Origin of the sequence: Rhodovastum atsumiense, from assembly GCF_937425535.1 — a bacterium.
Taxonomy (GTDB): domain Bacteria; phylum Pseudomonadota; class Alphaproteobacteria; order Acetobacterales; family Acetobacteraceae; genus Rhodovastum; species Rhodovastum atsumiense.
In genome coordinates this window covers 3,101,742-3,156,482 of sequence record NZ_OW485601.1, presented here as the reverse complement: position 1 = coordinate 3,156,482, position 54,741 = coordinate 3,101,742, and the positions used below count along the sequence as shown (strand labels likewise).

Sequence of the window (54,741 nt, the reverse complement as noted above, 5' to 3'; positions counted from 1 at the left end):
CCTTGATGACGTTGATCTTCTTGTCGCCGGCGTTGGCCAGGATGACGGTGAACTCGGTCTGCTCCTCGACCGCGGCGGCGGCCGGAGCGGCACCAGCAGCCGGCGCGGCGGCCACGGCCACCGGAGCGGCGGCGGAAACGCCCCACTTCTCCTCGAGGAGCTTCGACAGTTCGGCGGCTTCCAGCACGGTCAGGCTGGACAGCTCGTCCACCAGCTTCGCAAGATCGGCCATTTTCGTGTATCCTTATCTAAGTCCTGGTCGGTTCCATGCAAGCCCGCCTGTGCAGGCCTGCCATAACATGTACGCGTCGCGTCCGCCGCCCCGGGGGGCGGCGCCTTACGCGGCCTCGGCCTCTGCCTCGTCCTTCTTGGCGTAGGCCGCCAGCACCCGTGCGACCTGTCCGCCCGGCGCCTGCAGCACACCGGCGATGCGCGTGGCCGGGGTCTGGATCAGACCCACCAGCTGCGCCCGCAGCGTCTCCAGCGACGGCAGCTCGGACAGCGCCTTGATCCCAGCCGCATCCAGCGTCTGAGAGCCAAGCGCCCCACCGAGCACCACGAACTTGTCGTTGGTCCTGGCGAACTCGACGACGGTCTTCGCCACCGCCACGGGATCCTTCGACCACGCGAGCGCGGTCGGTCCCTTCAGCAGCGGCTTGACGCCCTCGAATCGGGTCCCATCCAAGGCGAGTGCGGCCAGCCGGTTCTTCGCGACCTTGTACGTCGCCCCGGCTGCGCGCATCCGCCGGCGCAGATCCGTCGCCTCGGCAACGGTCAACCCTTTGGGCTGGGTGACCACCACCAGGGACGTATCGGCGAAGACGGACGCCAGCGAAGCGACGAACGCGTGCTTCTCCGTGCGGTCCAAAACCCGTCTCCTGTTTGGCCTGATGCGTGTGGACCGCATCCGGCCGGGTTGCCCTATGGGCCGTCCGGACACGCAGAAGCGCGCCGACCGGCCCCGTTCGCCTGCCCATGCGGAACCGCCAGGTCTGCGGGCACGATGGCCCTCATCCCATGGCTTCCCCGTCTCCCGCGCGCGGGCCGAAGCCCCTTAAGACCCCGAAGGGTCACGAACGGTCTCGGACAGGTTCGGGGGTTTTCACCCCCTGCCCGCCGGCCCCGAAGGACCGGCGTATCCCTTCAGCCTCGTCCGGCTCAGCCGACCGAGGCCACGTCCACGCGCACGCCCGCCCCCATCGTGGAGCTGACGGCCACCTTCTGCACGTAGGTGCCCTTGGCGCCGGACGGCTTGGCCTTGATGATCGCGTCGGCGAAGGCGCGCGCGTTCTCCAGCAGCTTCTCGGCCGGGAAGCTCGCCTTGCCGATGCCGGCATGCACGATGCCCGCCTTCTCGGCGCGGAACTCCACCTGGCCGGCCTTGGCCGCCCCGATGGCGCCCTTGACGTCCATGGTGACGGTGCCCAGGCGCGGGTTCGGCATCAGGCCGCGCGGGCCCAGGATCTTACCGAGCCGGCCGACCAGCGCCATCATGTCCGGGGTGGCGATGCAGCGGTCGAAGGCGATGTCGCCGGCCTGCACCTTCTCGGCCAGGTCCTCGGCGCCGACCACGTCGGCCCCGGCGGCCAGAGCTTCCTCGGCCTTGGCGCCGCGGGCGAACACGCCGACGCGCAGCGTCTTGCCGGTGCCGTTCGGCAGGCTGATCAGGCCGCGGACCATCTGGTCGGCATGGCGAGGATCAATGCCGAGATTCATCGAGATCTCGATGGTCTCGTCGAACTTGGCGCGGGCGTTCTGCTTCACCAGCGCGAGCGCCTGGTCCAGCGGATAGACCTTGGTCCGGTCGAAGCTGGCGTAGGCCGCCTTCAGTCGCTTGTCGTGCGCCATCGGATCAGCCCTCCACCACGGTCAGGCCCATCGACCGGGCGGACCCGGCCAGCATGCGCACCGCGCCCTCGACGTCGTTGGCGTTCATGTCCTTCATCTTCTGCGCCGCGATCTCGCGCAGCTGGCTGGTGGTCACCCGACCCACCGGACCGGCCTTGCCAGGGGCGGTGCTGCCGCTCTGGATGCCGGCCGCCTTCTTCAGGAAGTAGGTGTTCGGCGGCGTCTTGGTGATGAAGGTGAAGGTGCGGTCGCCATACGCCGTGATCACCACGGGCACCGGCATGCCGGGCTCCATCTGGGCGGTGACGGCGTTGAACTCCTTCACGAAGGCCATGATGTTCAGGCCGCGCTGACCGAGCGCCGGACCAACCGGCGGCGACGGATTGGCCTTGCCGGCGGGAATCTGCAGCTTGATATAGCCGACGATTTTCTTCGCCATGAGTATCCCTGCTCCTGTTCAGGGACCGCGGTACACGCGACCACCCTGCCCCAAAGGGGCACGGCCGTCTCCCGCGTTCCGGTTGAGCCGGCGCGTCTAGCGCGGCCCCTGGCAAGAGTCCAGCGGAATCACACGTACCCGGCGCATGTGCCGGGTTGGCGGGGCGTTGCCCCGGGCCCCACCAGGAGGCTCCGCCTCCTGGACCTCTGCCAAGGGCTTCGCCCTTGGAACCCATGTTTTCCGTGCCGCGCAGCGAGACTGGGGTGCAGGGGTCCCCTGACCCCTGCTGGGTCCAGGGCGAAGCCCTGGCCTTTCCTGATGCCGTCCTATCTTCTACTGCTCATCCCCTCTGCGGAGGCCGCATGCCTTTCCAGCACAGCCTTGCCGGCACCACCTACCGTTTCCCCGACCTGAGGACGCTGTTGGCGCGGGCCAGTCCGTTGCGGTCGGGGGACGTGCTGGCCGGCCTCGCCGCCGCCTCGGCCACCGAGCGGGTGGCCGCGCAGATGGCGCTTGCCGACCTGCCGCTGCGCCATCTGATCGAAGAGCCGGTGATCCCCTACGAGGTGGACGACGTCACCCGGCTGATCCTCGACAGCCACGACAAGGCGGCCTTCGCCCCGATCGCGCATCTGACGGTCGGCGGCTTCCGCGACTACCTGCTCGCCGAGGCGACCCCGGAGGCGCTGGCGGCGCTGCGTCCGGGGATCACGCCGGAGATGGCAGCGGCCGTCAGCAAGATCATGCGGCTACAGGACCTGGTCGCGGTGGCGGCCAAATGCCGGGTGACCACGGCTTTCCGCGACACCATCGGCCTGCCCGGACGGCTGTCGGTGCGCTTGCAGCCCAACCACCCGGTGGACGACCCGCGCGGCGTCGCCGCCGCCACGCTGGACGGGCTGCTGCTCGGCGCGGGCGATGCGGTGATCGGGGTCAATCCGGCGACCGACAGCGTGGAGGCCACCACCACCCTGCTGCACATGCTGGACGCGGTGCGCGACCGCTACGCCATCCCCACACAGACCTGCGTGCTGGCGCATGTCACCACCACGCTGCGCTGCATCGAACGCGGCGCGCCGGTGGACTTGGTGTTCCAGTCGATCGGCGGCACCGAGGCCACCAACCGCAGCTTCGGGGTCTCGCTCGCCCTGCTGGCCGAAGCGCAGCAGGCGGCGCTGGCGCTGAACCGTGGCACGGTGGGCAACAACGTCATGTATTTCGAAACCGGCCAGGGCAGCGCGCTCTCGGCCGAGGCGCATCACGGCGTCGACCAGCAGACCGCCGAGGCCCGCGCCTATGCCATCGCCCGTGCCTTCTCGCCGCTGCTGGTGAACACCGTGGTCGGGTTCATCGGCCCAGAGTACCTATATAATGGCAAGCAGATCCAGCGCGCCGGGCTGGAGGACCATTTCTGCGGCAAGCTGCTTGGCCTGCCGATGGGGGTGGATGTCTGCTACACCAACCATGCCGAGGCCGACCAGGACGACATGGACGCGCTGCTGACGCTGCTCGGGGTGGCGGGCGTCACCTATGTGATGGGCGTGCCCGGGGCGGATGACATCATGCTGTCCTACCAGAGCACCTCGTTCCACGATGCCCTGTACCTGCGCGGTGCGCTGAAGCTGCGCCCGGCCCCGGAATTCGAGGCCTGGCTGGAGCGAATGGGCTTGGCGGCTTCCTCCCCCCCGGAGCTGATCCCGGCCACGCTGGCCCCGGCGCGGGTGGGGCTGGTGGCATGAGCGCCCCCGTCCTGTGGCGAGACCTGCGGCGCTTCACCCCGGCGCGGGTGGCGCTTGGCCGGGTCGGCAATGGCCTGCCTACCGCCGCCCATCTCGAGTTCCAGGCCGCCCATGCCGCAGCGCGCGATGCCGTGCATGCGGAGCTGGACATCCCCCGGTTGCAGGCAGAGCTGGTGGAAGCGGGACTCACGGCGGGGGTGGTGCGCAGCGCCTGCCCGGACCGCCAGACCTATCTGCTGCGCCCCGATCTCGGCCGCCGGCTGCAGGATCCGGACGGGCTGGCCGCCGCGCCGGGGAGCATCGCCATCCTGATCTGCGACGGGCTGTCCGCGACCGCGGTGCAGCGCCACGCCGTGAAGGTGCTCGCCGCCCTCGCCGGCCGGCTCGACCGCATGGGCCCGATCGTCCTCGCCGCGCAGGGGCGCGTGGCGCTCGGCGACGATGTCGGCGCGGCGGTCGGCGCCGAGGCGGTGGTGGTGCTGATCGGCGAGCGGCCCGGCCTGACCTCGCCCGACAGCCTCGGCGCCTACCTCACCTGGGCGCCGCGGCGCGGCCGCAGCGATGCCGAGCGCAACTGCATTTCCAATATCCGACCGGACGGCCTGCCCCCCGCCGCAGCGGCGGAGAAGCTGCTCTGGCTGATCGGGCGGATGCGGGAATTGCGGCTGAGCGGCGTCGGCCTCAAGGACGAGCAGCCGGCGCTGGCGGGCGGTCAGGACAGGTCGATCTCGGTGGTCAGCACATAGCCGACCCGGCCGCCCGGCGCCTCCACCTCGGCCCACTGCACCAGGGCCTTCCACAACAGCCGGCGTACCGTGACGCGGGTGCCGCCCGGCAGCACCGCCAGCATCACCCCGGCCCGGTCGGGATCGCGGAACAGCGAAGCCCCGATCGGCCGGATATGCGCGGTGTGGACCTGCAGGGCCCCATCCGGGGCGAAACGCTCGACCGCCGGACGCGGCGGCGGCAGATCCGGCCGCAGCAGGACGGTCACCGCCCCGATCACCAGCATCAGCAGCGCCACCACCCCGATCACCCCGCCGCCGAGCGCCAGCATGCGCGTCCGCTCCACCCGGGCCCGCAGCAACTGGTTCTCCAGCAGGGCGGCATCCCGCTCGAACATGGCGCGGCGGATATCGGATTCGACTAGGTTCAGGCTCTGGCGCAGGGTCGCCAGCTCGTATTCCAGCCGCTCGCGCTCCTGCGGGTTGGGCGGGCGGTGCCCGACCAGGGCGGCACCGGCGAGGAAGATGCGCTTGAGATCGCCGCCGGTCAGGCCGAGCCGACGCGCGAGCGCCCCGACCGCACGACCGGCATTGTCGGCCTCGCCCGCCTCGGAGGCGAGCATGCCGACGCGCGCGGCCAGGCGCTCGAAATCGGCATCGGTCGTGGTCGGCGCGTTCGGGTCGGTCACCGCGGCTCCCCAGGCAATCCGCCTGGCATCCCCGGGCGGACGATCGGCTTGGGCGGCAGGGGCGCCCTTGAGCCAATGTACCGAAAAGCGGAGAGCGGACCAAGGTTGTCAGTCGGGCGCCCCCCCGCGCCCGGCTTCCGCCTTTCACACTGGGATGGTAACGGTTGCCCGAATGCCGCCTTCACGCCGGTTGGCCAGCGTCACATCGCCGCCATGGGCGCGCAGGATGTTGCGGGCGATCGGCAATCCGAGCCCGGTGCCGCCGGTCTCGCGGTTGCGGCTGACCTCCACGCGGTGGAAGGGCTGGAACACCAGGTCGAGTTCCCCGGGCGGGATGCCCGGTCCGTCATCCTCCACCGTCAGCAGCACCTGCCCCGCCTCCGGCCCCCTCAGCCGCAGATGCGCGCTGCCACCATAGGCCATGGCGTTCTGCACGAGATTGGTCAGGGCCCGCTTCATGGCGATCGAACGCACCCGCACCGTCAGATGATCCGGACCGTCATAGCTCAGGCAGTCGGCGGCTTCGGGCCGCGCATCCGCGGTCTCGTCGAGCACGGTGCGGGCGAGTTCGGGCAGGTCGACCGCGGTGACCGGCTCGTCGGCGGCGACATCGCGGCCGAAGGCCAGGGTCGCCGACACCATCGCCTCCAGCTCGTCGAGATCGGCGAGCAGCTTGCCACGCAACTCGTCGTCCTCGAGGAACTCCGCGCGCAGCTTCAGCCGGGTGATCGGCGTGCGCAGGTCATGGCCGATCGCCGAGAGCATGAAGGTGCGGTCCTGCACGAAGCGCCGGATCCGGTCGGCCATGGTGTTGAAGGCCCGGGCGGCGGTGGCGATCTCGGTCGGGCCGGTCTCGGGCAGGGGCGGCGCGTTGACGTCGCGCCCGAGCGCGTCCGCCGCCGCCGCCAGCGTGCCCACCGGCGCGGTCAGGCGGCGCACCGCCCAGAGCGTCAGCCCGGCGGCGGCGATCGTCATCAGCAGGAAGGCGATCAGGAAATTCTGCGAATCCCAGGGCCAGCTCGCGGGCATCTGGATGACGACATTGAGCCAGCCCTGCTCCGGCATGCGCATGCCGATGGCCATGCGCCCGTCCTCGGGACTGCCCTGCATGACGGTGTCACGCGGGCGCAACTGCGCCGGAACAGGAACGATCAGCAGGGCCGCGCGCATCTGCCGCATCACCGGCGGAGGCATCGGCGGCAGCGGCGCATGCACCGGCCGGTCCGAGACGGTGACGCTGATGTCGCTCGGCGAATCGAATTCCGCCACCAGCCCGGGCCGTTGCTCCGGCGGGGCGAGCATCACGCCGCGATAGATCGACATGATGCGCACCGCCGCGTCGCGCGCCTGGGCCAGGTGCTGCACGTCGCGCAGATCGAGCGCGTGGATGGTCAGCCCGGCGACCTGCACCAATACCAGCCCGCTCACCAGTACCAGCGCAGTGCGGGTAGCCAGGCTGCGCGGCCATCCCGGCAGCCTCATCTGCCGATCACGCCCGCTCCACCTCGGCGGCCAGCACGTAACCGCCGCCCCGCACCGTCTTGATCAGGTTGGCCTGGCGGCCATTGTCCTCCAGCTTGCGCCGCAGCCGGCTGACCGCCACGTCGATCGCGCGGTCGAACGGCCCGGCCTGCCGGCCGCGCAGCAGATCCAGCAGCATGTCGCGGGTCAGCACCCGGTTGGCGCGCTCCACCAGCGCCACCAGCAGCTCGTACTCGCCACCGGTGAGCGGCACCTCCACCCCTTCGGGATTGAGCAGCCGGCGCCGGGTGAGTTCCAGCGTCCAGCCGGAGAAGCGCAGCGCGCGCGGCCCCTGCGGCTCGGGCCGGAGTTCGGGCGTATCGCCGGCGCGGCGCAGCACCGCGCGCATGCGCGCGAGCAGCTCGCGCGGGTTGAACGGCTTGGGCAGGTAGTCGTCGGCGCCGAGCTCAAGGCCGACGATGCGGTCGGTTTCCTCGCCCATGGCGGTGAGCATGACCACCGGCACCTCGGAGAAGCCGCGCAGCCAGCGGGCGAAATCGAGCCCGCTCTCCCCGGGCAGCATCAGGTCGAGGACGATCAGGTGGAAATTGCCCATCGCCCAGACACGACGCGCCTCGCGGGCATCGCGCACGGCGGTGACACGAAAGCGGTGGCGCTCGAGGAAGCGGGCGAGCAACTCGCGGGTCTCGCGGTCGTCGTCAACCACCAGGATATGCGGCAATGGGCCGCTGATGGACGCTGTCTCCATGGTGGGCATTATAATGACGACTGCGCGCCTGTCGCAGGCCCTTGTTGTACATGATTTTGATTCCATGATTCCCGGCTTCCCGCACCCGCCGCCGGCGGCGCGCGCGGCGCTTGACGCGCTGGCCGCCGCCGATCCCGACCTCGCCCGCATCGAGGCGGCGGCCGGGCCGTTGCCCTGGCGCCGGCGCGCCCCCGGCTTCCCCGGGCTGCTGCAGGCGATCGTCGGCCAGCAGATCAGCAACCAGGCCGCGGCGGCGATCTGGCGGCGGCTGCACGCCGTCCCGGGCGCGCTCGATCCGCAGGCGCTGCTGGCGCTGCCGGAGGCGACGCTGCGGCAAGCCGGGCTGTCGCGCCCCAAGGTCCTGCATGCCCGCGCCCTCGCCGCCGCCTTCGCCGAGGGCCGGCTGTCGGAAGCGGGGCTGGCCGCCATGGACAACCAGGACGCGGTGGCGGCGATCGCCGCGGTGCGCGGGCTCGGCACCTGGTCGGCCGAGATCTACCTGCTGTTCGCGCTGGAGCGGCCCGACGTGTTCCCCGCCGGCGATCTCGCTTTGGCGGGGGCGGCGGCGGAGCTCAAGCGGCTGGCAGCGCGGCCGGGGCCGGCGGCGCTGCGCGTGCTGGCCGAGCCGTGGCGGCCCTGGCGGGCGCTGGCGGCGCGGCTGCTGTGGCATCACTGGCGGCACCTGACCGGGCGGCCGGCCATGGACGATCTGCCACCGACATGACAGCCTCGGCGCGATCCGGGCGAGGAAACCGATGACCGAGAGCTTCCACCCTTTGTTGCCGATCAGCCGCAAGGGCACGATCGCGATCGTGACGTTCAATCGCCCGGAGGTGCGCAACGCCTTCGACCTGTCGATGTGGCGCGGCCTGCAGGCGACGATGGAGGGGTTGTCGGCGCAGGAGGAATTGCGCTGCGTGGTGCTGCGCGGCGCCGGCACCCACGCCTTTTCTTCCGGGGCGGACATCGCCGCCTTCGACCGCGAACGTGGCAGCCGCGAGCAGGAGGACATCTACGCCCGGGTGCTGCACGAGGCGATGCAGTCGATCCGGCTGTGCCGCCATCCGGTGGTGGCGATGATCATGGGCGCCTGCATCGGCGGCGGCGCCGGCATCGCCACGATGTGCGACTTCCGGGTGGGCGGCGAAGGCATCCGCTTCGGCATCACCGCCCGCAATCTCGGCATCTGGTATCCGTACGCGGAGATCGACCCGATCATCCAGATGGTCGGCACCGCCGTCGCCACCGAGATCCTGATCGAGGGACGGATCTTCTCCGGACGCGAGGCCTACGAGAAAGGCCTGCTCTCGCGCGTGGTTTCCGACGCGGCGGTGGAGGCCGAGGCGCTGGCGCTGGCCCGGCGCATCGGCGAGGGCAGCCCGCTTTCGGCGCGCTTCCACAAGGCGGCGCTGCGCAAGCTGCGCGGACCGTTGCCGATCACGCCCGAGGAGCACGCCGGCGTGAACGGCTTCGTGGAAACCGAGGATTTCCACAACGCCGCCCGCGCCTTCGTGGCCAAGCGCAAGCCGGTCTGGCACGGACGGTAGACCGGTCGGCCGGAAGACTGGCCGGCGGCAGATCCGTGAGCCGTCGGGCTACTTCTTCTGATTGCTCCCCGCTCGCGGTGCGGCTTCAATCACCGCCATGGACCTGCCGATCGTCCCCCCGGCGGCCGCATCTCCTCCCGTGACTCTCGCCCACCCGGTGGTGCAGGCGGTGCCGGTGGTGTTTGCCTCGCCGCACTCGGGCCGCGACTACCCCGCCGAGTTCGTCGCCGCCGCGCGGCTCGATGCCCTGGCGCTGCGACGCAGCGAGGACGGCTTCGTCGACGAGCTGTTCGCCACCGCCCCCGACCATGGGGCCCCCCTGCTCGCGGCCACCTTCCCGCGCGCCTTCTGCGATGCCAACCGCGAGGCCTGGGAACTCGACCCCGCGATGTTCGAGGAAGACCTGCCGCCCTGGGTGAACACCGCCAGCGCGCGGGTCAGCGCGGGGCTCGGAACGATCGCGCGCGTGGTGTCCTCGGGCGAGAGCATCTACCGGCGCAAGCTGCGTTTTGCCGAGGCGGAACGACGGATCCGGCTGTACTGGGAGCCGTTCCATGCGGCGCTGCGGGAGCTGATCGAGGAAACGCGACGGCGGTTCGGCGTCTGCCTGCTGGTGGATTGTCATTCCATGCCGGGCAATTCCACTTCGCCGGCCGCGGCCGCGGATTTCGTGCTGGGCGACGCGCACGGCACCGCCTGCGCGCCGCGGGTGTTGCGCGCGGCCGAGGAAGCGCTGGGCGGGCTGGGCTACCGGGTGCGGCGCAACGATCCTTATGCCGGCGGCTTCATCACCCGCCATTACGGCCGCCCGCGCGAGGGCGTGCATGCCGTGCAGGTGGAAATCTGCCGCCCGCTCTACATGGACGAGGCGCGCATGGAAAAACTGCCGGCCTTCACGCAAGTGCAACAGGACGTGACCACGATGATCGTGGCACTCACGAAAGCCGGCGCGCAGTTGCGCACGCGCTGAAAGCTCCGGCAAAGCCTCATCGGCCTTGATGCAACCCTCGGGGATTCAATCGTTTTACAGCAACGCCCCGGACGGTCCTCGGGACAAAAAAAATGGCGGCACGTCATCGTGCCGCCAAGTTTAGGGAGGAAACGTCCAAGAAAGCAGCCCGGCGTCACCGCCTTGCTGCGACGCACAAGATACGCAGCTTGTCCGACGGATGCAAGTGATATTTCGCAATGCAGCATCCGTATGAATGCGAAGCTCCACGGCAAGCACAGGCTTGACCGATTTCACCCATTCGCGAGCGCCGGGAGTGGTGATTACTCCGGATTAATCCGGGTGCGTATAGCGTCAATCCCATGCGTAAAATTTTCATGGCCGTTCTCATTTTGGCCCCGTCTTTTGCCGCAGCCGAGCCCTGGCCCATGTCACGGCCGGGCTTCGCCCAACGGCCAGGGCTGGTGGCACGGCCAACGCCGCAAGCCGCATTGCCGCCCTGGCTGCAATGCGACGCCGCCATTCGCGATACCGAACGCATGGCGGGAATTCCAGAACACCTGATGGCGGCGATCGGGCGCGTCGAAAGTGGGCGCACCGCCCCCGACGGGCAGACGCGTCCCTGGCCCTGGAGCTTCAATGCCGAAGGCGCCGACTACGTCTTCCAGACCAAGGCCGAAGCCATCGCGGCGGTGAAGGCATTGCAGGCCAAGGGCATGCGCTCGATCGACGTGGGCTGCATGCAGGTGAACCTGATGTATCACCCGACCGCCTTCACCTCGCTCGAACAGGCCTTCGATCCGGCGGAAAACACGCGCTACGCGGCGCGCTTCCTGACGCAACTGAAATCGCAGACCGGCACATGGGAAAAGGCGACCGCCTATTACCACTCGGCCACCCCCGAACGGGGCGAGCCCTACCAGCGCCGGGTGATGGCGATCTGGCCTGACGCGAAGAAGCGCGCGGAAGAAACCGAACAGGCCAGGCTGGAAGCGACACGAAGCAAACTGGCGGCCGCCTGGGCGGCGACACAACGCCCGGCCACGCCCGCCTCCGCCGGCACCGGCACCGGCACCGGAGGAGGGTTCATGCTGTCGAACCGGTCGGATTCAGCCCGCATCCTGCCGATGCCGGGCGGCGGCGCGGGACGCTCGCTGGACACCTACCGGGCCATGCCCATCCCGGTGGCGGCACGCTCCGCCGGCCGCACCGCGATGTAGCGCGACGCCCCGCACGGCAGACGGATGGCGATATCGCGAAAAACGGCCTGTTCCACCATCCCGCTTCAACTTTTGGCTTTGGCCACCGCCCCCTGCCCCGTGCCCTGGCGTTCGTGCGTCGTGCCCGTCCTTGCCGCGGGTGCGGCATCCTCGTTACCGTTGCGACGAATACGGACCGGGAGCGGACATGAGGGCGAGGGATCTGGGACTGGCCTGCGGCAAACTGCCGACCGGCCCACGCAACACCATCGCCGACGTGGCCGGCGTTCGGGTCGGCCACGCAACGGTGGTCGAGGGCGACGTGTGCACCGGCGTCACTGCCATCGTCCCGCATGACGGCGACATCTTTCGCGACAAGCTGGTCGCGGCAGCCGACGTGCTGAACGGCTTCGGCAAGAGCATCGGCCTGATGCAGGTCGAGGAACTGGGCCAGTTGGAAACGCCGATCCTGCTGACCAACACCTTCTCGGTGCCGGCCTGCGCCAACGCCCTGATCCGGAACGCGCTGCAGACCAATCCGGAAATCGGCCGCTGGACCACCACCGTCAACCCGGTGGTGTGCGAGTGCAACGACGGCTACCTCTCCGACATCCAGGCGATGCTGGTGACGCCGACCGACGCCTTCATGGCGCTGGGCTCGGCGGAAGAGGAATTCGCCAACGGCGCGGTGGGCGCCGGCGCCGGCATGAGCTGCTTCGGCTTCAAGGGCGGCATCGGCAGCGCCTCCCGCGTGGTGGCGCTCGACAAGGTGGCACACACGCTGGGGGTGCTGGTGCTCGCCAATTTCGGGCGGGTGGGCGACCTGCGGCTGCCGGATGGGCGCGCGCCGGACCCGGCCTCGGTGCAGGTGCCGGAAGCGGGGTCGGTGATCGTGGTGGTGGCAACGGACGTGCCGGTCGACCATCGCCAGCTCAGGCGGGTCATCCGCCGCGCCGGCGTCGGACTCGCGCGCTGCGGCAGCTTCTGGGGCCATGGCAGCGGCGACGTGTTCGTGGGCTTCACCACCGGCAACCGGGTGCCGCACGCGGCCAAATCCGACCTGCTGCCGCAACGCGTCGTGGCGGAACCGAAACTCGACCTGCTGTTCCAGGCCGTCGCCGAGGCAACGCAGGAAGCGGTGCTGGATGCGCTGGCCGGCGCCGACACCACCGAAGGACGCGCCGGCCACCGCCGGCCGGGATTGCGCCACGCACTGAAGGAAGACTGAGCTATCCCTTTAGAGCGAAGCATGGCTTCGTAACTGTCGCAAATGTAGGGCGGACGCAGTCCGCCAACGCAAGCCGGCCACCTTGCGAAATCCTGCGTTGGCGGACTGCGTCCGCCCTACATCCTTGAGCGTTCGGGCGCGGTACAGATCGCGCACAGAAATATCACGAAAACGTGAGGAAGGGCTGACCGGCGATCTCCATTCAGCTAGTAATGCGAATAAGTCGCATTATGAGGAAGCCATGTTGCCAGCCCTGCGTGCCGCCATCGCGGCGCTCGTCCTGTTCGGCGTCGCCAGCGGCACCGGCCGCAACGCGGCCAGCGCCGCCGAGGTCAACCTCTACACCACGCGCGAACCGGGGCTGATCAAGCCGTTGCTGGCCGCCTACACCCAGGCGACCGGCGTGCAGGTGAACACGGTATTCCTGCAGGGCGGACTGGCCGAGCGGGTGCAGGCCGAAGGGGCACGCTCGCCCGCCGACCTGATGATCGTGGTGGACATCGGCAATCTGAGCGACCTCGCCAAACGCGGCCTGACCCAACCGGTGCGCTCGGCGGCGGTCGAGGCGGCGATCCCCTCGGGCCTGCGCGATCCGGGCGGGCACTGGTTCGCGCTGTCGCTGCGCGCCCGCGCGATCATGGTCTCGAAGGAACGGGTGCCGGACACGACGCTGACCTATGAGAACCTCGCCGATCCGCGCTGGAAAGGCCGGTTATGCCTGCGCAGCGGCCAGCATCCCTACAACACCGCGCTGTTCGCCGCCCTGCTGGCCCATCACGATGCCGCCTGGCTGGATACCTACCTGGCCGGGCTCAAGGCCAATCTCGCCCGCCGCCCCGCCGGCGGCGATCGCGACGTGGCGCGCGACATCCTCGCCGGGCAATGCGATGTCGGGCTGGCCAACACCTATTACGGCGGGCTGATGCTTTCGGGCGCGGGCGGTGCCGAGCAGAAGCGCTGGGGCGAGGCGGTGCGGGTGGTGCTGCCCGGCTTCGCCGATGGCGGAGGCACGCATGTGAACGTCTCCGGGGCGGCGGTCGCGCGACATGCGCCGAACCGCGAGGAAGCGGTGAAGCTGCTGGAATTCCTGACCTCGCCCGCGGCGCAACAAAGCTTCGCCGAGGCGAATTTCGAATATCCGGTGCGTCAAGGCGTGGCGCTGAACCCGATCGTCGCCTCGTTCGGCACGCTGCGCGTCGACGAGACCCCGCTGACGGAGATCGCGGCGCGGCGCGAGGCGGCCAGCCTGGCGGTCGATCGCGCCGGGCTCGATCGCTAGCCGGCTCTCGTGCTGCGTGTCGCCGCCACCGGGGTCGCGTCCCTGGTGGCGTTGCCGGTCGCGGCCCTGGCGATCCTGGCCGCGCAAGGATCGGGGGCATTATGGCCGCATCTGGCCGGCTACGTCCTGCCCGATGCCCTGCAGCAGACGCTGGTGCTGCTGCTCGGCGTGGGCGTGGTGGCGGGGGCGCTCGGCACCGGGGCCGCATGGCTGGTTGCCTGGCACGATTTCCCCGGGCGGGGCGTGCTGTCCTGGGCGCTGCTGCTGCCGCTCGCGGTGCCGACCTATATCAGCGCCTATGCCTGGCTCGACCTGCTGCACCCAGCGGGTCCGGTACAGGCGGCGCTGCGCACGCTGTGGGGAGGGTCCGGGCATGGCCCGCTGCTGCCGGACCTGCGCTCGACCGGGGGCTGCGTGCTGCTGCTCGGCGGCGTGCTCTACCCCTATGTCTACCTCAACGTCCGCATCGCCCTGGCCAGCCAGGGCGCCGAGCTGATGAACGCGGCGCGCAGCCTGGGCGCCTCCGGATCGATGCTGCTGTGGCGGGTGGGGCTGCCGATGGCCCGGCCGGCGATCGCGGTCGGTATCAGCCTGGCACTGCTGGAGGCGCTGAACGACATCGGCGCGAGTGAATTCCTCGGGGTGCGGACGCTGACGGTGGCGATCTCGGTCACCTGGCTCACCCGGTCCTCGCTGGAAGGCGCGGCGCAACTGGCCCTGGCGCTGCTGCTGCTGGTGGCCGGGGTGATGGCCCTGGAACGCTGGGGCCGGCGGGCTGCGGCGGCCGCCCCCGGCAGCCGCCCCCCTGCGCCCGTGCGCCTGCGTGGCCTGCCGGGGGCCGCGGCGACGCTGGCCTGCGCGGTGCCGGTGGGCCTGGGCTTCGCCGCCCCGGCGGCGCATCTGGCGTGGTCGAGTTGGACGCGCGTCGCCGCCCACGGCCTGCCGGCGGAACTGGCCGCCTGGACCGGGGCGAGCGCGCTGCTGGCCGCGCTGGCGGCCGCGGCAACGCTGCTCGGCGCCCTGCTGGTGGCGTTCTGCGCGCGGATCGGGCATGGCCGCTTCCCGCTGCTGCTGGCCATGCTGGGCTATGCCATGCCGGGCGGGGTGATCGCGGTCGGGCTGGTGGTGGCGCTGGGCGGGGTGGATACGCTGCTGCAGGCGACCTGGCCGCTGGCCGCCGCACCGGTGCTGTCGGGCTCGGTGGCGGCGGTGGTGCTGGCCTATCTCGTGCGCTTCCTGGCCATTCCCGTGGGCGCGGTGGACGCGGCGTATGCGACCCTCGGCCGCGAGATGGACATCTGCGCCCGCAGCCTCGGCGCGCGCAGCTTCACGCTGTTCGCGCGCATCCACCTGCCCCTGCTGGCCCCCGCCCTGCCCGCCGCCGCGCTGCTGGTGTTCATCGACGCAATGAAGGAGCTGCCGGCGACCCTGCTGCTGCGGCCGCTGAACCTGGAGACGCTGGCCACCGCGCTCTATGGCGAGGCGGTGCGCGGCACCTACGAGGACGGGGCGGTGGCGGCGCTGGCGATCGTCGCGGCGGGGCTGGTGCCGGTGGTGCTGCTGGCCCGCGTGGCCCGGTTCAGGCCGCCCGCCGCGCCAGTTCGAGCACGCGGTCGACCGTCGGCTGTTCCCGGGACCGTCCCCGTCCCCGCCCTCCGCGCAGCGTCACCACCGCGATGACGAGCAGGCCTCCATGGAACAGCAGGCCGCAGAGCAGCACCACCGGACCGGGAATCGGCCCGATGGCGGCGCGCGCCCACAGGTCGCCGACCGAGGCGATCGGCGTGGGATGGATCACCAGCTTGCCGACATAGGCCACCGCCTGGATGATGAAGATCCAGCCATAGTTCTTGCGCAGCCGCCGTCCCAGCGCATCGGCGAAGGTGATGTGCAGGCGGGGCGCCTGGTAGTCCTGGTAGAGGATCTCGTTCCAGTGGTTGTCGATCTGCACGCCCTGGCCGAGCAGGATCGGGCCGAAGAACTGGGTTTCCAGGATATGCGCCCGCACCCGCCAGAAATCGAAGAAGCGGTAGCGGCGGGCCTCGATGCGCAGGAACACCGCCACCAGCAGACCGACCAGGACCAGTGGCAGCGGCGAGGCGGTCTCGTGGCTGAAGGTCAGCGACAGCGCGATCCCGGTCGAGACCACCGCCCAGTTGGTGGTAGCATCCAGGCGGTTGCGCCACATGGTGCTGCGATACAGTTCGCCCCGATAGAGATGCGACAGCGCCGTGATCTCGGCCGAGCCGAAGCGGGGCGCCCGGGCCTGGGGCGGGGATTGCGGCTGCGCTTGCGACTGTTGTGACTGCGGTTCGGGCTGGGGCTGGGTTTCGAGCATGGCGTTTCCCCCCTTGCTTTGCTTGGGACATCCGGACGCGCCTGCGGGGCGTGCCGGATCTCCGGTGTGCGCGCGCGGATGCCGCCCGGCACCGTTGCGCCCGGGCAGAGACTGCCCGAGCGCCGCGGCTTCGCCAAGGAGGGAGGTAATGACTACTTCTGGTCCGGGGCGGGGGCGGCGTTGAGCTGGATGTAGCGCTCGATGCCGATCTGGCGGATCAGGTCGTCCTGGGCGTCGAGGAAGTCGACATGCTCCTCTTCGTTGTCGAGGATGCGGCGCAGCAGGTCGCGCGAGACGTAGTCACGCACGCTCTCGCAGTAGGCGATCCCCTCGCGCAGGTCGTCCATGGCCTTCTCCTCGAGCGCGCGGTCGGCCTGGAGGATTTCCTGAACGGTCTGGCCGACCCGGACGGGATTGAGGCGCTGCACGTTGGGCAGGCCGTCGAGAAAGAGGATGCGGTCGATCAGCCAGTCGGCGTGCCGCATCTCCTCGATCGATTCGTTGTATTCGTGCTTGCCGAGCAGGGTGACACCCCAGTGCTGCAGCGTGCGGGCATGCAGGAAATATTGATTGATCGCGGTCAGCTCGTTGGTGAGCTGCGTATTCAGATGTTCGACGACTTTCGGATCGCGAAGCATGCGCGGTCATCCCCTGTGGTGGGCACGCGAGAGGGGGCGGCAGCCAGGACATCGCGCGTCACGACCCGACTCCATCTCCGTCGCGGCAGAGGCGAGCCTAGGGGCGCGACCGGCCGCACTCAACGCCTGTTGCGCGAGCGGGCACAAGACGATGCGGGCGATCCGGGCCTGGAACCCGGCCGCAGCCCGCTCAGGCGGCGGCGGGCAGCGGGGCGGCGGCGTCCCCGGCCGGCTCCGGCGTGGCGGACGGCGTCACCGTGGCGTCGAGTGCCTGCTGCACCAGCTCCCGCAGCACGGAGACGCAGGTGCCGCATTTGGCGCGGCATTTGCACGCATGGAACACCTCACCGGGCCGGGACGCGCCGTGCACCGTGGTCGCGTGCGCGACGTCGGCATGGGTGAGGGCGTTGCAGATGCAGACATACATGTCGCGGGCGATCCGGCTGCGGTGGCACGCACAGCAATACATGTTGCTGCAAATGACTCGCAATAGCGATTCTGCTGCAGCCCTGTTCCCCGCTCTGCGGGCTTGCCGCGCGGCGGCGGAATTCGCTAACCCTTTAAAGATCGTGCCGCCAATCGGGGCGAGCCGGGAAACGGAGCAGAAGCAATGGGTTACAGAGTCGCGGTCGTCGGCGCCACCGGGGCGGTCGGGCGCGAGATGCTGAAAACCCTGGCCGAGCGAAAGTTTCCCACTACGGAAGTCGCCGCTGTTGCCTCCGGCCGTTCCGCCGGCCAGGAGGTCAGCTTCGGCAACGACCAGGTCCTGAAGGTCCAGAACCTCGACAAGTTCGACTTCGCCGGCTGGGACATCGGGCTGTTCAGCCCAGGTGCCTCGGTCTCGGCCGTGCATGCGCCGCGCGCGGCGGCGGCGGGGTGTGTCGTCATCGACAACACCAGCCAGTTTCGCATGGAACCGGATGTGCCGCTGGTGGTGCCGGAAGTGAACCCGCAGGCGCTGCAGCGGATCCCACGCGGCATCATCGCCAACCCGAACTGCTCGACCATCCAGATGGTAGTGGCGCTGAAGCCGCTGCACGACCAGTTCGGCATCAGGCGTGTGGTGGTCTCGACCTACCAGTCGGTGTCGGGCGCGGGCAAGGAAGGCATGGACGAGCTGTTCGCCCAGACCAAGGCGACCTACGTCAACGACCCGATCAAGCCCGAGCAGTTCACCAAGCAGATCGCCTTCAACTGCATTCCGCACATCGACAAGTTCATGTCCGACGGCGCCACCAAGGAAGAGTGGAAGATGACCGTCGAGACGCGGAAGATTCTCGATCCCGACATCAAGGTGATCGCCACCTGCGTGCGCGTGCCGGTGTTCATCGGCCATTCCGAGGCCGTCTACATCGAATGTGAGCGGCCGATCAGCGTCGAGGCCGCGCGCGACGCGCTGCGTGACGCGCCGGGCGTGGTCGTGCTCGATCAGCGCGAGGACGGCGGCTACATCACCCCGCTGGAATGCCAGGGCGAGGACGCCACCTATGTCAGCCGCATCCGCCAGGATCCGACGGTGGAGAACGGCCTGGCCTTCTGGTGCGTCAGCGACAACCTGCGCAAGGGCGCGGCGCTGAACGCGGTGCAGATCGCCGAGACGCTGATCGCGCAGGGGCTGCTGAAGAAGCGGGCGGCCTGACGCCCCGCCGCGCCGGCAGCGCGGCGGGCGGATCCGCCCACGGAGATCATGACGGACGTGCTGCGGCGCAACGACAAGAATCGTTGCGCCGCAGCACGCGTTCGCGCATGAGCTGCGGGAGCCTGGTTGCGCCTTTCGCGTTCGGCCGCCGCCCGCCCGGCCGATTGTTCCCTTGCAGCTCCATTCCTTCTTCGTCGCCGCGTTGACCCACCGGGTGCGCCGGAGTATGGCGGGACGCAACGGACGGTGCAGCGCGCGGACCAGGGCGCTGACTGCGGCCTGGGGCGCCGCCCGAAAAAGGAGAGAAACCCGATGAGGGACATACGCGAAGCGCAATATGTCGGGCGCACCAGCGATGGCCGCCTGGTCCAACGCCCGATGTCGGGCCACCTGTCGGTGTTCTTCAACTTCGACATGGTGATGTCCGTCTCCCACCGGGTCACCGGCTGCGCGATCGCAGTCGGCACCATCATCATGGTGTGGTTCCTGGTCGCCGCGGCGAGCGGCGAGGCCGCCTACGCAACGTTCTCCCGCGTGGCGCGCTCCCCGATCGGCTACCTTGCGCTGTTCGGCTGGACCTTCGCACTCTGGTACCACTGGTGCGTCGGCATCCGGCACCTGATCTGGGACGCCGGCAAGATGTACGACCTGCCGTCGGTGGAGCGCTCCCGCGCCGTGATCCTCGGCGCGAGCGCAGGGCTGACGCTGCTCACCTGGTTCATCGCCCTTACCTGACAGCGCCCGAGGAATCCCCGTCATGGCCGACCCCAAGGGACTCAAAGTCGACACGATGCGCACTTTCCTCGGCCGCGCCCGCGGCCTGGGATCGGCGAAATCGGGTTTCGATCACTGGTGGATACAGCGCCTGACCTCCATTGCGCTGGTGCCGCTGACATTGTGGTTCATCTGGTCGCTCGCGCACCTGACCGGACAGCCCTATGCCGAGGTGCGGGCCTGGGCAGGCAACATCATCAACGCCACGCTGCTGCTGACCCTGATCGTGCTGACCTTCGAGCACTTGCATCTGGGCGTGCAGGTCGTCTGCGAAGACTACATCCATACCGACGTGATCCGCACGCCGGTGATCCTGGCGGTCAAGGCCGCCTCGCTGCTGCTGGGACTGGCAGCGACGATCGCCGTGCTGAAGCTCGCCATCACCGGATGACCTCGCGGCCTGCGGCGCTGCGCTGCATTTGAACGGATCAGAGATGAACGCGATCACCAAGCCTTCCCTCGGTGCCTACAACGTCATCGACCACACCTATGACGTGGTGGTGGTCGGCGCCGGCGGGGCCGGCCTGCGCGCGACCTTCGGCATCGGCGCGGCGGGCCTGAAGACGGCCTGCATCACCAAGGTCTTCCCCACCCGCAGCCATACCGTGGCCGCCCAGGGCGGCATCGGCGCGGCGCTGGGCAACATGGGCGAGGACGACTGGCGCTGGCACATGTACGACACCGTCAAGGGGTCGGACTGGCTCGGCGACCAGGACGCCATCGAATACATGTGCCGCGAGGCCATCCCGGCAGTCTACGAGCTGGAGCATTACGGCGTGCCGTTCAGCCGCACCGAGGACGGGCGCATCTACCAGCGCCCCTTCGGCGGCCACATGACCAATTTCGGCAAGGCGCCGGCCATGCGCGCCTGCGCCGCCGCCGACCGCACCGGCCACGCCATCCTGCACACGCTGTACCAGCAGTCGCTGAAGCACGACGTCGAGTTCTTCGTCGAGTATTTCGCCCTCGACCTGATCATGGACGAGGACGGCGCCTGCCGCGGCGTGGTCGCCTGGAACCTTGAAGACGGCACCATCCACCGCTTCCGCGCCCAAACCGTGGTGCTGGCCACCGGCGGCTACGGGCGGGCCTACCTGTCCTGCACCTCGGCCCATACCTGCACCGGCGACGGCAACGCCATGGTGCTGCGCGCCGGCCTGCCCTGCCAGGACATGGAATTCGTGCAGTTCCATCCGACCGGCATCTTCCCCGCCGGCTGCCTGATCACCGAGGGCGCCCGCGGCGAGGGCGGCTACCTGACCAACAGCGAAGGCGAGCGCTTCATGGAGCGCTACGCGCCGACCGCGAAGGACCTCGCCTCGCGCGACGTGGTATCGCGGTCCATGACGCTGGAGATCAACGCCGGGCGCGGCTGCGGTCCGCACAAGGACCACATCCTGCTGCACCTGGAGCACCTTGGCGCCGACATCCTGCACGAACGCCTGCCGGGCATTTCGGAAACGGCGCGGGTGTTCGCGGGCGTCGACGTCACCAAGGAGCCGATCCCGGTGCTGCCGACCGTGCACTACAACATGGGCGGCATCCCCACCAACGTACACACCGAGGTGCTGCGGCCGACCAAGGACAATCCCGACGCGGTCGTCCCCGGGCTGATGGCCGTGGGCGAGGCCGCCTGCGTCTCGGTGCACGGCGCCAACCGCCTCGGCACCAACTCGCTGCTCGACCTGGTCGTGTTCGGCCGCGCCGCCGCGCACCGCGCCGCCGAGACCATCCGGCCGGGCACCTCGCAGGCGCCGCTGCCCGCGCGCGCGGGCGAGTACGCGCTCGACCGGCTGGACAGCGCGCGCCACGCCAAGGGCGGCACCAAGGTCGCTGACCTGCGCCTGGAACTGCAGCGCACGATGCAGGCCCACGCCGCGGTGTTCCGCAACAGCGAGAGCCTGACCCAAGGCGTGGAGAAGATGAAGAAGGTCTGGGCCGGGCTTTCGGACATCCACGTGTCCGACCGGTCGCTGATCTGGAATTCCGACCTGATGGAAGCGTTGGAACTGCAGAACCTGATGGGCAACGCCGCCACCACCATGACCGGCGCGGAAGCCCGCAAGGAAAGCCGTGGCGCGCAGGCGCATGACGACTTCCCCGAGCGCGACGACAAGAACTGGATGAAGCACACGCTGGCCTGGTGTGACGACGCCGGCAACGTCCGCCTCGACTACCGCCCGGTGAAGATGCAGACGCTGACCAACGAAGTGTCGGTCATTCCCCCGCAGAAGCGCGTCTACTGAGCGGCAAGGATCCCACGAGAATGGTCGAGACCAAGAAGGTTTTCTTTGCCCTTCCCGCCGGCAGCCAGCCGAAGAAGGGCAAGACGTGGAAGGCATCCCCCGACGCCCGCCGGGTGAAGAAGTTCCAGATCTACCGCTGGGACCCCGACACCGGCGGCAACCCGCGCATGGACACCTACGAGGTCGATCTGGACAAGTGCGGCCCGATGGTCCTGGACGCGCTGATCAAGATCAAGAACGAGGTCGACCCGACCCTGACCTTCCGCCGCTCCTGCCGCGAAGGCATCTGCGGCTCCTGCGCGGTGAACATCGACGGGCTGAACACGCTCGCCTGCCTCAAGCCGATCGCGGACGTGCAGGGCGAGGTGAAGATCAACCCGCTGCCGCACATGCCGGTGGTCAAGGACCTGGTGCCGGACCTCTCGCTCGCCTACGCGCAGTTGCGCAGCGTCGAGCCCTGGCTGAAGACCGACAGCCCGCCCCCGCCCGACGCCGAGCGCCTGCAGAGCCGCGAGGAACGCGCCAAGCTGGACGGGCTGTGGGAATGCATCCTGTGCTTCTGCTGCACCACTTCCTGCCCGAGCTACTGGTGGAACGGCGACCGCTACCTCGGCCCGGCCACCCTGCTGGCGGCGTACCGCTTCATCTCCGACAGCCGTGACGAAGCGACCGGCGAACGCCTCGACGCGCTGAAGGACCCGTTCAAGCTGTATCGCTGCCACACTATCTTCAACTGCACCCAGACCTGCCCGAAAGGGCTCAACCCCGCGAAGGCGATCGGCGACATCAAGCTGCTGATCACCGAACGCGAGGGCGGCTGACCGGACCAGCTGGCGGGGCCCTCACCGGCCCCGCCCCCGCCGCATGAACCAGCCAGCCCTTTCGGTCTGGGCCGACAGCCTGCTCGCCGACCACGCCGTGTTCCGGGCAGTTTGGGACAATTTCGCCGAGGTCATCCCCGGCAAGCTCTACCGCTCCAGCCACCCGACCCCCGGCCGCCTCGCCCGGCTGGTGCGCCGCTACGGCATCCGCACCTTGATCAACCTGCGCGGCGAGAAACCCAACGGGTCGAACACCCTGTCGCTGGCGGCCGCGCAGCGACTTGGCCTGACCCACCTGTTCCTGCCCTTCGAAAGCCGCGGCGCGCCCCATCGCGACCGCATCCTGCGCTTTCACGAGATCTACCGCAGCATGACCCCGCCGGCGCTGATCCACTGCAAGTCAGGCGCCGATCGCGCCGGGCTCGCCGCCGGTCTCGCGGTGCTGTTCGAAGGCGGCAGCGCCGAGGCGGCACTGCGGCAGCTCTCCTGGCGGCACGGGCATATCAGCCACAGCCCCACCGGCATCCTGGACGCGTTCTTCCGGCTGTACGCGGCCACCGGCGAAGGGCGCATGCCCTTCCTGGACTGGGTGCGCGACGAATACGACGAGGCGGCGCTGCGGGCCAGCTTCGCCAGCCGTGGGTTCAGCCGCTTCCTGAACGACCACCTGCTGCGACGCGAATAGCGCGGGGCGCTGCCCCGCCCCCGCCAGGAGGCTTCGCCTCCTGGACCTCCACCAAGGGCAAAGCCCTTGGAACCCGCCGCGCAGCGCGAATGGGATCCAAGGGCCTTGCGGCCCGTCACGCGAAGGCGTGCCTGCGCACGACGTGGGTCAAGGGCGAAGCCCTTGCCTTATCTTTGGGCCACCATCCGCGCGATGCTGTCGGCAAGTGCCGCCAGGGTCGTGCTCATCGCCGCGACCAGCCCCGTCGTGCCGGCCCCGCTGACCGGCGCGGTGAAGCGCAGCGTGCCCGCCTGGGCCTGGGGGCGTTGCCCGCCCTCGCGGCGCAGCGCCACCTGCGCGAGCAGGGTGACGGTGCCGCTCGAATCGGCGTCGAAACGCTGGATGTCGATTTCGATGATGACGTCGGGCGTGGTGGAAATCGCGCCGGCCTCGCTGGAGACGGCGGCGTCGGGCAGGCGCTGCACCAGGTTCTCGGTGAGCACGCGCTCGCTCATGCGCCCGAGCGGCTCGCCCCAGCGATCGTTGCGGGCGAGGTCGAGCCGGTAGTTCGCCGAGGCGCGCAGGATCTCCGGGCGGTCGAGATAGCCGGCGAGGCCGATGCGGCGCAACTCGACGCGGCGCGGTCCGGTCGGCACCGGCGTGCCCGGGATGGCGACCAGCGTGTAGAGATCGGGATCGGGCGAGGCGCAGGCGGCGAGTGCCAGCGGCAGCAGCAGCAGAGGGCGGCGAAGCATGCGGTGGTTCCCTGGTCCGGTTCAGCGCCCGCGCAGCAGCGCCTCGGGATGGGCGTTGAGGTAGTCGGCGAGCAGCCGCAGCGAGCGCGCGGCGTCGCTGACCTGGCCCATGAGTCGTTCGATGTCGCGGCGGAACTGGGAGTTGCGGCCGTAGCCGGCCTCGGCCGAGCCCACCAGGCCGTTGGCGCGCTCGAGCGTCGATTGCAGCGTCTGCGCCATCTCCGGGATGCGCTGCAGTGCCGGGGCGACGCCCGCGTTCAGGCGGCGCACCAGCTCCTGCGTCGTGGTGAGCGTGGCGGCGAGCTGGCGCAGCGAGTCACGCAGGTCGCCGCTGTTGGCGACGGCGCTCGCGCCGGCGAGCGTGTCATTCAGGTTCTTCGCGATCTCCTCGAGCGGCAGGTTGTTCAGCTTCTGCACCATGCCGCCGATGCTGGCGGTGATGCTGTCGAGCCCGCCGGGCATCGTCGGCAGCACGATCACGCCGTCCTCTTCCAGGACCTCGGCCGCGGGGGCGTTGGGGAAGAAGTCCAGCGCCACGAACATCTGGCCGGTGAGGTAGTTGGCAGTGCGCAGTTGCGCGCGCAGGCCGCGTTGCACCAGGCCACGCGACACCGTGAGCGGCGAACGGGTGTGAGTGATCTCGTGCATGAAGCGCTCCGGCTGCAGCTCCATGCGCACGGCGACGCGCGCGAGCTTGGTGTCCGGGTCGAACTGCAACTGCACATCGGTCACGTTGCCGATCTGGATGCCGTAGAATTCGACCGGCGCCCCGGCGGCGAGGCCGCGGACCGAGCCTTCGACATAGGTGGCGAAGGTGATGCGTTCCTTGTAGCCGGCCACCCGTGCCGCGGCTTCGTTCGGATAGAGCGTGAAGGTGGCACCGGCCGGGCTCGGCTCGGTCTTCTGCGCCGCCTCGCTGGTGTCGAAGGCGATGCCACCGGCCAGCACCGCGCGCAGGCTTTCCAGTTGCAGCTGCACGCCGCTGGCGCCGAGATCGACCGAGACGCCGGAGGCGTTCCAGAAATGCGTGCCCTCGTGGACGAAACGGTCATAGGGCGAGCGGATGAACACCTGCAGCGTCAGTTGCCGTCCGTTGGCGCCAAGATCGAAGTTCAGCATCTCGCCGGCCTCGATGTCGCGGAAGAACACCGGCGAACCGACCGAGAGCGAGCCGAGGCGCGTGGCCTGCAGGCGGAAGGTGCGGCCGGGCTCGTCGGAGCGGATGGCGGGCGGTTCCTCGAGGCCGGTGAAACGGCTTTCGCTCTCTCCGCCGGGGGCGCCGGGATCGAGCTCGATATAGGCGCCGGAGACCAGCGTCTCGATCCCCGCCAGGCTGCCGGAGGCGATGCGCGGCCGCACCACCCAGAAGCGGGCGTTGCCGGTGAGGAAGCGCGTCGCCTGGCGCTGCATCTCCACGGTGGCGATGACCTGCTTCATGTCGTCGGACAGCTCGACGCTGCGGACCGTGCCCAGCTCCACGGCCTTGTGGCGCACCTTGGTCTGGCCGGCCTGCAGTCCGTCGCCGGTGCGCCAGGTGATGGTGATGGTGGGGCCACGCTGGCGCAGCGAATGCCAGGCGAGGAACCCCGCGATCACGGCGGCGACCAGCGGGATCAGCCAGATCATCTGGAAGGGACGCCGGCGCGTCTGCACCTGCGCTTCCGGCCAGTCCTCCGGCAAAGGGGCCTCGTTCATGCCGCCTCCCTCCCCGTCCCGTCGCGCCGGGCCGCCACGTCCCACATCAGCCGGGGATCGAAGGTTTCGGCGGCCAGCATGGTGAGGATGACCACCGCGCAGAACGCCAGCACGCCCGGCCCCGGCACCACCGAGGCGATGGCACCGAGCCGGACGATGGCGGTGAGGATGGACACCATGAAGACATCGATCATCGACCAGCGGCCGACCGCGTCGACGATGCGGAACAGCAGGGTGCGTTCGCGCAGGCGGGTCGCCTGGCCGCGCCCGGTGGAGATCAATAGCCAGACCAGGCTGGCCAGCTTGAGCACCGGCACGGTGATGGAAGCGAAGAACACCAGGGCGGCGAGCGGCCACATGCCGGCGGCGGCCAGTTCCTCCACCCCCGAGAGGATGGTGTCCGGCGCGCCCTGGCCGAAATTGATCACGGTCATGACCGGCAGCAGGTTGGCGGGGATGTAGAGAATGGTGGCGGCGATCACCAGCGCCCAGGTGCGGCTGAGCGGATGGGGCTTGCGGGCATGCAGGCGGCCGCCGCAGCGGGGACAGGGCGCGGCCTCCGGGGCGCGGCAGACCAGGCCGCAGGTGTGGCAGCCGATGCGCCGCAGACCGGGATGCCCCGGCCCGCCGGCGGAGGGGGGCGCGGGAGGAGACGCCTGGGCGGTGCGCCGCGCGATCGCCTCCCAGATCTGCTCGTGGTCGAGCACCGCGTCGGCGGCGGCCATGGCCAGCATCAGCCCACCCAGCGCGTAGACGGCGGCGCCGAGTTCGACATGGGCCAGATCGACGAGCTTGGTGTAGGCGACGAACAGGCCGAGCATGAACACCTCGACCATCGCCCAGGGCGTGAGGCGCTCGACCCAGCGGAACACGGCGGACAGGTGGCGGGGGGGCCGGCGCAGCCGCAGCCCCACCAGCACCCAGGCGAGGCAGAGCAGCTTGGCGAGCGGCACGATCACGGTGGTGGCGAGCACCACCAGGGCCAGTTCCCACAGTCCCTGCCCCTCCAGCGCCTCGGGGCCGGAGAGCAGGACCGTCGCCTGCGCACGGCCGGCGATGTCGAGGGACAGGAACGGCATCTGCGTCGCCAGCGCGAGCAGCAGCAGCCCGGTGACGGCGAAGGCCAAAGCGCGCCCCTGCGGGTCGGTGCGGTGCCGGCGCAGCACCGCGGCACAACGCGGGCAGCGCGCCACCGTGCCGCGGTCCAGGGCAGGAAGGCGCAGGAACAGGCCACAATCCGGGCATTCGCGCAGGCAAGTGCCGGCCGGGGCGGCTTCCGGACGTGCCGTGGGGCTGCGAGAGCTGATCGTGGGCACTCCTTTCCCGGCATGGCAGTGTCGCCCACCATAACGGCGATCGCACCGGAGGGTGGCCGGCAAGTTGGACGAGAGGTGGAGATATGCGCCCGGCGGGCGCGCGGTGCCAGTGGGAGAGAGTGGGATGAAGGGTGGCAGCGACCTGCCGCAGGCGGAGGTGATCCGGAACCCTGCCAGAACGACCGGGCGGCGCGGCTCCGGCGTGAGCATCGAGCGCCGGCCGCACGTGATCGTGGTGGGCAACGAGAAAGGCGGCTGCGGCAAGTCGCTCTGTGCCCTGCATCTGGTGGTGGCGCTGCTGCGCGAGGGCTACCGCGTCGGGGCGCTGGACCTGGACACGCGGCAGGCGACGCTGGCCGCCTGCCTGGCCGCCCGCACGACCTTCGCGCAGGTGCACGAGCTGGCGCTGCCCCTGCCCGAGCGGGCGAGCGTGGCGTCCGCCCGGCACGACACCCGGGCCGAGGCGGAAGCCGAGGAGGCGGCCCGGTTCGCCGCGGCGATGGCCGCGCTGGCCGGTTGCGAGATCGTGGTGGTCGACTGTCCGGGAACGGACAATTTCCTCAGCCGGCTCGGGCATGCGCATGCGGACACGCTGATCACGCCGATCAATGACAGTTTCGTGGATTTCGCGGTGCTGGCCGAACTGGACCCGATCACCCATGCGGTGGGGCGGCCGGGCCTGTACAGCGAGATGGTGTGGGAGGCGCGCAAACGCCGCTTCGCCCGGGACCGGGGCCAGATCGACTGGATCGTGATGCGCAACCGCGTGGCCGGAGGACGCCGGCGGCACGGCCCGCAGGATGTGGGCGCGGCGCTGGAGGGGCTGAGCAAACGGATCGGCTTCCGGACGCTGCGCGGCTTCGGCGACCGGGGCGTGTTCCGCGAGCGGTTCGTGCAGGGGCTGACGCTGCTGGACGGGGAGGACCCGGCCCTGGGCCTGTGGCCGGGGATGGGCCACGTCGCCGCGCGGGCCGAATTGCGCGCCCTGCTGGGGGCGATCCGCAGGCGACCCCCGCGACAATGAGACGAAGGTGACAAGGCATGTGTTGCGCGGGAAGCGGACGAACGGTATATCCCCCGCCTGCCCGTGGCGGCGCGCCGACGTAGCTCAGTGGTAGAGCAACTGATTCGTAATCAGTAGGTCGTCAGTTCAATCCTGACCGTCGGCACCATCAAGCTCCTGGAAAACAAGGTACAACCCCCTCTCGCCGAAGGCGGGACACCAGGCGGCGACATCGCGTTCGCGTGCAGCGGGAGTCAGGGTGACCTTATCTCGACATCATCAGGAGCACGACAGATGGCTCTCACGGATGCGCTGAAAGCGCGACCAATCAGAGAAATAGAAGGCGCCATTTCGGAAGCGATCAAACGCATTCTGGAAGTGGAATTGGAATGCAAGATATCCAGCCTGGAATTTTCCTGGCAATTCGGACTGGATAGCGTCTTGCTTTCATTGAACCTTTCCGAGCCTCCCCCGACTCTGTTCGAAGACATGGAATAGGCCACTTCTGCCCATATCCACTTTTTATTCTTCGGCAACCCGGCATCATCCGGAGGGCGCCAACCCAGGCGCCGTCCGGATGATGCCGCCTGGATCAAGCCAGGTCGAAATGATCGAGGTTCATCACCTTGGTCCACGCCGCCATGAAGTCATGCATGGACTGCCGCCAGGGCACGGGGCTGCGCGTTCGCAGCCGAAGACAAGGTCCACCCGCGTGCCGGTTCATCTCAATTTTCCTGAAAACTCAATGCTCACGGACTGTTCTCCCGGAATCGGGGCACCGGTCCGAAAATCTGCGCAGCCGCGGCGGGGCCGCAAGCAGTCCGCAAGACCGCAGCATGATCATGCCGGGCTGATCACAGCCCCGATCAGAAAAAACGTGTCGGGATCGCGCTGCAGTCCAACCGTCCCCACATCCGGGACCAACCCGCCCGAAGCATCATCCGGCCACATGACGCTGCACGTCGGATAAGGATGTCCTAACGGTTCAGGATCCGGGCGAGCAGACCCCGCATGCGGACACGATCGAGGCGCGCACGGGCTGTCCTGAGATCCTGTTGATCGCGTTGGGCCGCTGCCACGACATCGCGCAGGCGCAATACCTCTTCGTGCGCCTGGTGCGCTTCCTGCCTCGCATCGCTGGCCTGCCGGTCGATTTCCCGAATCTGCCGGCGCAGATCTTCAATCTCGGTCCGCAGGCCAGAGACGACATCGGTCATGGCACGATTCCCCGGCCACCCGCTTGTCGCGGGCGCCCTGCACATCCCACGACCGGCCAGCCACTGACCAACAACGGATGCCGTGGATCAGGCAGATTGCAGGTTCACGGCAGAGGTCCTGCCCTGCTGCCCGCGCTCCACGTCGAAAGACACTTTCTGTCCTTCGCTGAGATGACCAAGGGTCGAGCGCTCGACGGCGGAGATGTGGACGAAGACGTCCTTCGAGCCGTCATCGGGTTGAATGAAGCCGAAGCCCTTCTGCGGGTTGAACCACTTGACGGTGCCAATGCTCATGTGTCCCGGATCTCCTGGGATGGACGGCGGGCCGCAAGAAGCGGCCCGTATTGCTTTTCCAGGCTTGGGGACCAAACGGACACGTTCTGCGTGACAATTGGTGGCGCACCCAACACGAAAAGTGCCGCCGTGAATTACATGAGTTTATGCACCTCATTTTGCCCATGCACAAGGCGCCCCCCTTCAATAATTCGCAATTCTTGGGAATATCGCATTCACACAGCACACGATCTGGCGATTTCGATTGCAATGAGTAAACCGCCACCCCATTGTCTCGTCACGTTGTCAGATAAACAGCAGCATAAGCAGACGTGCCGGCCGAGATCCTGTGCGCGCCCCTGACGGTAACCCACGCCATGGCCGCATCCGCTTCCTGCGCGGTGCACAACCGTGCGACATGGCTTGCCACAATGGGGGAGTGCCACAATGGAAACCGACGACCGTCCCGCGCGATTTCCCAGCGGATCGATGCCAGAGCGCGCCGCCGCCGGACGATCGGATCTCCTGCGCCAGAGCGGCCAATCGAATTTGCTCCGTTTCGATATCGAGGCCGATGGCCAGACGATGCCATGCCGGATTTCCTGCGCTGCCATCGAGGAACTCAGCGGATCGCGTTGCTTCGGCAAGGCCGGGCTGCACGCACGCTACAACAGCCACCGCACAGCGATCGAAGCCCTGGCAAGACGAAAATTCCAGGCTGGCCGGACGAGCATCTACGGTGGGATCGATCTCTGGGCCACCGATGTCACCGATGACGCAGCGGGACGAAACGGCGCCACGGACGGCTCTCCTGCACAGCCAGGTTCTCCCGCACGAAAAGGAAAAGCCGGATGACCCAATCAGCCCCGCCACTGGCCACGCAAACCAGGCCATCGTCCAAGGCGCCGCGCACGTCCGGACTCATCTGGCTCTGGACCGCCGGCGGCAAATCGTTTGGGTACCGGCTCGGCGACGAGTTGTGGTCACTGTCCGGCCGCCACTGCGGACGCTTTGTCGGCAATCAGGTTTTCTCCATGACAGGCGCATACCGGGGCGAAGTGATCCACGGCAATCGCCTGGTGACGAATCTCGCATGGCGGAACCTGAACCAGCCAGGCTTCCTGCCCGCGCTCTGCTGGGTTGGCGTGCCGGGGCGCTCTGATCAGGCGCCGCTCGATATCCCCGCTGGCTACGAGGATTTTGCATGATCCAGCGCAAACCCACCGGGGCTCCATGCCCAGTTCCGAAACCCGCCGCCACCACGCAGGCCGGCATCCGCGCTGCCCGCGCCGCCATCAATGCCCGCGCCCGCAACGCCATTGCCAGAATCGAGAATTCCCGCCGCATCACCCTCGTGCGCCGAACCGAACTGCCCCGGCCCCCGCGCTGAGCGCGACCTGTTGTCCTGGACGGGTGAAAGGTTAAGCGGGGCACTCCTGAAAACAGGCAGGCAGAGGCGAACAGGACGGATGCAGGTCAGCGCCGGCATCCGTTCCAAGCCCCTTTTCCCCCACCCCATACCAGCGACGGCGCGGCGCACGCATCGCGCGGAAGATCCGACAGGTACGAGCACATGACCGTCATTGTCTCCGTGAAAATCAACGACGGCATTGTCATGGCCGCCGACAGTGCCGGAACCATGAGCAGCGGGCAGGTCTACACGCACGCCAACAAAATCACCAACCTGTGCCAGGGATTGCCCGTGGGGGTGATGTCCACCGGCTCAGGTGGCATCGGCAACGAGTCGATCGAGACCCTGCTCAAGGATCTGCGCCGGCGCCTGAGCGGCCAGGACCCGGGCCATGCCGCGTGGCGGGTTGACCCGAACAGCTATACGATCGCGCAGATTGCCGAGCACCTGCGGACCTTCCTGTTCGAGGAAAAAGCACTGCACTGCCCCGATCCGACGAGCATCCAGCTTCGCCTTTGCGGCTATTCGGCAGAACGGCCGCTTGCCGAAGTCTGGGAGATCAACCTGACCCACCAGACCTGCCCGGCGCCGCGCCTGGTCATGGATGAGAGCAGCTTCGGCGTGCTGTGGGACGGGCAGTACGAGGCGCTCAACCGGCTTATTCTCGGCGTGGGCTTCGGCATCCGCGATGCGTTGGTGCGACACGGGGTTCCGGCGCAGGACGCGGGCATGCTCCAGGAAGGGCTGATCAGGGATCTCTATGCCACGCTCTCACTGCCGGCCATGCCGATCCAGGATGCCGTCGATCTTGCGCGGTTCCTGGTTGAGACGACAATCGGCTTTGTCAGGTTCTCCGTATACTTGCCAAAATCCGTCGGCGGAGCTGTCGCGATCGCCACCATCACCAAGCACGAGGGCTTCCGATGGGTTGAGCAAATGAGCCCCTGCGCGGTCGGACGGACCGCAATGAGCGGCATGAGAGACGACTGAGCGTACCGGGAAATCGACGACACTTTCTCCGCGCACCGGTGACAACAGGTCAGCCGGAACCGCATCCGTCACATCACGGGCGAACCTGCCCAGGCTGAATGGAAGGAATAACGGCCATGGTATGTACACGGGAACTCTATGAAAGCTCCAGCGGAGACCGCTGGCTGCTTGTCAGCGCCCCGGACACGGGCCGGGTGTTCGTCAGGCACGAGCCAAATGCCGCATCAGGCGGACGCAGCATCGAGGTCGGCATCGGGGATTTCCTGGCTCGCGGCGGGCAGGGCCCCGAGCACCAGGCTCTGCTGCACCTGATCGGAAGCCTGACGGAAACTGCGGAATAGGCCTGCGTCGATGCCTCGCGCCTCCCTCACCACATCCTCCCCCTGATGTCCGGACGCCGCCGCGGCGCGGCGACGTCCGAACGCCGTTCCACCCGGATCAGGCCAGGTCGAAGCGATCGAGGTTCATCACCTTGGTCCATGCCGCCACGAAGTCATGCACGAACTTCTTCTGCGCGCCCTCGCAGGCATAGACCTCCGCCAGGGCACGGAGCTGGGAGTTCGAGCCGAAGACAAGATCCACGCGCGTGCCGGTCCATTTCAGGGCGCCGGTCGCGCGGTCACGGCCTTCGAACGCATCCTCGGCCTCCGAGGTCGCCTTCCAGGCCGTGCCCATGTCGAGCAGATTGACGAAGAAGTCGGGGGTGAGCGCCCCCGGCCGCTGCGTGAACACCCCGTGCGGCGACTGCCCGACATTGGCCCCCAGCACGCGCAGGCCACCGACCAGGACCGTCATCTCGGGCGCGGTCAGCGTCAGCAGTTGCGCCCGGTCGACCAGCAACGCCTCCGCTGCTTCCTTGCGTCCCGTCCTGAGATAGTTGCGGAACCCGTCGGCCACTGGCTCCATCACGGCGAAGGAGTGGACATCCGTCTGCTCCTGCGTCGCGTCGGTGCGGCCCGGGGCAAAGGGAACTGCCACCTCGTGCCCGGCGGCCTTCGCCGCCTGCTCGACCGCGGCGTTGCCGGCAAGGACGATCAGGTCGGCGAGCGACACCTTCTTCCCGCCCGATTGCGCGGCATTGAACGCCTGCCGGACTCCTTCAAGCGTGCCGAGCACTTTCTCCAACCGGGCAGGCTGGTTGACCTCCCAGTCCTTCTGCGGCGCCAGGCGGATGCGCGCCCCGTTGGCCCCGCCGCGCTTGTCGGAGCCACGGAAGGTCGCGGCCGAAGCCCAGGCCGTCGCGACGAGGTCCGCGACCGACAGGCCGGAGGCAAGAATCCTGGCCTTCAGATCGAGACTGTCCTGCGCGTCGATCAGGGGATGATCGACCGCGGGAACGGGATCCTGCCAGACCAGCTCCTCCGCGGGAACCAGCGGGCCGAGGTAGCGCGCGCGCGGGCCCATGTCGCGATGGGTCAGCTTGAACCAGGCCCGGGCGAAGGCATCGGCGAAGGCATCCGGGTTCTCGTGGAACTTCTTCGAAATCGGCGCATAGATCGGATCGAGCTTCAGCGAGAGATCGGTCGTGAGCATCATCGGCGCATGGCGCTTCGAAGGATCATGCGCGTCCGGCACGGCATTCGCCGCAGCGGGATCCTTGGGCTTCCATTGCCAGGCGCCGGCCGGGCTCTTGGTCAGTTCCCAGTCATGGCCGAACAGGGTGTCGAAGAAGCTGTTGTCCCATTTGGTCGGCGTGGGCGTCCACGCACCTTCCAGGCCGCTTGAAATCGTGTCGCCGCCCTTGCCGGAACCAAAACGGTTGTTCCAGCCGAGCCCCTGCTCCTCGAGACCCGCTCCTTCCGGTTCGCGGCCAACCAGCGCCACATCGCCCGCGCCATGGGTCTTGCCGAAGGAATGTCCGCCCGCGATCAGCGCCACCGTTTCCTCGTCGTTCATGGCCATGCGCGCGAAGGTCTCGCGGATGTCGCGCGCCGCCGCCAGCGGATCCGGCTTGCCGTTCGGCCCTTCCGGGTTCACGTAGATCAGGCCCATCTGCACGGCGGCGAGCGGGTTCTCGAGGTCGCGCTCGCCGCTGTAGCGCTTGTCGCCGAGCCAGGTCTCCTCCGCCCCCCAGTAGACGTCCTCCTCGGGCTCCCAGACATCCACGCGCCCGCCACCGAAGCCGAAGGTCCTGAAGCCCATCGATTCCAGGGCGCAGTTGCCGGCCAGGATCATCAGGTCGCCCCAGGAAATCCTGTCGCCGTATTTGCGCTTGATCGGCCAGAGCAGCCGGCGCGCCTTGTCGAGGTTCACGTTGTCGGGCCAGCTGTTGAGCGGCGCGAAGCGTTGCGAGCCGGAGCCCGCCCCCCCGCGGCCGTCGCCGATGCGATAGGTGCCCGCGCTGTGCCACGCCATCCGGATGAACAGCGGCCCGTAATGCCCGTAATCCGCCGGCCACCAGTCCTGCGAGTCCGTCATCAGGGCGAAGAGATCCCGCTTCACCGCCTCGAGATCGAGCTGCCGGAACTCCTTCGCGTAGTCGAAGGCCGGCCCCATCGGATTGGACAGGGAAGAACGCTGGTGCAGGATCCTGAGATTCAGCTGCTGCGGCCACCAGTCCCGGTTCAACCGCCCGCCGAAAATGGTGTTGAGCTGCTCCCCATGCGTCACCGGACATTTGCCGGCCGTCGCCGTGTCATTTCCGCCCATGGTTTCCTCCGATCGTGGCTACGTTGGTGGAGCTGGTCCGCGGACAAGAATCACGACGCCCGCAGAAGTCGATCCCACGTCATGGCTAGCACAATCACCGACCCGGGAGGCGTGAAATGCCGCCTTTGCCGCCCGCCCGGCTTAGATATGAACAACCCGAAAATATATTACTTGTTTCACATCAGGCTTTGCATCGGTTGACGGCATCAGACGGCGCAAAATCCGCGGCGGCAATGTGAAGCCACTGCAATATTCACCGATCCTCATCTTCGCAGTCGCCGATCTAGCAGAGCTGTTCGATTAGTTTAAGTTAGGTTTTCTGATGATGGCAATAAGGCAGGGTTATGGTCAATCTGACACTCAGGCAGCTTCGCTATGTCGAGGCACTGGCACGGTATGGCCATTTCGGACGCGCGGCCGATGCCTGCGCGATCTCTCAGCCGGCTCTGTCGATGCAGATCAAGGAGTTGGAGGAGTCGCTGGGAACGGCGCTCTTCGAGAGAAGCGCTCGCCAGGTCCAGCTCACCAGCCTCGGCGAGGAATTCGCCACGCGGGCGCGCGACATCCTGCGCGCCGTCGATGCCCTGGGGGACCTGGCACGGGCCTCGCGGGACCGGCTGGTGGGACGGCTGCGCATCGGTATCATTCCCACCATCGCCCCCTATCTGTTGCCGGCCATCATCGGCGACCTGACGCGCCTGCATGCGGGCCTCGACATCCATGTGCGCGAGACGCTGACGCCGAGGCTGATCCAGGAACTGGCGGAGGGAAGGCTGGACACGGCCATTGTCGCGCTGCCGGTATCCGAACCCTCGTTCACCGAAGTCGCTCTGTTCACCGAGGAGTTCGTGCTGGTCCGACCGGGCGAGGACGCGGGAAAGCCCGTGCCCGATCGCGAAACGCTGCGCGAGATGAGGCTGCTCCTGCTGGAAGAGGGCCACTGCTTTCGCGACCAGGCACTGGCCTTCTGCAACATGCCCTCGGCGCTGTCACGGGAATTGCTGGACGGCAGTTCGCTGTCAACACTGGTCCAGATGGTCGCCGCCGGCATCGGGGTCACCTTGATTCCGGAGATGGCGGTGGCGGTCGAGACACGCTCGGCGTCAGTCTCCATCGCCCGCTTCGAGGATCCCCGTCCCGCGCGGACAATCGGCATGATCTGGCGCCGGACAAGCCCTTTGGCGAGGCAGTTCCTGGAAATTTCCGAAGTGGTCCGTCAGTCGGCCCACCGTGCGGGAGGACAGTCGGCCGGCCCGCGACGGCAGGGCCGCGCACGACATGCCTGACCGTCCCCCTGCGTTCCAGCCGTGCAGTCGACGCAAGGCGGATGGCGCTACGCTGATCCACCCTGCGTTTGTTCGTTGTGCTGCACAGCGCTTTCAGGGGGCCGTCACCTGAACGGGCTGGCGTAGACGGCGGAAGTCCCGAGTTCGCGCTCGATCTCCAGCAGCCGGTTGTACTTGGCGACCCGTTCGCTGCGGCAGGGCGCGCCGGTCTTGATCTGGCCACCGCCCATGGCAACGGCGAAATCGGCGATGAAGCTGTCCTCGGTCTCCCCGGAGCGGTGCGAGACGACGGTGCGCCAGCCCGCCTCGCGGCAAAGCTCGATGGCACGCACGGTTTCCGTCACCGTCCCGATCTGGTTCAGCTTGATGAGGACGGCATTGGTCGATCCCTCGGCGATGCCGCGCCGGATGAAGGACACGTTGGTCACATAGATATCGTCGCCGACGATCTGCACCTTCCCGCCCAGGGCGGCCGTATGCGCCCTGAACCCGGCCCAGTCATCCTCGGCGAGGCCGTCCTCGATGGAGACGATGGGATAGGCCGCGATCCACCTGCCATAGATCCCGGTCATCTCCTCGCTGGTCTTCCGCCCGCCACCGGATTTCGAAAGGTCGTAAACCCCGCCTTCGGCAAATGAGCTGGCGGCGGGATCGAGGGCAATCGCGACGTCCTCACCCGGCTTCAGCCCCGCCGCCTGGATGGCCTCGACGATGAGCTCGCAGGCGGCCTCGTTGCCGGGCAGGTTCGGCGCGAAGCCGCCCTCGTCGCCGACCGCGGTGGAGAGGTTGCGCCGCTTCAGCACGGATTTGAGCGCCTGGTAAGTTTCGGCACCGTAGCGCAGCGCCTCGCGGAAGCTCGGCGCGCCATGCGGCACCAGCATGAATTCCTGGAAGTCGAGCGAATTGTCCGCGTGCTTGCCGCCGTTGATGACGTTCATCATCGGCACCGGCAGGCGGCAGGCGGCGGGCCCGCCCAGGTAGGCATAGAGCGGCAGGCCGGCGGAGACGGCGGCGGCTCGTGCCGCGGCCATGGACACGCCCAAAATGGCATTGGCCCCCAGCTTCGATTTCGCGGGCGTGCCATCCAGTTCAAGCAGGATGCGATCGAGCCCGGCCTGGCGCGACGCGTCCTGTCCGACCAGGGCCGGGGCGATGATGTCGGTCACGTTGGCAACCGCCCGCGCAACCCCCTTGCCGCCGAACCGCGCCTTGTCCCCGTCCCGCAACTCGAGCGCCTCGTTCTCCCCGGTCGAGGCGCCGGAGGGAACGGATGCGGCGGCCACGGTGCCGTCCTCCAGGCCGACCCACACCCGCACGGTCGGCAGGCCGCGCGAGTCCAGGATTTCCATCGCATCCACCTTGGCAATCCGGGTCTTCATGTTTGCTCTCCCTTGGTCCGGATGTCCGTATCCAGGTCGCGGCCACCGGGATGGCACGCCATGCCCGCCCGTGGGTCGCCTTCGTCGAGCGCATGAGGAGCAGGCAGGACACCCACCTTGCGGCAGGGCTGTCCGGGGCGACGGGCAGACTCCTGCCGCAATCTCACGCGGCAGGAGTCATCAGCCCTCGCGGGCGGTTTCGGGGGACTCCATCCCCATCGGGCCGCAAGCCTATGGAGGCCCGTCGGGCAGGGCAATCTCGCCTTCGAAAATATCACGAAAACGTGAGGCATCCGGCGTGCCGGGCGATCCCTCCAGCCCGGTTCCGCCGGCGATGACCACGGCACATTTCACATGGAAAATACGTTGATACCCCCATGCCCGGTGCGCCGGCACGACATCGGGCAAGACCCCCATCAGCGCATGCCCAGGGTGATTTTTTAATAAACGCATACTCTTGGTATTTTTCGCACACGATACTACAAGAAAACGACGGAACATATGGAGCGCGCGTATGAGCGGTGCGGTTGCGGCAGACGGGGGGCCCGTCGGCCGGGGAAGAGAGGACTGGCTGGCCGCCGGCATCGGCCTGGCCTTGTTCCTGGCGGCCTTGGCCGGAACGGCGGGGACCGACCTGCTCGGCTGGGTGGTCACCACGGCGGTGTGGATCGACCCGACCGGCGCACTGGCGCCGGCGGCACGAACGGCCTGGGGATGGCTCGGCGGCGGCGGCGCGCTGCTGGCCACCTGGGGAGCATTGCTGGTGCTGCTGACACTGGCGGCGGCGGCGACAGGGGCGCGGGTGGGGCGTTTCGCCCTCGCCTTCAGCGTGCTGTTCGCGCTGGCCTATGGCAGTTGGTTCCTTGGCAGCCATGCGCGGCTGGCGGCGGTCACCCCGGCCGAATTGAAGAAGTTCGGCCTCGACTGGTCACTGAAGCTCACCAGCGAGGGTGGATTCCTGATCGCGCTGGTGGCCGGGCTGGTGATCGCCAATGCCTTCCCCCGCTTCGCCGAATGGCTGAAGGAAGCGGCACGGCCGGAGCTTTACATCAAGATCGCCATCGTCCTGCTCGGGGGCGTGCTGGCCACCGCCATCGCCGGCAAGCTCGGCTTTGCCAGTTCGCTGCTGCTGCGGGGCATCGCCGCGATCGTCGAAGCGTACCTGATCTACTGGGCTGTGGTGTATTTCGTTGCCCGTCGCTGGTTCGGCTTCAGCCGGGAATGGGCGGCGCCGCTCGCCTCGGGCATTTCCATCTGCGGCGTGGCGGCGGCGATCGCCACCGGCGGGGCGATCCGCTCCCGGCCGGGCGTGCCGGTGCTGGTCTCGTCGCTGGTGGTGGTGTTCGCGGTGGTCGAGGTGCTGCTGCTCCCGTTCCTGGCGCAGGCCTTCCTCGCCGACCAGCCGCTGGTGGCGGCGGCCTGGATGGGGCTGGCGGTGAAGACGGACGGCGCGGCGGTGGCGGCCGGCGGCATCACCGAGGCGCTGCTGCTGTCGCAGGCGGCGGCCGGCGGCGTGAACTGGCAGGCCGGCTGGATCCTGGGCACCACCGCGGCGGTGAAGATCTTCATCGACGTCTTCATCAGCGTCTGGGCGTTCATCCTGGCCTATGTGTGGACCAACCACATCAACGTGCAGCCGGGGCAGGAACGGGCGCGGCCGATCGAGATCTGGCACCGTTTCCCGAAATTCATCCTGGGCTTCATCGTGACCTTCGCGGTGGCGCTCGCGCTCTCGCTGTCAGCCTCGCCGGCGCAGATCGCCACCCCGGTGGCGGAAGCGAACACGCTGCGGGTGATCTTCTTCCTGCTGACCTTCTTCTCGATCGGCCTGCTCTCCAACTTCCGCAAGCTGTGGGAAGAGGGTCTGGGGAAGCTGGCCCTGGTCTACGTGGTCAGCCTGTTCGGCTTCGTCATCTGGGTCGGGCTGGCGATTTCCTGGATCTTCTTCCACGGCGTGACCCCGCCGCTGGCCTCGTGAGGAGGACGACATGACCGATCCCGACCTGCGCCGGGAACTGGCGCGCCAACCGGTGGAGCCGCTGCTGCCGATCGAGCGGCGTCTCATCGCCTGGAGCCTGGGCCTCGGCCTTGGCTTGCTGGTGCTGCTCGGCGCGCTGAGCCGCGTGGTTTAAGCGGCGGCCCCATCGACGACGCCGCTGGTCCGGGACAGGCCCCCGGCCAGCGGCCCAAACAGCCCCTTCACACCGATGTATATCTGCGGCAGCATATCCCTGAGCTGGCTGCCCTTCGATGCTCCTCGCCGGGCTTATCTGAACCGCACCCAGGATTGGATCTCATGACTTCCACATAATTACAGCCGATTTTATAAATCACAGGTTTCATAATTTGACGACCGATGTTTATTTGATTGCAGGCGTTACATGGGAACGTCTCATCCGCGGGCAGGTCGTCACGCATTCAAACTTATTCAAGATCGGGTATTCGGCCAATCCGTTCGACCGGCTGAAGCAGGTGCGGGCCAATTCGAGCCACAACCTGGCCCTGTTCGGGGTCATCCTCTGTGAAAACGAACAGGCCGCCGCCGAAGTGGAGAAGGGATGCCACAAGGCCCTCGCCGGATATCGCAGGCGCGGCGAGTGGTTCAGGAACGATGTCCGGCAATCGTGGAAGCACCTGATTGAGATCTATCCCACCGGTTCGATCTGGCTGACCGATTGGTACGACATCGATCTCGACCGGATGCAGCTGGCCCCCTTCCCTCCCGGCGCGAAATTCGGCGTGTCGGACAACTATCACGCCTATGCCCGTTTCAAGGAAGGCCTGCTGCGCCTCCAGGATTGGGAACCCAGGGTCCCCTCCTGGGCCCTGCATGGCCCGCAACTTCCCGGCCCGCCCCCCCCTGCTGCCAGGGAGACCCGGCGACGCCGTGCGCCCAACCGGCGGACAGGAAAATCCGGGATACGGTCCACGGCCGAGGATGCGGGGCCGCCCCCGCTCGCCCGGCCATGCCCCGAAGGCATCACCGAAGGCCGCTGAACTTCCGGCGCGCACACCTCCGAACTGCACGATCCAAGCTGGTTTATAATTGACCAAATCCGAACCAGACTGTAATTATTATTTATCACGATTATTTTCAGTAAAATATACCTCCCGGAGACAACTTGATGCCCCTCAAGAACGTTGCGCTGGCGCTGACTCTGACAGTGCTGGGCTTTCTGGCGCCGGCACAGGCAGAAACCATCAAGGTTGGGGCAACCGCCGGCCCGCACGCCGAAGTTCTCGAGGCCGCCGCAAAAGTGGCGGCCCGCAATGGGCTCGATGTCCGCATCATCGAGTTCAACGACTACATCATGCCGGATGCGGCGCTGGCCGCCGGCGATCTCGACGCCAACAGCTACCAGCACCTTCCCTTCCTGGAATCGCAGATCGCGGCACGCGGCTACAAGCTGGTCCCGGTCGGACGCACCGTGCTGTTCCCGATCGCGGTCTATTCGAAAAAGTACAAGCGGCTGGAAGATCTTCCCCGCGGGGCGCAGATCACCATTCCGAATGACCCGGCGAACGAGGCACGCACGCTGCTGCTGTTCCAATCCGTCGGCCTCATCCGCCTGCGCGATGGGGTGGGCTTCAAGGCCACGCCATTGGACATCATCGAGAATCCGCATGGCTTCCGGTTCCGCTCGATCGAGGCGGCACAACTGGCCCGATCGCTCGACGATGTGCATGCCTCCGCGGTCAACGCCAATTACGCGCTGCTGGCCGGCCTGAACCCGCAGCGCGATTCCATCCTGCTGGAAAAGCCGCAATCGCAATATGTCTGCGAAATCGTCGTCCGCGCCGAAGACAAGGACAAGCCATGGGTGCGCAGGCTCGTCGCCGCCTATCAGTCCGACGAGGTGAAGGACTTCATCAACACCCGCTATCCCGGGGCAGGCTTCGCCGGCTGGTAAGGAGAAACCGTCATGGTTCGGCTGTTCAACGAGACCCTGGTCCCCAGCCTGCGCGGCGCCCCGGTCGGCTTCACCGGAACCGTCTGGCGTGACGAGATCGCCCGCGGCGGCGCCCCGCACGACCTGCGCGTCTACCGGGTGTCCTTCGAGCCCGGTTCACGCACCGCCTGGCACACCCATCCTTCCTGGCAGGTGCTGCACGTCCTTTCCGGCATTGGCCGGCTGCAGAGCCGGGGCGGAGAACTGATCACGCTGCGCCCGGGTGACAGCGCGTGGATCGATCCCGAGGAAGAGCACTGGCACGGCGCCGCCCCCGACCATCACTTCGTGCATATCGCGATCCACATGGCGACGCCGGACGATCGCGAGGTGACGTGGCTGGAGCAGGTCGCGGATGCGGAATACCGCTGATACCGCCCCCCTGAAGACAGACGGAGACGGGTCTTGAAGCTGGAAGGCAGGGTCGCGATCGTCACCGGCGCGGCGGGGGGCATTGGCCTGGCCATTGCTCACGCGCTGTCACGCGAAGGGGCGATCGTCACGGTGGCCGACATCGCCGGCGACGAGGCCCGCCACGCGGCCGCCACGGTGGAAGCCGCCGGTGGCCGGGCATGGCCGATCGCGGTCGATGTTGCGGATCCGGCTTCCGTCAGCAGCATGACCGAAGCCGTCATCGCGCGGTTTGGCCGGCTGGACATCCTGGTCAACAATGCCGGCATTGGCCGCACCGCGCTGTTCCTGGAAACCTCGATCGAGGACTGGAACCGGACGATTGCCGTCAATCTCACCGGAGCCTTCCTGGTCGGGCAAGCCTGCGCCCGCGTGATGGTGCAGCGCGGCGGCGGCAGGATCGTCAATATCACCTCGACGTCCGGGCAACGCGGTGGCCGTGGGCGTGCCGCGTATGGTGCCGCGAAAGCGGGGCTCGATCTGCTCACCCGGGTGATGGCGGTCGAGTTGGCCGCGCAGGGCGTGAACGTCAACGCCGTCGCCCCCGGCCCAACCGACACGAAGATGGTCGAAGCCGCGCATGATGCCGCAACGCGCGCGGCTTATGGCCGCCTGATCCCGGCGGCCCGGTACGGCCGCCCCGAGGAAATCGCCGAGGCAGTGGTGTTCCTCTGCTCCGACGCGGCGCGGTACGTGCACGGCCACACCCTCGCGGTCGATGGTGGCTTCACCGCGGCCGGGATGATGTGACGGGCCGGCGCGGGCCGGGTGGAAGCGCCGCCGTGCCCAGGATACGTGGTGCCCTGCTCAGGCCGGGCTGTCCCACTCGGCCCAGCAATCCGGCGTCTCGTAAACGGTCACGCGGCGCAGGCCGGGAATGGCCAGCCGCTCGCCGATCCAGGTAGCGATCAGTTCGGCGGTCGGGTTGCCCAGGCCGGGCACGTCATTGAGGTGGTGGTGGTCGAGTTGCTCGTGCAGCGGCGCGAAGGCACGATCCAGTTCCCAGAAATCGATGACGAAGCCGCTCACCGGGTCGACCGGCCCCTCGATCGTCAGCACCACGCGGTACTGGTGCCCGTGCAGGCGGCTGCATTTGTGGGTCGGCGGCACGCCGGTCAGTTGGTGGCTGGATTCCAGCGTGTAGGCCCGACAAATGCGCATCACGGTATGTTCCAGGTCTTGTGTGCCTGGATCGACAGGCGCCACGGGGGGTTGGCAAGGCAATAGGCGGCGGCCGCGGCGGTGTTGGCCGCGAGCGCGGGGCCGTCCATGGGCTGCAGCCAGCGCTGCGCCGCGGCGAAGCCGGCCAGCGCGTCCGGCGGCAGGCCCGGTTGCGGGAACACCAGCTTCAGCTCGTCCGCGTGATCGAGCACCAGTTCCGCGCCGGCCTTCGGCGAGACGCAGATCCAGTCGATCCCCTTCGGCGGCCGGACCGTGCCATTGGTCTCGACCGCAATGACGAAGCCCTCGGCGTGCAGGGCCTCGACCAGGGCGGCGTCGACCTGCAGCAGCGGCTCGCCCCCGGTCAGCACGACGAAGCGATGCCCTGGCGCGGCGCCCCAGCAGCGTGCCGCCGCACGGGCAAGCCCTGGCGCGGTGGCATGGCGCGTGCCGCCGCGGAACTCCGTGTCGCAGAAGCGGCAGGTCGCGGCGGCGCGGTCCTCCTCGCGCCCCGACCACAGATTGCAGCCGGCGAAGCGGATGAACACGGAGGCCCGCCCGAGATTGGCCCCCTCGCCCTGCAGCGTGTGGAAGATGGAATGAACAATGTAGGTCATGCGATGCGCATCGGCGGTCCCGCCCATGCCGGCATCGTCACGAAGGTATCGTCACGGATACGGCGCAGGCCCTTTCGTTTCCGCTTCCCGGGGAAGCGCCCGGTCAGCAGCCCGGCGGCACGATCGCGAACTGCGTCAGCGTGCCCTTCATCACGAACTCGCCGAAATCCATGTCCAGCTCATCGGCGACGCCGTTGTCCCAGTAGCGCATGCTGACCTCGTAGTCGGGCTGCTGGCTGGACGTGCCCCGGTCGAAGAAGGCCACGTGCACCCGCCCGCTCGGCAGCTTCGCCAGATCCGGCCATTTCGACGGCCGCGGCCCGCCCCAGGAGGAAATCGCGACCGAACTGTCCTGCCCGCCCTTCTCGCTGGTGCCGTCGAACAGCGGCAGGGTGATGAACTTCTTGCCCGCGCGCGCCGCCGCCAGGATTGCCTCGGTATGCGCCATCGGGAACAAGGTGCCGGCCGGCAGGTCCTTGGTGGTGTCCTCCGGCACGGAATAATGCACCGTGCCTGGTCCACCCACCCGCTCCAGCGACGCCTCGCCGGCGACCTCGCTGGTCACCGCCTGCTCGGTGGTCTGGCGCATGCGGAACCGCATCTTCAGCCCGTCCTTGCTCTCCCAGGTGGTGTAGTCGGAGAGCATCTGGATGTCCTGCCCGTCGCGGTTGATGATGGTCATCTCCAGCCGCTGCCGGCTCGCCCAGCCGTCGCAGGCATCCAGCACCTCATAGGCCATGGTGCCGGAGGCACCCGCCACCTCGCTTGCGCGCGCCTGCTCGAGCGTGAGCGTGTACAGCGCGCGATGCGCCGCCATCGGGGCCGCGGGCTCAACCGCCATCGCGGGCACGCCGCCCCCCAGCAGCAGGGCCAGGGCGGTCAGGACGAACAGACGCATGCGCAGACTCCGGACTCTGGACAGGTTGCTTGCCCCACCGCTCCGGGCCCGATGGCAGGACGGTGTTGCCGCTCACGACTCATGGCGCAAAACATAGGAACGTCCCAGGATGCGCGCCAGCACACAGACGCCGGCGCCGCATGCCGGACGCGGTTTCCCGCCGCGCCCCTATCCAATCCCCAGCGCGACCTGCGCGACATGCAGCACCACCATGCCGCAGGACAGCACCAGATAGCCCATCAGCCCGACCAGCCAGACCCGGGCCCCGCCGGCGGGACGGGCGGCCGGCAGGCGCTCCGGCGGCAGCATGCGCCAGCCTGGCCGCTGCGCCGTGGCGTCCGCCGGCCGGGCCGGCGCCAGGCGCATCGCCCCGATGCCGACCGCCACCGCCCCCACCGCGCCGACGCCCAGCAATCCGATCAGCCAGCCGCCGGACAGGCCGGGGACCAGCACCGCGGCGATCAGCAGGCCGGACAGCACCACCAGTCCCGCCACCACCGTCCCGGTGAACAGGTTCATCCAGCGGCCGTTCACCCACGGCCCCAGCACCGTGGAATCGTTGCACAGCAACAACAGGAACACCGTCGAGACCGGCAGCACCACCCCGGCCAGGGTCTGCACCCCTTCGGTGATCAGCCCCAGCGGCACCCCCGGCAGCAGCACCAGCAGCGCCCCGGCCGCCACCAGCCCGGCATAGAGCGCATGGAAGCCCCATGCTTCCCGCGGGCGCCGGTGCAGCGAATGCCCGGCGGCGAACAGGTCGCCCACCGCATAGGCCGTCGAGAGCGACACCGCGGCCGCCCCGATGATGCTGGCATCCAGCAGCGCCAGGGCGAACAGCGTGGCCGGAACCGTGCCGGCGTGATGCTGCAGCCCGCGCGCCACGTCGCCAACATCGGTGAAGCCGCCCGCCTGCGGGGTGCCGGCGAAGGTGGCGGCGCAGAACGACATCATCGCCACCGCGCCGACCACCACCACCACGATGCCCAGCCACAGATCGGCCTTTTCATAGGCGATGAACCGGGCGGTGATGCGCTTGTCGACGATGTAGCTCTGCTGGAAGAACAACTGCCACGGCGCGATGGTGGTGCCGACGATCGCCACCACCAGCAACAGCACCCGCGCCAGATTCCCCTCCGGCAGTTGCGGCACCAGCAGGTCCCGCCCGATCTGCCCCAGCGGCGGATGCACCAGCAGGACCACCGGCAGCAGCAGCAGGCTGCCCGCCACCAGGGTCAGCGCCACCCGCTCAAAGCGGCGGAAATCGCCGGTGCCCGCCGCCGCCATGATCAGCCCCGCCGCCACCGCCACGCCGACGAGGCGCGACAGGCCGAGGTAATCCAGCGCCAGGGTGATGCCGATGAACTCGGTGACGATGGTCAGCGCGTTCAGTACCAGCAGGCTGATCACGCTGACCCCGGCCCAGAGGCGGCCGAACCGCGCCACGATCAGCTTCGCGTGGCCGACGCCGCTGACCGCACCGAGCCGCAGCACCATCTCCTGGTTGACGTAGAGCACCGGCACCAGCAGCAGCAGCGTCCACAGCAGCGCGGTGCCGTAATCCTGCCCGGCCTGGGTGTAGACGGCGAAGGCGCCGGCGTCGTTGTCGCCGACCATGACGATCAGCCCGGGGCCAAGCACGGCCAGCAGCGTACGCAACCGTCCCGCCCAGCCGCGCGCCTCCTGGCCATGCGGGATGCTGCCGAGCGCCCCCCGGATCTGTGCGGGCGGGGCGGCCACCGACGCCAGGGTTTCGGCCGTGCCGGCGGGCACGAGCACGGGACTCGGTTCGAGAAGGGGGGCCATTCCTGCCTCCTCCATGCTCAAGCGGTCAGCTCAAGCCCGGGAGGCGGTGGCCGGAGGGGTCAGACCCCTGGGGCGTTCGCGTCCCGGACCACGAAGCAGCCGTTACGGATCACCACGGACGACGCGAAGCGTCGACTGTGGCACTCCGACGGCTGACTGCTAGATCGCGGGTTCATCTGGATCCTGTTGTGGTTTCACGCCGGCATGCCGACGCCGCGCGTCGTTACAACGCGCCAGCGCCATCTTTGCTCCGTCACAAAGGCCGCATCAAGCGCCTTCATGCCGCGCAGCGCGAATGGGATCCAAGGGCCGTGTGGCCCTTGGCGGGTCAAGGGCGGAGCCCTTGCCTTACTCTCTATTACTCTTTCTGTCCGCCCTTGAGCTTCGGCGGCAGGTCGAGTTTCAGCGACAATTCCTTCATCCGGGCCGGCGGCACCTCGGCCGGGGCGCCCATCATCAGGTCCTCGCCCTGCTGGTTCAGCGGGAAGAGGATGACTTCGCGGATATTCGGCTCATCGGCGAGCAGCATGACCATGCGGTCGATGCCGGGCGCCGAGCCGCCATGTGGCGGGGCCCCGTAGCGGAAGGCGTTCAGCATGCCGCCGAACCGGGCTTCCACGTCGGCGGCGGTGTAGCCGGCGATCTCGAAGGCCTTGATCATGATGTCCGGGCGATGGTTGCGGATCGCGCCCGAGGACAGTTCGATGCCGTTGCAGACGATATCGTACTGGAAGGCCTTGATGGTCAGCGGGTCCTGGGTCAGCAGGGCCTCCATCCCGCCCTGTGGCATGCTGAACGGGTTGTGGCTGAAGTCGATCTGCCCGGTTTCCTCGTTCAGCTCGTACATCGGGAAGTCGGTGATCCAGCAGAACTCGAAGCGTCCCGCGGCGATCAGCCCCAGGTCTTGGCCGAGCTTGGTGCGCACCAGCCCCGAGAATTTCGGCGCCTCGTCTTTCTTGCCCGCGGCGAAGAACACCGAGTCACCGGCCGAGAGCCCGCAGGCCACGCGGATGGCCTCGGCCCGTTCCGGCTCCAGGTTACGCGCGATCGGCCCTTTCGGTCCGTCCGCCTCGAAGACGATGTAGCCGAGCCCGCCCGCGCCCTGTTCGCGCGCCCATTCGTTCAGCTTGTCGAAGAAGCTGCGCGGGTTGCCGGCGGTGCCCGGCGCCGGGATCGCCCGCACCACGCCGCCGCTGGCCGCGATCTTGGAAAACAGCCCGAAGCCGGAGCCGGCGAACTGCGCGGTCACGTCGGTGATGCGCAGCGGGTTGCGCAGGTCCGGCTTGTCGGTGCCGTAGACCAGCATCGCTTCTTCGTACGGGATGCGCTGGAATGGCGGCTTGGTGACGCTGCGCCCTTCCGCGAATTCCTCGAACACGCCCGCGATCACCGGCTCGATGGTGGCGAACACGTCCTCCTGCGTCACGTAGCTCATCTCGAAGTCGAGCTGGTAGAACTCGCCCGGGGAGCGGTCGGCGCGGCTGGCTTCGTCGCGGAAGCAGGGGGCGATCTGGAAGTAGCGGTCGAAGCCCGCCACCATCAGCAACTGCTTGAACTGCTGCGGCGCCTGCGGCAGCGCGTAGAACTTGCCAGGGTGCAGCCGTGCCGGCACCAGGAAGTCGCGCGCGCCCTCGGGCGAGGAGGCGGTCAGGATCGGCGTCTGGAATTCCGTGAACCCGGCCGCGATCATGCGCCGGCGCACCGAGGCGATCACCTGGCTGCGCAGCACCATGTTGCGGTGCAGCTTGTCCCGCCGCAGGTCGATGAAGCGGTATTTGAGGCGGATGTCCTCGGGGTATTTCTCGTCGCCGGCCACCTGCATGGGCAGCACATCGGCGACCGACTGCACCTCCACGGTGGCGGCGCGCAGTTCGATCTCGCCGGTGGGGAGCTTCGGATTGACCGTGCCGGCCTCGCGCAGCACCACCTCGCCGGTGACGGTGATCACGCTTTCCGGCCGCAGCCGGTCCACCGTCTCGAAGGCCACGCTGCCGGCGGCGAAGACGATCTGCGTCAGGCCGTAATGATCCCGCAGGTCGATGAACAGCAGCCCCCCGTGGTCGCGCTTGCTGTGCACCCAGCCGGAAAGGCGGGCGGTCTGGCCGGCGTCGCTGGCGCGCAGCGCGCCACAGGTATGCGTGCGATAGGCGTGCATGGGGCTTGTCCCGAGGCAACTTGAGGCGCGGCAGACAACAGGCCGCTCCCCGCAGTGTCAAGCCGCCAGGGCCGGGCGAGGGGCGGAAAGCCCCCCCTGGTGTTCCGTGCACGCGATGGAGCCATGCCTTTAAAGCCAGCCGCGCCAGCGGAACCACAGCAGCGGCAGCACTGCCGACAGCACGATCAGCATCAGCGCGTACGGGTAGCCCCAGGCCCAGTCCAGTTCCGGCATCCACTTGAAATTCATGCCGTACATGCTGGCGAAGAAGGTCGGCGGCACCCCCACCACCGAAACGATCGTCAGCACCTTGATGATGTCGTTCTGCTCGATGCTGATGAAGCCCAGGGTTGCGTCCAGCAGGAACTGCACCTTGTTGGTCAGGTGGGCGTTGTAGTCGGTCAGCGAGCGGATATCGGCCTGCAGCGTCTCCAGCCGCGGTTTCTGCGCATCGGTCAGCCAGTCGGCGTTGGTCGCCAGGAACGGCCCCAGCCGCCCCACCCCGAGCAGCGTGTCGCGCAGCTTGGAGATCAGGTCGCCCGACCGCCCCACCGCGCGCAGCACCGCACGCAGTTCGTTCTCCTCGCGCTTGGGGCGCAAGCCTCCCCGCCGGGCATGGAAGATCCGGCCGGACACCTGGTCGAGTTCCTCTCCCGTCCGCTCCAGCACGTCGGCCAGCCGGTCCACGATCGCCTCCAGCAGGCCGAGCAACAGGTCGGTGGAGGAGATCTGCTCCCGGTCCTTACAGGACTCGGCGAAGGTCTCGAAGGCGCGCAACCGGGCGAAGCGCACGGTCAGCAGCCGCTCGCGCGACAGCACCACGCCCACCGGCGTGGTCCGCGCCTGCGTATCGGCGGCCTGCACCGCGGGCAGGCTCATGGTGAGCGTGCCGTTGCGGCGATAAAGCCGGCTCGAACTCTCGATCTCGCTCAGCTCCGCGAGTCCCGGTACGTGCAGGCCGGTGGTCCGCTCCACCAGCGCGATTTCCTGCGGATCAGGGTCGACCAGGTCGATCCACACCGCCTGCGCATGCGGCGTGGGCTCCGCCTGCCCGGGATGCCCGGGGAACACGTTCAGCATTGCTCCATTCCGTCCTCCGGGGCGCCGCACCCGTTGCACCCACGCCTCCGAACGTGCCCGCTGCCGCAGCGTCACATCGGAAAACCGCCACGATCCTGCGCAAAGACCATGCCCGCGCGCAACGACCACGGACATGCAACGGACGTGCCGTGTAACCTTTGATGGTGGAAGGTGCCGTCATACAACTGCAGCGCCAGCAACGACGCCGCTTTCCTCGGCACCGATGCGGCGTGTACACTCTTTGTCATGCCTCGCAGCCCGCGCGCCGAGTTTCCTCCCCCTGTCCTGGTGAGCACCACGCCCGAACTCGAGGCGTTGTGCCAGCGACTCGCACGCGAGCGTTTCGTTACCGTCGACACCGAGTTCATGCGCGAGCGCACCTACTGGCCCGAGCTTTGCTTGGTGCAACTCGCCGGCGAAGAGGAAGTCGCCGTCATCGACGCGCTGGCGCCGGGGCTCGACCTGGCCCCGCTCGGGACGCTGCTCGCCGACACCGCGATCGAGAAGGTGTTCCACGCCGCCCGCCAGGACATCGAGATCTTCGTACTGCGTTTCGGCGACGTGCCGCGGCCGCTGTTCGACACCCAGGTGGCCGCCATGGTGGCCGGCTTCGGCGACCAGGTCGGCTATGACGCGCTGGTTTCGGCGCTCACCGGCGGGCATATCGACAAGGCGCACCGCTTCAGCGACTGGTCGGTCCGACCCCTCTCCGCCTCGCAGATCAGCTATGCCGCTGCCGACGTGACGCATCTGCGCCGCGTCTACGAACGCCTGAGCGCCCGCCTCGAACGCGAAGGCCGGCTCGACTGGGTCGCCGAGGAAATGGCGCTGCTGACTGACCCGGCCACCTACCGCCCCGACCCGGAGGCGATGTGGGAGCGGCTTCGCCCGCGCACCAACAACCGCCGCATGCTCGCCGTGCTGCGCGCCATTGCCGCCTGGCGCGAGCGCGAGGCCCAGCGCGCCAACATCCCGCGCAGCCGGATGCTGAAGGACGAGGCGCTGCTGGAAATCGCCGCCACCGCCCCGGAGACCCCGGACGCGCTGGCTCGCGCCCGCGGCGTCACCAAGGGGTTCGCCGAAGGCCGCATGGGGGCCGGGCTGATCGCCGCCATCGCCGAGGCGAAGGCCCTGCCCGACGACGCCCTGCCGGCCGCGCCCAATCACCGCGACGGCCCGCGCCCCTCCCCGGCCCTGGTTTCGCTGCTGAAGGTGCTGCTGGCGGCGAAATGCGAGCAGCACCACGTCGCCCCCCGTCTGGTCGCCTCCAGCGAGGACATCGACCGCCTCGCCATCGAGGACCGGCCCGACATCCCGCTGCTGAGCGGCTGGCGCCACGAGGTGTTCGGCGCCGACGCGCTGGCGCTGAAGCAGGGCCGCATCGCGCTCGGCGTCGATGGCCGCCGCATCAAGCTGATCCGCTCGCCGGAGCCGTAACCCGTCCTGATCAGTGGCGTTATGACGTAGGGCGGACGTAGTCCGCCAACGCAAGCCGGCCTGCTTGCGATGGCGGATTGCGCTTCGCTGATCCGCCCTACGTTTGTGTGCTGACCGCCCGAATCAGCCGGCTTCCGTGGTGGTCGCCAGCCCCATCGCCTGACCCAGCCGGTCCAACCGGCGCGTCACGCTCTCGCCGGCGAACACGCCGCTGCCCTGGGCCAGCCGCAGCGTCAGCGCCCCCCCGACCTCCAGCCGGGTCGCCCGCAGCAGGTCGAGCGTCCCCGCCGAGAGGGTATAGGCCAGGCGCAGCGCCATCCCCAGGATGGTCGCCCGCCGTACCGCTTCCGGGCTGAGCAACTGCCGCGCGGTCTGCAGGAAACCGGCATCGGGCTCCGCCTCGTAGCGCAGCGCCAGCGCCAGCCCGAGGAAGGCCCGCTCCTGGTGGTCCATGCCCACGCCGGGCTGACGCAGCACATGCAGGAAGGTCTGCTCGGCCCGGTACTCCGGATGCTCGTGGCTGCCCACGTCCGACAGCCAGCAGGAAGCCTCGCGCAACCGCCGGTGTTCGGCCGGCTCCCCGGGGAAAAGCGGATCGGTCCAGGTCACCAGCGCCGGCGGCAGGGCCGGATCACGGCCGAAGCGGCGGGCAAAGTCGATGCCGGCGGCCAGCAGCGGATCCTCGTCCCGCTTCGGCGGCTCGATCTGCCGCATGTACCAGCCCTCGCGCAGCCCGGCGGCGCTGAACACCACGCGCCGCACCCCGGTGCTGCGCAACACCCGCCGCAGCACTACCGCCGCGAAAGGCAGGTCGTCGATGCGCCGCCGCGGCACCCCGGGCATGCGCTCAAGCGTGCGGCGGGAGGCGCTGATGATCATCCCGGCCAGGTCGCGCGCCTCGTCCCGCCCGATCGTGTAGTGATGCACCATGTTCAGCGGATAGGCGGTCTGGGCGAGGTGGATGCGCGCCAGCGCCCGCCACGCCCCGCCCACCAGGAACAGGTCGCGCCCGCTCATCTCGCCCAGCCAGGGCACCCCCAGCAGGTCCTGCTCGGCGATCGCTCGCGCCTGCATCGGGTCGCCGCCGGCCCGCTCGGCCAGCCGGATCACCCCGAGCTTGAGCGTCTGCCCGATCCCGGGCCGCCCCTGTTCCAGCCGCACGAATTCCAGCGAGCCGCCGCCGATATCGGCCAGCACCCCATCGGCATGCGGGATGCCGCAGAGCAGCCCCTGGGCCGAGAGCGCCGCCTCCTCCTCGCCGGCGAGGATGCGAATCGGCACCCCCGGCATCTGCCCCGCCAGCGCCGCCACGAAATCCGGGCCGTTGGCGGCGTCGCGCACCGCGGCGGTGGCCAGCACCTCGAACGGGTTGGCCCCCATGGCGCGGGCGATCGCGGCGTAGCGGCCCATCACCGTCAGCGCCTGCGCCACCGCTTCGTCGTTCAGCCGCCCCGTGCCCTGCAATCCGCGTCCGAGCCGCAGGACGGCCTTCTCGTTGAAGATCGGCATGGGATTGCGTCCGCGCCCCTCGAACACGACGAGGCGCACGGAGTTGGAACCGAGGTCGACTACCGCGCAGCGCGGCAACTCGGCAGGGGGCATGTAGGGCATCGCAAAAGCCACGGGTGCCGGGCGGGCGCGGCAGCGTCAAGCTTTCTTTCGTTGGCCAAAAGCCCGCCGCATCGGTTGCGAAACCGGCCCCGTTCCGCCGTCGCGCTCAGTCCTCCAGCATCCGGTCATGGCGCCGCCCCGGCTCGGCGGGGACCGACGGCGCTGCCCCGTGCAGGGCCGAGCCGCGACCGGACAGCGACGGATTGGTCATGAAATACTCGTGCGCCGAGACCCGCTTGCGCACCGGCACCGGGCCGAGCCGGCGCCAGGTTCCGTCGGAGCGCAGTTCCCAGGACTGCTCGGTATCGCGCAGGTTCACCATCATGATCTGGTCAAGCACCTGGCGATGGACAGTGTGGTTGTGGATCGGCACCAGCGTCTCCACCCGCCATTCCATGTTGCGCGCCATCCAGTCGGCCGAGCTGATATAGACCCGGGCATGCCGGCTCGGCAGCCGGTAGCCGTTGCCGAAGACGCAGATGCGGCTGTGTTCCAGGAAACGGCCGACGATGGACTTGATGCGGATGTTCTCCGACAGCCCCGGCACGCCCGGGCGCAGGCAGCAGATCCCGCGCACCACCCCCATCACCTTCACCCCGGCCTGGGACGCCGCGTACAGCCGGTCGATCAGGTCGTCGTCCACCAGGCTGTTCAGCTTCAGCCAGATCGTCGCCGGCCGGCCTTCGCGGGCGAAGACGATCTCGCGGTCGATCAGCTCGTTCAGGGTGGGGCGGATGGTCAGCGGGCTGAACGCCACCGCGTCCATCCGCTCCGGCCTTGCATAGCCGGTCATGTAGTTGAACAGCCGCGCCGCATCCCGCGTCAGGTCGGGGTCGGAGGTAAAGAAGGACAGGTCGGTGTAGATGCGCGCGGTGATCGGGTGGTAGTTGCCGGTGCCGAAATGCGCGTAGGCGCGCATGGTGCCGCCCTCGCGCCGCACCACCAGGCTGAGTTTGGCGTGGGTCTTCAACTGGGTGAAGCCGTACACGACCTGCACCCCCGCCGCCTCCAGCGAGCGCGCCAGCCGGATATTGGCCTCTTCATCGAAGCGCGCGCGCAGCTCCACCATGGCGGTGACCGACTTGCCGGCCTCGGCCGCCTCGATCAGCGCCTTGACGATCGGGCTGTCGCGGCTGGTGCGGTACAGCGTCTGCTTCACCGCCACCACGTTCGGGTCCTGCGCCGCCTGGCGCAGGAACTGCACCACCACGTCGAAGCTCTCGAAGGGATGGTGGACGATGATGTCCTTGGCGCGGATCGCCGCGAAGCAATCACCGCCGAAATCCCGGATGCGCTCGGGGAAGCGCGGCGTATAGGGCGCGAACAGCAGGTCCGGCCGGTCGTCCACGATCAACTGCCTGAGATCGGTGACGCCCAGGATCCCGTCCAGCACGAACACGTTCTGGCTGGACGCCTCCAGCTCGTCGACCACCAGCTCGCGCAGATGCGCCGGCATCGCCGCTTCCACCGAAAGATGGATCGGCATGCCGCGCCGGCGCCGCTTCAGGGCGGTCTCGTAGGACCGGACCAGGTCCTCGGCTTCCTCCTCGTACTCGACATCGGTGTCACGGATCAGCCGGAACATGCCGTGGCCGTCGCGGCGGAAGCCGGGGAACAGCCGGTGCAGGAACAGCAGCACCACATGCTCCAGCATCACGAAGCGGATGCTCGCCCCCTTGGCGCCGGGCAGGCGGACGAAGCGCTCGATCTGCGAGGGCAACGGGATCAGCGCGCGCATGCGGTGCGAATCCTCCGCCCGCCCCAGCGCCAGCGCCATCACCAGCCCCATGTTGGGGATGAACGGGAACGGATGCGCCGGATCGATCGCCAGCGGCGTCAGCACCGGGAACACCCGCTCCATGAACCAGGCATCGAGCCACTGGCAGTCGACATCCGACAGCGAGGCCGGCTCGCACACCTCGATGCCCGCTTCCTGCAGCAGGGCGCGCAGTTGCACCCAGGCGCCGTGCTGCTCGGCCATCAGCCGCTCGGCCCGCGCCTCCACCTCCACCAACTGCTGGGCCGGGGTGCGGCCATCGGGTGAGCGCGAAGTCACGCCGGCCTTGGCCTGGCCGATCAGCCCGGCCACCCGCACCGACCAGAATTCGTCGAGATTGGCGGCGCTGATGGAGACGAAGCGCAGCCGCTCCAGCAACGGATGGTTGGGATTCGCCGCTTCTTCCAGCACGCGATGGTTGAAGTCGAGCCAGGACAGCTCGCGGTTGATGAACCGCTCCGGGCTCGCCGCATCGAGCGGCGCCGGCTCCGGCACGCGGGCCGGGGGCTGGGAAATCGGAACCGCGACCGCACCGCCGCCCGGCACGTGAATGGCTTCGAGCTCGTCCATCTGCCGACCCTACAAGAGCCGGATCCCATCACGGGAGGCCGGCTCGGCAGAATGGGACAAAACGTCATGTGAGGGCAACGTCCCGGCAACTTCCGGATCGATCGAGGCGGCGACCGCCAGTGCCAGGGCCCGCGTCACCCGCCCGCCCGCGGCCAGCGCCGCATGATCGAGCCGCGCCACCGCCTCCCGCACCGCCCCCTGCGCCCGCGGCAGGTGCAGCAGCAGCGTCTCCTGGACCGGTTCCGGAACGGCCAACTGATGCTCGGCCAGCAGCAATTGCAACAGGCGGCGCAACAACTCGT

At 68.6% G+C, this 54,741-nt stretch carries 58 protein-coding genes, 1 tRNA gene and 1 riboswitch (2 of these 60 running past the window's edge); of the genes, 30 read left to right on the top strand and 29 right to left on the bottom strand.

Translation table 11 applies throughout. The features are described from left to right. From rplL to rplK, 4 genes are all read right to left on the bottom strand, one after another. On the bottom strand, positions 1–232 hold the 5' portion of the coding sequence (gene rplL, locus NBY65_RS14330; RefSeq protein ID WP_150040691.1) for a 50S ribosomal protein L7/L12. 152 nt of this gene lie to the left of the window's left edge; only the first 232 of its 384 coding nucleotides appear in the window; it begins with the start codon at positions 230–232; its stop codon lies beyond the left edge, outside the window. 105 nt (positions 233–337) lie between these two features. Then, the gene (rplJ, locus tag NBY65_RS14325) at positions 338–868 is read right to left on the bottom strand and encodes a 50S ribosomal protein L10 (RefSeq protein ID WP_150040690.1); all 531 of its coding nucleotides are present in this window, start codon (positions 866–868) and stop codon (positions 338–340) included. A gap of 290 nt (positions 869–1,158) precedes the next feature. Further along, on the bottom strand, positions 1,159–1,848 hold the full coding sequence (gene rplA, locus NBY65_RS14320) for a 50S ribosomal protein L1 (RefSeq protein ID WP_150040689.1): 690 nt from the start codon (positions 1,846–1,848) through the stop codon (positions 1,159–1,161). A gap of 4 nt (positions 1,849–1,852) precedes the next feature. Next, entirely contained in the window at positions 1,853–2,287 is a 435-nt protein-coding gene (gene rplK, locus NBY65_RS14315) for a 50S ribosomal protein L11 (RefSeq protein WP_150040688.1), read from the bottom strand. Between the two features lie 362 nt (positions 2,288–2,649). Between rplK and NBY65_RS14310 the strand changes: the two genes are divergently transcribed. Both NBY65_RS14310 and eutC read left to right on the top strand, forming a co-directional pair. Continuing rightward, positions 2,650–4,026, top strand: coding sequence for an ethanolamine ammonia-lyase subunit EutB (locus tag NBY65_RS14310; RefSeq protein ID WP_150040687.1), 1,377 nt, complete (start codon positions 2,650–2,652; stop codon positions 4,024–4,026). Further along, on the top strand, positions 4,023–4,772 hold the full coding sequence (gene eutC, locus NBY65_RS14305) for an ethanolamine ammonia-lyase subunit EutC (RefSeq protein WP_150040686.1): 750 nt from the start codon (positions 4,023–4,025) through the stop codon (positions 4,770–4,772). Before NBY65_RS14310 ends, eutC begins: the two co-directional genes overlap by 4 nt. Here the strand turns inward: eutC and NBY65_RS14300 are convergent. From NBY65_RS14300 to NBY65_RS14290, 3 genes are all read right to left on the bottom strand, one after another. Beyond that, complete coding sequence (locus NBY65_RS14300) at positions 4,739–5,440, bottom strand: SH3 domain-containing protein (protein ID WP_150040685.1); 702 nt, start codon at positions 5,438–5,440, stop codon at positions 4,739–4,741. The two genes, eutC and NBY65_RS14300, sit on opposite strands and share 34 nt — an antisense overlap. A gap of 144 nt (positions 5,441–5,584) precedes the next feature. Continuing rightward, entirely contained in the window at positions 5,585–6,922 is a 1,338-nt protein-coding gene (locus NBY65_RS14295; protein WP_150040684.1) for an ATP-binding protein, read from the bottom strand. Between the two features lie 7 nt (positions 6,923–6,929). Further along, on the bottom strand, positions 6,930–7,670 hold the full coding sequence (locus tag NBY65_RS14290; RefSeq protein WP_150040683.1) for a response regulator: 741 nt from the start codon (positions 7,668–7,670) through the stop codon (positions 6,930–6,932). Positions 7,671–7,734: 64 nt separating this feature from the next. Here NBY65_RS14290 and NBY65_RS14285 point away from each other — a divergent pair, with 64 nt between their 5' ends. The 7 genes from NBY65_RS14285 to NBY65_RS14255 all read left to right on the top strand — a co-directional run bounded on the left by NBY65_RS14285 (position 7,735) and on the right by NBY65_RS14255 (position 15,552). Next, entirely contained in the window at positions 7,735–8,394 is a 660-nt protein-coding gene (locus tag NBY65_RS14285; RefSeq protein ID WP_162530529.1) for a DNA-3-methyladenine glycosylase family protein, read from the top strand. Positions 8,395–8,425: 31 nt separating this feature from the next. Then, entirely contained in the window at positions 8,426–9,217 is a 792-nt protein-coding gene (locus tag NBY65_RS14280) for an enoyl-CoA hydratase/isomerase family protein (RefSeq protein WP_150040681.1), read from the top strand. Between the two features lie 97 nt (positions 9,218–9,314). Beyond that, positions 9,315–10,187 carry an N-formylglutamate amidohydrolase gene (locus NBY65_RS14275; RefSeq protein WP_150040680.1) on the top strand — a complete coding sequence of 291 codons (873 nt, stop codon included), beginning with the start codon at positions 9,315–9,317 and terminating at the stop codon, positions 10,185–10,187. A gap of 407 nt (positions 10,188–10,594) precedes the next feature. Continuing rightward, positions 10,595–11,386, top strand: coding sequence for a lytic transglycosylase domain-containing protein (locus NBY65_RS14270; protein WP_150040679.1), 792 nt, complete (start codon positions 10,595–10,597; stop codon positions 11,384–11,386). 187 nt (positions 11,387–11,573) lie between these two features. Next, entirely contained in the window at positions 11,574–12,593 is a 1,020-nt protein-coding gene (locus NBY65_RS14265; RefSeq protein ID WP_150040678.1) for a DmpA family aminopeptidase, read from the top strand. Between the two features lie 241 nt (positions 12,594–12,834). Further along, positions 12,835–13,872, top strand: a complete 1,038-nt coding sequence (locus tag NBY65_RS14260; RefSeq protein WP_150040677.1) for an extracellular solute-binding protein — start codon at positions 12,835–12,837, stop codon at positions 13,870–13,872. A gap of 9 nt (positions 13,873–13,881) precedes the next feature. Next, a complete protein-coding gene (locus tag NBY65_RS14255) occupies positions 13,882–15,552 on the top strand; it encodes an ABC transporter permease (protein ID WP_150040676.1) in 1,671 nt (556 codons plus the stop codon). Here the strand turns inward: NBY65_RS14255 and NBY65_RS14250 are convergent. The 3 genes from NBY65_RS14250 to NBY65_RS14240 all read right to left on the bottom strand — a co-directional run bounded on the left by NBY65_RS14250 (position 15,452) and on the right by NBY65_RS14240 (position 17,275). Further along, positions 15,452–16,210, bottom strand: a complete 759-nt coding sequence (locus NBY65_RS14250) for a DUF2270 domain-containing protein (RefSeq protein ID WP_150040675.1) — start codon at positions 16,208–16,210, stop codon at positions 15,452–15,454. The two genes, NBY65_RS14255 and NBY65_RS14250, sit on opposite strands and share 101 nt — an antisense overlap. A gap of 152 nt (positions 16,211–16,362) precedes the next feature. Continuing rightward, a complete protein-coding gene (gene bfr / locus NBY65_RS14245; protein ID WP_150040674.1) occupies positions 16,363–16,848 on the bottom strand; it encodes a bacterioferritin in 486 nt (161 codons plus the stop codon). A gap of 190 nt (positions 16,849–17,038) precedes the next feature. Next, a complete protein-coding gene (locus NBY65_RS14240; protein ID WP_150040673.1) occupies positions 17,039–17,275 on the bottom strand; it encodes a (2Fe-2S)-binding protein in 237 nt (78 codons plus the stop codon). 183 nt (positions 17,276–17,458) lie between these two features. Between NBY65_RS14240 and NBY65_RS14235 the strand changes: the two genes are divergently transcribed. From NBY65_RS14235 to NBY65_RS14210, 6 genes are all read left to right on the top strand, one after another. After that, complete coding sequence (locus NBY65_RS14235; protein WP_150040672.1) at positions 17,459–18,487, top strand: aspartate-semialdehyde dehydrogenase; 1,029 nt, start codon at positions 17,459–17,461, stop codon at positions 18,485–18,487. 312 nt (positions 18,488–18,799) lie between these two features. Beyond that, positions 18,800–19,222 (top strand): succinate dehydrogenase, cytochrome b556 subunit, encoded by a 423-nt coding sequence (sdhC, locus tag NBY65_RS14230; RefSeq protein ID WP_150040671.1) that lies wholly within the window; start codon positions 18,800–18,802, stop codon positions 19,220–19,222. 22 nt (positions 19,223–19,244) lie between these two features. Beyond that, on the top strand, positions 19,245–19,652 hold the full coding sequence (gene sdhD / locus NBY65_RS14225) for a succinate dehydrogenase, hydrophobic membrane anchor protein (protein WP_150040670.1): 408 nt from the start codon (positions 19,245–19,247) through the stop codon (positions 19,650–19,652). 43 nt (positions 19,653–19,695) lie between these two features. After that, complete coding sequence (gene sdhA / locus NBY65_RS14220; protein WP_150040669.1) at positions 19,696–21,507, top strand: succinate dehydrogenase flavoprotein subunit; 1,812 nt, start codon at positions 19,696–19,698, stop codon at positions 21,505–21,507. A gap of 20 nt (positions 21,508–21,527) precedes the next feature. Further along, positions 21,528–22,328, top strand: a complete 801-nt coding sequence (locus NBY65_RS14215) for a succinate dehydrogenase iron-sulfur subunit (RefSeq protein WP_150040668.1) — start codon at positions 21,528–21,530, stop codon at positions 22,326–22,328. Positions 22,329–22,371: 43 nt separating this feature from the next. Further along, complete coding sequence (locus NBY65_RS14210) at positions 22,372–23,013, top strand: phosphatase domain-containing protein (protein ID WP_150040667.1); 642 nt, start codon at positions 22,372–22,374, stop codon at positions 23,011–23,013. Between the two features lie 167 nt (positions 23,014–23,180). Here the strand turns inward: NBY65_RS14210 and NBY65_RS14205 are convergent, their stop codons facing one another. From NBY65_RS14205 to NBY65_RS14195, 3 genes are read right to left on the bottom strand one after another with little or no spacing between them, the layout of a single operon-like run. Beyond that, on the bottom strand, positions 23,181–23,747 hold the full coding sequence (locus NBY65_RS14205; RefSeq protein ID WP_150040666.1) for a PqiC family protein: 567 nt from the start codon (positions 23,745–23,747) through the stop codon (positions 23,181–23,183). A gap of 21 nt (positions 23,748–23,768) precedes the next feature. Beyond that, positions 23,769–25,442 carry a PqiB family protein gene (locus NBY65_RS14200; RefSeq protein WP_150040665.1) on the bottom strand — a complete coding sequence of 558 codons (1,674 nt, stop codon included), beginning with the start codon at positions 25,440–25,442 and terminating at the stop codon, positions 23,769–23,771. Continuing rightward, positions 25,439–26,758, bottom strand: a complete 1,320-nt coding sequence (locus NBY65_RS14195) for a paraquat-inducible protein A (protein ID WP_239002777.1) — start codon at positions 26,756–26,758, stop codon at positions 25,439–25,441. Before NBY65_RS14195 ends, NBY65_RS14200 begins: the two co-directional genes overlap by 4 nt. Before the next feature lie 124 nt (positions 26,759–26,882). Between NBY65_RS14195 and NBY65_RS14190 the strand changes: the two genes are divergently transcribed. The 3 genes from NBY65_RS14190 (at position 26,883) to NBY65_RS14180 (ending at position 28,259) form a co-directional block, all read left to right on the top strand. After that, positions 26,883–27,782 carry a division plane positioning ATPase MipZ gene (locus NBY65_RS14190; RefSeq protein WP_150040663.1) on the top strand — a complete coding sequence of 300 codons (900 nt, stop codon included), beginning with the start codon at positions 26,883–26,885 and terminating at the stop codon, positions 27,780–27,782. 73 nt (positions 27,783–27,855) lie between these two features. Further along, positions 27,856–27,930, top strand: a tRNA-Thr gene (locus NBY65_RS14185). A gap of 125 nt (positions 27,931–28,055) precedes the next feature. Further along, the gene (locus tag NBY65_RS14180) at positions 28,056–28,259 is read left to right on the top strand and encodes a hypothetical protein (RefSeq protein ID WP_150040662.1); all 204 of its coding nucleotides are present in this window, start codon (positions 28,056–28,058) and stop codon (positions 28,257–28,259) included. A gap of 94 nt (positions 28,260–28,353) precedes the next feature. Here the strand turns inward: NBY65_RS14180 and NBY65_RS33800 are convergent, their stop codons facing one another. The 3 genes from NBY65_RS33800 to NBY65_RS14170 all read right to left on the bottom strand — a co-directional run bounded on the left by NBY65_RS33800 (position 28,354) and on the right by NBY65_RS14170 (position 29,272). Next, positions 28,354–28,485, bottom strand: coding sequence for a hypothetical protein (locus tag NBY65_RS33800; protein WP_284347513.1), 132 nt, complete (start codon positions 28,483–28,485; stop codon positions 28,354–28,356). A gap of 253 nt (positions 28,486–28,738) precedes the next feature. Then, the gene (locus tag NBY65_RS14175) at positions 28,739–28,978 is read right to left on the bottom strand and encodes a hypothetical protein (RefSeq protein WP_150040661.1); all 240 of its coding nucleotides are present in this window, start codon (positions 28,976–28,978) and stop codon (positions 28,739–28,741) included. Between the two features lie 87 nt (positions 28,979–29,065). Further along, the gene (locus NBY65_RS14170; RefSeq protein WP_150040660.1) at positions 29,066–29,272 is read right to left on the bottom strand and encodes a cold-shock protein; all 207 of its coding nucleotides are present in this window, start codon (positions 29,270–29,272) and stop codon (positions 29,066–29,068) included. Positions 29,273–29,698: 426 nt separating this feature from the next. Between NBY65_RS14170 and NBY65_RS14165 the strand changes: the two genes are divergently transcribed. From NBY65_RS14165 to NBY65_RS14150, 4 genes are all read left to right on the top strand, one after another. Next, positions 29,699–30,106 (top strand): DUF1488 family protein, encoded by a 408-nt coding sequence (locus tag NBY65_RS14165; RefSeq protein ID WP_150040659.1) that lies wholly within the window; start codon positions 29,699–29,701, stop codon positions 30,104–30,106. Continuing rightward, on the top strand, positions 30,103–30,459 hold the full coding sequence (locus tag NBY65_RS14160; RefSeq protein WP_150040658.1) for a hypothetical protein: 357 nt from the start codon (positions 30,103–30,105) through the stop codon (positions 30,457–30,459). Before NBY65_RS14165 ends, NBY65_RS14160 begins: the two co-directional genes overlap by 4 nt. Further along, entirely contained in the window at positions 30,456–30,641 is a 186-nt protein-coding gene (locus NBY65_RS14155; RefSeq protein ID WP_150040657.1) for a hypothetical protein, read from the top strand. The genes NBY65_RS14160 and NBY65_RS14155 overlap by 4 nt, the downstream gene beginning before the upstream one ends. A 183-nt stretch (positions 30,642–30,824) precedes the next feature. Then, entirely contained in the window at positions 30,825–31,652 is an 828-nt protein-coding gene (locus NBY65_RS14150) for an Ntn hydrolase family protein (protein ID WP_150040656.1), read from the top strand. 224 nt (positions 31,653–31,876) lie between these two features. Here the strand turns inward: NBY65_RS14150 and NBY65_RS14145 are convergent, their stop codons facing one another. Both NBY65_RS14145 and katG read right to left on the bottom strand, forming a co-directional pair. Beyond that, positions 31,877–32,023, bottom strand: coding sequence for a hypothetical protein (locus NBY65_RS14145; protein WP_162530528.1), 147 nt, complete (start codon positions 32,021–32,023; stop codon positions 31,877–31,879). 67 nt (positions 32,024–32,090) lie between these two features. Further along, complete coding sequence (gene katG, locus NBY65_RS14140; protein ID WP_150040654.1) at positions 32,091–34,301, bottom strand: catalase/peroxidase HPI; 2,211 nt, start codon at positions 34,299–34,301, stop codon at positions 32,091–32,093. Between the two features lie 344 nt (positions 34,302–34,645). Here katG and NBY65_RS14135 point away from each other — a divergent pair, with 344 nt between their 5' ends. Next, positions 34,646–35,587 carry a hydrogen peroxide-inducible genes activator gene (locus NBY65_RS14135; protein ID WP_150040653.1) on the top strand — a complete coding sequence of 314 codons (942 nt, stop codon included), beginning with the start codon at positions 34,646–34,648 and terminating at the stop codon, positions 35,585–35,587. Positions 35,588–35,691: 104 nt separating this feature from the next. On the opposite strand, the gene eno is transcribed toward NBY65_RS14135, so the two are convergent. Both eno and NBY65_RS14125 read right to left on the bottom strand, forming a co-directional pair. Then, complete coding sequence (gene eno / locus NBY65_RS14130; RefSeq protein WP_150040652.1) at positions 35,692–36,966, bottom strand: phosphopyruvate hydratase; 1,275 nt, start codon at positions 36,964–36,966, stop codon at positions 35,692–35,694. A gap of 164 nt (positions 36,967–37,130) precedes the next feature. Continuing rightward, positions 37,131–37,192: riboswitch (Fluoride riboswitch) on the bottom strand. A gap of 5 nt (positions 37,193–37,197) precedes the next feature. After that, complete coding sequence (locus NBY65_RS14125) at positions 37,198–37,374, bottom strand: hypothetical protein (RefSeq protein WP_162530527.1); 177 nt, start codon at positions 37,372–37,374, stop codon at positions 37,198–37,200. Between the two features lie 106 nt (positions 37,375–37,480). On the opposite strand from NBY65_RS14125, the gene NBY65_RS14120 reads away from it, so the two are divergent. The 6 genes from NBY65_RS14120 to NBY65_RS14095 all read left to right on the top strand — a co-directional run bounded on the left by NBY65_RS14120 (position 37,481) and on the right by NBY65_RS14095 (position 42,077). After that, a complete protein-coding gene (locus NBY65_RS14120; protein WP_150040651.1) occupies positions 37,481–38,944 on the top strand; it encodes a putative sulfate exporter family transporter in 1,464 nt (487 codons plus the stop codon). A 10-nt stretch (positions 38,945–38,954) separates the two neighbouring features. Beyond that, a complete protein-coding gene (locus tag NBY65_RS14115; RefSeq protein WP_203330465.1) occupies positions 38,955–39,098 on the top strand; it encodes a hypothetical protein in 144 nt (47 codons plus the stop codon). A 214-nt stretch (positions 39,099–39,312) separates the two neighbouring features. Beyond that, the gene (locus NBY65_RS14110) at positions 39,313–39,963 is read left to right on the top strand and encodes a GIY-YIG nuclease family protein (protein WP_162530526.1); all 651 of its coding nucleotides are present in this window, start codon (positions 39,313–39,315) and stop codon (positions 39,961–39,963) included. A 128-nt stretch (positions 39,964–40,091) separates the two neighbouring features. Next, positions 40,092–40,877, top strand: a complete 786-nt coding sequence (locus tag NBY65_RS14105; protein ID WP_150040649.1) for a MetQ/NlpA family ABC transporter substrate-binding protein — start codon at positions 40,092–40,094, stop codon at positions 40,875–40,877. A 12-nt stretch (positions 40,878–40,889) separates the two neighbouring features. After that, complete coding sequence (locus tag NBY65_RS14100) at positions 40,890–41,288, top strand: (R)-mandelonitrile lyase (protein ID WP_150040648.1); 399 nt, start codon at positions 40,890–40,892, stop codon at positions 41,286–41,288. 33 nt (positions 41,289–41,321) lie between these two features. Beyond that, positions 41,322–42,077, top strand: a complete 756-nt coding sequence (locus NBY65_RS14095) for an SDR family NAD(P)-dependent oxidoreductase (protein WP_150040647.1) — start codon at positions 41,322–41,324, stop codon at positions 42,075–42,077. A 57-nt stretch (positions 42,078–42,134) separates the two neighbouring features. On the opposite strand, the gene NBY65_RS14090 is transcribed toward NBY65_RS14095, so the two are convergent. The 6 genes from NBY65_RS14090 to NBY65_RS14065 all read right to left on the bottom strand — a co-directional run bounded on the left by NBY65_RS14090 (position 42,135) and on the right by NBY65_RS14065 (position 49,044). Then, positions 42,135–42,488: a 6-pyruvoyl trahydropterin synthase family protein gene (locus tag NBY65_RS14090; protein ID WP_150040646.1), complete on the bottom strand. Its 354-nt coding sequence runs from the start codon at positions 42,486–42,488 to the stop codon at positions 42,135–42,137. Continuing rightward, positions 42,488–43,105, bottom strand: a complete 618-nt coding sequence (gene queE / locus NBY65_RS14085) for a 7-carboxy-7-deazaguanine synthase (RefSeq protein ID WP_150040645.1) — start codon at positions 43,103–43,105, stop codon at positions 42,488–42,490. The genes NBY65_RS14090 and queE overlap by 1 nt, the downstream gene beginning before the upstream one ends. Positions 43,106–43,208: 103 nt before the next feature. Further along, positions 43,209–44,003, bottom strand: coding sequence for a cell envelope integrity EipB family protein (locus NBY65_RS14080; RefSeq protein ID WP_150040644.1), 795 nt, complete (start codon positions 44,001–44,003; stop codon positions 43,209–43,211). A 168-nt stretch (positions 44,004–44,171) separates the two neighbouring features. Next, positions 44,172–45,809 carry an NRAMP family divalent metal transporter gene (locus NBY65_RS14075; protein ID WP_150040643.1) on the bottom strand — a complete coding sequence of 546 codons (1,638 nt, stop codon included), beginning with the start codon at positions 45,807–45,809 and terminating at the stop codon, positions 44,172–44,174. A 358-nt stretch (positions 45,810–46,167) separates the two neighbouring features. Then, the gene (gene aspS / locus NBY65_RS14070; RefSeq protein WP_150040642.1) at positions 46,168–47,964 is read right to left on the bottom strand and encodes an aspartate--tRNA ligase; all 1,797 of its coding nucleotides are present in this window, start codon (positions 47,962–47,964) and stop codon (positions 46,168–46,170) included. 129 nt (positions 47,965–48,093) lie between these two features. Further along, a complete protein-coding gene (locus NBY65_RS14065; RefSeq protein WP_162530525.1) occupies positions 48,094–49,044 on the bottom strand; it encodes a magnesium transporter CorA family protein in 951 nt (316 codons plus the stop codon). Positions 49,045–49,290: 246 nt separating this feature from the next. Here NBY65_RS14065 and rnd point away from each other — a divergent pair, with 246 nt between their 5' ends. Then, positions 49,291–50,481, top strand: a complete 1,191-nt coding sequence (gene rnd, locus NBY65_RS14060) for a ribonuclease D (protein ID WP_150040727.1) — start codon at positions 49,291–49,293, stop codon at positions 50,479–50,481. A gap of 123 nt (positions 50,482–50,604) precedes the next feature. Here the strand turns inward: rnd and NBY65_RS14055 are convergent, their stop codons facing one another. From NBY65_RS14055 to NBY65_RS14045, 3 genes are all read right to left on the bottom strand, one after another. Next, a complete protein-coding gene (locus tag NBY65_RS14055) occupies positions 50,605–52,092 on the bottom strand; it encodes a Ppx/GppA family phosphatase (RefSeq protein ID WP_150040640.1) in 1,488 nt (495 codons plus the stop codon). Positions 52,093–52,198: 106 nt separating this feature from the next. Beyond that, complete coding sequence (locus NBY65_RS14050) at positions 52,199–54,439, bottom strand: RNA degradosome polyphosphate kinase (protein ID WP_150040639.1); 2,241 nt, start codon at positions 54,437–54,439, stop codon at positions 52,199–52,201. Between the two features lie 9 nt (positions 54,440–54,448). Beyond that, positions 54,449–54,741 carry the final stretch of a P-loop NTPase family protein gene (locus NBY65_RS14045; RefSeq protein WP_203330464.1) on the bottom strand. The gene runs 457 nt beyond the window's last position, so the window shows 293 of its 750 coding nt (coding positions 458–750); its start codon lies off the right edge, out of view — the gene reads right to left on this strand; it ends in the stop codon at positions 54,449–54,451.

Bases quoted from the DNA above. Each gene is read 5' to 3' on its own strand.
- NBY65_RS14240 (WP_150040673.1), bottom strand. From the start codon at position 17,275: ATGTATGTCTGCATCTGCAACGCCCTCACCCATGCCGACGTCGCGCAC.
- NBY65_RS14090 (WP_150040646.1), bottom strand. From the start codon at position 42,488: ATGCGCATTTGTCGGGCCTACACGCTGGAATCCAGCCACCAACTGACC.
- rnd (WP_150040727.1), top strand. From the start codon at position 49,291: ATGCCTCGCAGCCCGCGCGCCGAGTTTCCTCCCCCTGTCCTGGTGAGC.
- NBY65_RS14215 (WP_150040668.1), top strand. From the start codon at position 21,528: ATGGTCGAGACCAAGAAGGTTTTCTTTGCCCTTCCCGCCGGCAGCCAG.
- NBY65_RS14105 (WP_150040649.1), top strand. From the start codon at position 40,092: ATGCCCCTCAAGAACGTTGCGCTGGCGCTGACTCTGACAGTGCTGGGC.
- rplK (WP_150040688.1), bottom strand. From the start codon at position 2,287: ATGGCGAAGAAAATCGTCGGCTATATCAAGCTGCAGATTCCCGCCGGC.
- NBY65_RS14260 (WP_150040677.1), top strand. From the start codon at position 12,835: ATGTTGCCAGCCCTGCGTGCCGCCATCGCGGCGCTCGTCCTGTTCGGC.
- aspS (WP_150040642.1), bottom strand. From the start codon at position 47,964: ATGCACGCCTATCGCACGCATACCTGTGGCGCGCTGCGCGCCAGCGAC.
- NBY65_RS14055 (WP_150040640.1), bottom strand. From the start codon at position 52,092: ATGCCCTACATGCCCCCTGCCGAGTTGCCGCGCTGCGCGGTAGTCGAC.
- NBY65_RS33800 (WP_284347513.1), bottom strand. From the start codon at position 28,485: ATGAACCGGCACGCGGGTGGACCTTGTCTTCGGCTGCGAACGCGCAGC.
- NBY65_RS14100 (WP_150040648.1), top strand. From the start codon at position 40,890: ATGGTTCGGCTGTTCAACGAGACCCTGGTCCCCAGCCTGCGCGGCGCC.
- NBY65_RS14310 (WP_150040687.1), top strand. From the start codon at position 2,650: ATGCCTTTCCAGCACAGCCTTGCCGGCACCACCTACCGTTTCCCCGAC.
- NBY65_RS14120 (WP_150040651.1), top strand. From the start codon at position 37,481: ATGAGCGGTGCGGTTGCGGCAGACGGGGGGCCCGTCGGCCGGGGAAGA.
- sdhA (WP_150040669.1), top strand. From the start codon at position 19,696: ATGAACGCGATCACCAAGCCTTCCCTCGGTGCCTACAACGTCATCGAC.
- NBY65_RS14280 (WP_150040681.1), top strand. From the start codon at position 8,426: ATGACCGAGAGCTTCCACCCTTTGTTGCCGATCAGCCGCAAGGGCACG.
- NBY65_RS14285 (WP_162530529.1), top strand. From the start codon at position 7,735: ATGATTCCCGGCTTCCCGCACCCGCCGCCGGCGGCGCGCGCGGCGCTT.
- NBY65_RS14065 (WP_162530525.1), bottom strand. From the start codon at position 49,044: ATGCTGAACGTGTTCCCCGGGCATCCCGGGCAGGCGGAGCCCACGCCG.
- NBY65_RS14150 (WP_150040656.1), top strand. From the start codon at position 30,825: ATGACCGTCATTGTCTCCGTGAAAATCAACGACGGCATTGTCATGGCC.
- NBY65_RS14115 (WP_203330465.1), top strand. From the start codon at position 38,955: ATGACCGATCCCGACCTGCGCCGGGAACTGGCGCGCCAACCGGTGGAG.
- eutC (WP_150040686.1), top strand. From the start codon at position 4,023: ATGAGCGCCCCCGTCCTGTGGCGAGACCTGCGGCGCTTCACCCCGGCG.
- bfr (WP_150040674.1), bottom strand. From the start codon at position 16,848: ATGCTTCGCGATCCGAAAGTCGTCGAACATCTGAATACGCAGCTCACC.
- NBY65_RS14190 (WP_150040663.1), top strand. From the start codon at position 26,883: ATGAAGGGTGGCAGCGACCTGCCGCAGGCGGAGGTGATCCGGAACCCT.
- NBY65_RS14265 (WP_150040678.1), top strand. From the start codon at position 11,574: ATGAGGGCGAGGGATCTGGGACTGGCCTGCGGCAAACTGCCGACCGGC.
- NBY65_RS14050 (WP_150040639.1), bottom strand. From the start codon at position 54,439: ATGGACGAGCTCGAAGCCATTCACGTGCCGGGCGGCGGTGCGGTCGCG.
- rplA (WP_150040689.1), bottom strand. From the start codon at position 1,848: ATGGCGCACGACAAGCGACTGAAGGCGGCCTACGCCAGCTTCGACCGG.
- sdhC (WP_150040671.1), top strand. From the start codon at position 18,800: ATGAGGGACATACGCGAAGCGCAATATGTCGGGCGCACCAGCGATGGC.
- NBY65_RS14180 (WP_150040662.1), top strand. From the start codon at position 28,056: ATGGCTCTCACGGATGCGCTGAAAGCGCGACCAATCAGAGAAATAGAA.
- NBY65_RS14290 (WP_150040683.1), bottom strand. From the start codon at position 7,670: ATGGAGACAGCGTCCATCAGCGGCCCATTGCCGCATATCCTGGTGGTT.
- NBY65_RS14135 (WP_150040653.1), top strand. From the start codon at position 34,646: ATGGTCAATCTGACACTCAGGCAGCTTCGCTATGTCGAGGCACTGGCA.
- NBY65_RS14165 (WP_150040659.1), top strand. From the start codon at position 29,699: ATGGAAACCGACGACCGTCCCGCGCGATTTCCCAGCGGATCGATGCCA.
- queE (WP_150040645.1), bottom strand. From the start codon at position 43,105: ATGACCTACATTGTTCATTCCATCTTCCACACGCTGCAGGGCGAGGGG.
- katG (WP_150040654.1), bottom strand. From the start codon at position 34,301: ATGGGCGGAAATGACACGGCGACGGCCGGCAAATGTCCGGTGACGCAT.
- NBY65_RS14295 (WP_150040684.1), bottom strand. From the start codon at position 6,922: ATGAGGCTGCCGGGATGGCCGCGCAGCCTGGCTACCCGCACTGCGCTG.
- NBY65_RS14270 (WP_150040679.1), top strand. From the start codon at position 10,595: ATGTCACGGCCGGGCTTCGCCCAACGGCCAGGGCTGGTGGCACGGCCA.
- NBY65_RS14175 (WP_150040661.1), bottom strand. From the start codon at position 28,978: ATGACCGATGTCGTCTCTGGCCTGCGGACCGAGATTGAAGATCTGCGC.
- NBY65_RS14250 (WP_150040675.1), bottom strand. From the start codon at position 16,210: ATGCTCGAAACCCAGCCCCAGCCCGAACCGCAGTCACAACAGTCGCAA.
- NBY65_RS14155 (WP_150040657.1), top strand. From the start codon at position 30,456: ATGATCCAGCGCAAACCCACCGGGGCTCCATGCCCAGTTCCGAAACCC.
- eno (WP_150040652.1), bottom strand. From the start codon at position 36,966: ATGAAGACCCGGATTGCCAAGGTGGATGCGATGGAAATCCTGGACTCG.
- NBY65_RS14275 (WP_150040680.1), top strand. From the start codon at position 9,315: ATGGACCTGCCGATCGTCCCCCCGGCGGCCGCATCTCCTCCCGTGACT.
- NBY65_RS14170 (WP_150040660.1), bottom strand. From the start codon at position 29,272: ATGAGCATTGGCACCGTCAAGTGGTTCAACCCGCAGAAGGGCTTCGGC.
- NBY65_RS14200 (WP_150040665.1), bottom strand. From the start codon at position 25,442: ATGAACGAGGCCCCTTTGCCGGAGGACTGGCCGGAAGCGCAGGTGCAG.
- NBY65_RS14075 (WP_150040643.1), bottom strand. From the start codon at position 45,809: ATGGCCCCCCTTCTCGAACCGAGTCCCGTGCTCGTGCCCGCCGGCACG.
- NBY65_RS14080 (WP_150040644.1), bottom strand. From the start codon at position 44,003: ATGCGTCTGTTCGTCCTGACCGCCCTGGCCCTGCTGCTGGGGGGCGGC.
- NBY65_RS14235 (WP_150040672.1), top strand. From the start codon at position 17,459: ATGGGTTACAGAGTCGCGGTCGTCGGCGCCACCGGGGCGGTCGGGCGC.
- NBY65_RS14160 (WP_150040658.1), top strand. From the start codon at position 30,103: ATGACCCAATCAGCCCCGCCACTGGCCACGCAAACCAGGCCATCGTCC.
- sdhD (WP_150040670.1), top strand. From the start codon at position 19,245: ATGGCCGACCCCAAGGGACTCAAAGTCGACACGATGCGCACTTTCCTC.
- NBY65_RS14205 (WP_150040666.1), bottom strand. From the start codon at position 23,747: ATGCTTCGCCGCCCTCTGCTGCTGCTGCCGCTGGCACTCGCCGCCTGC.
- NBY65_RS14210 (WP_150040667.1), top strand. From the start codon at position 22,372: ATGAACCAGCCAGCCCTTTCGGTCTGGGCCGACAGCCTGCTCGCCGAC.